We start from the raw sequence: 56,753 nt of genomic DNA, 5'->3' as shown, positions 1-56,753 counted from the left end.
GACCGTGCCGAGCGCCACCCCGGCAAAGCTGCCGTCGGGCTTCTCGAGCCGGCGCGACACCGGCAGGATCCAGACACCGGTGGAGCGGCTGCGGACCGGCTTGCCGATGTGGACGGCGCGGCTGCGGTTCTTGAGGTGGTACTGGAAATACTCGCGGTCGGCGTTGTTGCCGGCGATCGGGCGATCCAGCGAGGAGACCAGCCAGCTGCCGTCCGCGCCGTAGACGAACAGCCCGTGCAATTCCTTCACTTCCTTGACCATGTTCCGCATGTGGCCGCGCAGGCGGTCGGACGCCGCCGGTGTGGTGCCGTCGTGCTCGACGCGTTCGACCACGCCGGCCAGCACGGTATCGACGATCCTGATGGTGCTTTCGGCCTGGGCCGCCAGGGCGCTGGCCATGTTCGAGGTCGCGGCCGCGTTCTCGGCCAGCCGGCTCTGGCGTGCGGTCCAGGCGCTCCAGGCCTGGGCCGCGATCAGCAGCACGCAAAACAGGACCAGCACGCGGATCGCGTACCTGACCGCCGGGCGTTTCTCTGCCGTCAGGCGGCTGACGGGCGTTGGAGCGGCATGCTGTTGGGTCATCAGGGGCGCCACGTACGTGACAGGGTTGCCGGAACCTTGAGCATATCCATGGTGCATGGAAAAGTCGAGCAGGACGCCAGAAAGCAAAAAGCCCAGTCCGGAGGCTGGGCTAAGTGCTTGAATTCTTGGGGTGGCTGATGGGACTCGAACCCACGACAACAGGAATCACAATCCTGGACTCTACCAACTGAGCTACAGCCACCATTGTCTTGCTGCTTCTTATCTGCCTCGCTGTTTCCGAGACAGAACAAGATTATACAAAGGTCTTCCCGAACTGGCAAATTTAAATGTGCGTCCCTGTCGGGTTCGACAGCGTCGCCCCGATGGCCACCTCGTGCACGGGCGGCTCCTGGCCCAGCAGGCTGGCGAAAGCGGCGCCCAAGGCGGTGCCGCTGGCGCTGGTGAAACCGGTCAGCTGCGCTGCGTCGCCGCCGGCATTGCGCAGCAGCCCCGCGGCTTCCAGCAGGCGGGCCAGCTGGCGCGCCACGGCCTCGCCCGTGTCGATCAGCGTGACCTCGCCATCGGTATGCCGGCGGATCACGCGCTCGATCGAGGCCTGCACCAGCGGATAGTGGGTGCAACCGAGTACCAGGGTGTCGGCACCCTGGGCCAGCAGCGGCGCGATGTAGCGTTCCAGCATCGCCTCGAGCGCCGGAGAACCGGGTTCGCCGAACTCGATCTGGTCGGCCAGGCCCACGCAGGGCTGCAGCAGGAAGCGGGCGCTGGTCGCTTCCACGATCTGGTCGCGCAGCAGCAGGAACTTTTCGCCGGAGAGGGTGCGCTCGGTGGCCAGCACGCCGACGGTGCCCTTGCGGGTGCTTGCCGCGCCGGGTTTCAGGCCCGGTTCGACGCCGACGATCGGCATGTCGGGATAGCGCTCGCGCAGGACGCGCACGGCGGCGACGGTGGCGGTATTGCAGGCCACGACCAGCGCCTTGGCGCCGCGCGCCACCAGAAAGGCGCCAATCCCCAGCACACGTTCGATGAGGACGTGTTCCGGCTTGTCGCCATAGGGGGCGAATGCGGTGTCGGCGAAATACAGGAGGTGTTCGTGCGGCAGCTGCGCCTGGATGTGGCGCAGCACCGAGAGGCCGCCGACGCCCGAGTCGAAGATGCCGACCGGGGCGCCAGGGGAGGGGGGAGATGTGCTCATGGTTGCAAGCGCAGGCGTTTCATCGAATGATCCGCCCACGCATCATCACGCGGCGGTGACCGGGATGCCCTTGAGCGACTCGATCTTGGCCGACCATTCCTTCGGGCCGGTGTTGTGCACCGAGGTGCCGGTCGAATCGACGGCCACGGTGACCGGCATGTCGGTCACGTCGAACTCGTAGATCGCTTCCATGCCCAGGTCTTCGAAGCCGACCACCTTGGCCGACTTGATCGCTTTAGAGACCAGGTAGGCCGAGCCGCCGACCGCCATCAGGTAGGCCGACTTGTGCTTCTGGATCGACTCGATCGCCGCCGGGCCGCGCTCGGCCTTGCCGATCATCGAGATCAGGCCCGTCTTCTCCAGCATCATGTCGGTGAACTTGTCCATGCGGGTCGCGGTGGTCGGGCCTGCCGGGCCGACGACTTCATCGCCCACCGGGTCGACCGGGCCGACGTAGTAGATCACGCGGTTGCTGAAGTCCACCGGCAGCGGCTCGCCCTTGGACAGCATGTCCTGGATGCGCTTGTGCGCGGCGTCGCGGCCGGTCAGCATCTTGCCGTTCAGGAGCAGGGTCTGGCCCGGCTTCCACGACGCGACTTCTTCCTTCGTCAGCGTGTTCAGGTCGACGCGCTTCGATTTCTCGGTGTCCGGGGTCCACTGCACGTCCGGCCAGGTCGACAGCGCAGGCGGTTCGATGTAGGCCGGGCCCGAGCCGTCCAGCACGAAGTGGGCGTGGCGGGTGGCGGCGCAGTTCGGGATCATCGCCACCGGCTTCGAGGCCGCGTGGGTCGGGTACATGTTGATCTTCACGTCCAGCACGGTGGTCAGGCCGCCCAGGCCCTGGGCGCCGATGCCCAGCGCATTGATCTTGTCGCACAGTTCGATACGCAGTTCTTCCAGCTTCGTCGAGGGGCCGCGCTGCTTCAGCTCGTACATGTCGATGTCTTCCATCAGCGACTCTTTCGCCATCAGCATCGCCTTCTCGGCGGTGCCGCCGATGCCGATGCCCAGCATGCCCGGCGGGCACCAGCCGGCGCCCATCAGGGGCACGGTCTTGATGACCCAGTCGACCAGCGAGTCGGACGGGTTCAGCATGACGAACTTGGTCTTGTTTTCCGAGCCGCCGCCCTTGGCCGCCACTTTGACGTCGACGGTATCGCCTTCGACCAGTTCCATGTGGACCACGGCCGGGGTGTTGTCCTTGGTGTTCTTGCGTTCGAAATGCGGGTCGGCCACGATCGAGGCGCGCAGCTTGTTGTCCTCGAAGGCGTAGGCACGGCGCACGCCTTCGTTGACGGCGTCGGTGACGGAGCCGGTGAAGCCTTCGAAGCGCACGCCCATGCCGATCTTCAGGAACACGTTGACGATGCCGGTGTCCTGGCAGATCGGGCGCTTGCCTTCGGCGCACATGCGCGAGTTGGTCAGGATCTGGGCGATGGCGTCCTTCGCGGCCGGGCTTTGCTCGGTCTCATACGCGCGCGCCAGGTGCTGGATATAGTCGGCCGGGTGGTAGTAGCTGATGTACTGGAGGGCTGCCGCGACCGATTCGATGAGGTCGCTCTGGGTGATAACGGTTGCCATGGAAGTTCTCGATCAGGAGGAATATTAATGTTTCGAATGCGTGGTCATGACGATGCGGTCGGTGTAGGCGATGGCCATGGCCGACAGCAGGAAAGCGCAGTGGATGACGGTCTGGAACAGCAGGGTCTTCTCGGTGTACGCGGCCGCGTTGATGAAGGTCTTCAACAGGTGGATCGACGAGATGCCGATGATCGCCATCGCCAGCTTGGTTTTGAGTACCGAGGCGTTCACGTGGGACAGCCATTCGGGCTGGTCCGGGTGACCTTCGAGGTGCATGCGCGAGACGAAGGTCTCGTAGCCGCCGACGATGACCATGATTAACAGGTTCGAGATCATGACCACGTCGATCAGGCCGAGCACGACCAGCATGATGGTGGTTTCGGTCAGCTTGGTCGGGCGCGTTGCACCCGGTACGGTCACCACGTCAAGGATGTGCTGGAGCGAGGCCACATTGCCCATTGCCGCACCGATCAGGTCCTTCAGCTCGACCCAGAAGTGGAACACGTAGACGCACTGCGCCAGGATCAGGCCGAGGTACAGCGGCAGCTGGAGCCAGCGGCTTGCAAAGATCAGGCTATTGAGTGGAGTAAGCTTTTTTGCTTCGGTTGGGGGAATTAACTGCGCCATCGGGATGCGGACTCCTGGATGCTGGACAAATACAGCCGAGCATTTTACACCCGTCCACGCGTCCTTGCGGCTTACTTCGCCTCTTGACGGCAAGGTTGGTAGAATGGCATTCGATGAGAAGTCCGCTGTAAGGGCTCAGTAAGCGAGCGCCCATAAGGTGTTTATTAAAAACCTTACTACTATGGAGACAATGATGGCCGAGAAAGAGAGCAATCAGGAAGAATTCACCCTGCAGGAGAACCGCGTGTTCCCACCGCCGGCGGCGTTCGCCGGCAAGGCCGCGATCTCCGGCATGGAAGCCTACGAAAAGCTGTGCGCCGAGGCCGCCAGCGACTACGAGGGCTTCTGGGCGCGCCTGGCGCGTGAAAACATCGACTGGCACAAGCCGTTCACCACCACCCTCGACGAATCCAATGCGCCGTTCTACCAATGGTTCGCCGACGGCCAGCTGAACGCCTCGTACAACAGCCTCGACCGCAACCTCGCGAACGGCAATGCCGACAAGACCGCCATCATCTTCGAGGCGGACGACGGCACCGTCACCCGCGCCACCTACCGCGAGCTGCATGCCCGCGTCTGCCAGTTCGCCAACGGCCTGAAGTCGCGCGGCATCCAGAAGGGCGATCGCGTCATCATCTACATGTCGATGTCGATCGAAGGCGTCGCCGCGATGCAGGCCTGCGCCCGCATCGGCGCCACCCACTCGGTGGTGTTCGGCGGCTTCTCGGCCAAGTCGCTGCAGGAGCGCATCATCGACGCCGGCGCCGTGGCCGTCATCACTGCCGACGAGCAGCTGCGCGGCGGTAAGTCGCTGCCCCTGAAGGCCATCGTCGACGAGGCGCTGGCAATGGGCGGTTGCACCACCATCCGCGACGTCATCGTCTACAAGCGCACCGGCGGCAACATCAACTTCCAGGACGGGCGCGACCTCTGGCTGCACGACCTGATCGACCAGCAGCCGACCGAGTGCGAGCCGGAATGGGTGGATGCGGAACACCCGCTGTTCATCCTCTACACCTCGGGCTCGACCGGCACGCCGAAGGGCGTGCAGCACTCGACCGGCGGCTTCCTGCTGTGGGCCGCGCTGACCATGAAGTGGACCTTCGACATCAAGCCGGACGACGTCTACTGGTGCACGGCCGACATCGGCTGGGTTACCGGCCACAGCTACATCGCCTACGGGCCGCTGGCTGTCGGCGCCACCCAGGTCGTGTTCGAAGGCGTGCCGACCTATCCGCACGCCGGCCGCTTCTGGGAAACCATCGCCAAGCACAAGGTCTCGATCTTCTACACGGCGCCGACCGCGATCCGTTCGCTCATCAAAGCCTCCGACGTCGACGAAAAGGTGCACCCGAAGAACTTCGACCTGTCGAGCCTGCGTCTGCTGGGTTCGGTCGGCGAGCCGATCAATCCGGAAGCCTGGATGTGGTACTACAAGAACGTCGGCCAGGAACGCTGCCCGATCGTCGACACCTTCTGGCAGACCGAGACCGGCGGCCACATGATCACCCCGCTGCCGGGCGCGACCCCGCTGGTGCCGGGCTCGTGCACGCTGCCGCTGCCGGGCATCATGACCGCGATCGTGGACGAAGCCGGCAACGACGTGCCGAACGGGCAGGGCGGCATCCTGGTCGTCAAGCGTCCGTGGCCGTCGATGATCCGCACCATCTGGAACAACCCGGACCGCTTCCGCACCAGCTACTTCCCGGAAGAACTGGGCGGCAAGTACTACCTGGCCGGTGACGGCGCGGTGCGCAACAAGGACACCGGCTACTTCACGATCACGGGGCGCATCGACGACGTGCTGAACGTCTCGGGGCACCGCATGGGCACGATGGAAATCGAATCGGCCCTGGTGGCGCACCCGATCGTCGCCGAAGCGGCGGTGGTGGGCAAGCCGGACGAGACCACCGGCGAATCGATTTGCGCCTTCGTGGTGCTGAAGCAGGCCCGCCCGAGCGGCGAGGACGCCAAGAAGCTGGCAACCGAGCTGCGCAACTGGGTGGCGAAGGAAATCGGCCCGATCGCCAAGCCGAAGGAAATCCGCTTCGGCGACAACCTGCCGAAGACCCGCTCCGGCAAGATCATGCGCCGCCTGCTGCGCGTGCTGGCCAAGGGCGAGACCATCACCCAGGACGTGTCGACCCTGGAAAACCCGGCCATCCTGGAGCAGCTGAAAGAAACCGCTTAAGACGAGTTCACGTCTGTTGCGCGTGCCCGCTTCCTCGCAAGGGGGGCGGGCTTTTTTGTATCAGGAGGACGACAGCACGAAGGTATTGCCGTCCGGGTCCTTGAACTTCGCGAACGAGCCCCATGGCTGCACGGTCGGCGGCTCGACGAACTCGACGCCGCGCTGGCTCAGCTGGCGGTAAGTCGCTTCCACGTTATCGCAGGCAAAGGAACCGTTGAAGAAGCTGCCGATACGGTCTTCCTGGCCGTCCGGCGTGAACAGCACGACGCGGGTGCCGGACGAGCCGATGCGCAGCTCGATCCAGCGCTTGCCCGGGCCCATCGGCTGGTCGGTGGCGATGTCGAAGCCGAGTTGTTCGGTATAGAAGGCGAGGGCGCGGTCCTGGTCCGAGACCGGGATGCTGACGAATTTCAGTTGGGTGATCATGGTGGTTCTTGGAGGTTGTCGTGGAAGACATTATCGTGGCAGACTCGCGGCCGCATGTAATTTTCATTACTATAGTATCCATGACTACCCGCCGTTGTTCGCTCGATGCCTATGTGTTCGAGGTCCTGATGCCCGACCTGGTCGGCCACGACCGCCGTCCCGCCGCTTTTGTGGTCTATCTCTACCTGCTCACCAGCGCGGAGGCGCTCGGCCGCGACCAGGTGCCGGCAAGTCTGCAGACGATCGCGGTCAAGACGGGGCTGTCGAAGTCGGCGGTGCAGGTAGCGCTGCGTCACCTGAAGCGGCGCGGGCTGGTCGGGGAGGATGAGGTCGGCACGCAGGTGAACCCGGTGCGACAGGTGCTGCGGCCCTGGCGCCGGCGCTGGCCGGCCGAAGCAGCGCCGTGAGTGTTGTCGGAACAGTCTTGTATAGAAGAGAATCCTTGTTATAATAGGCGGCTTCGTGGATACACGAGACCCATCAGGAGAGATGGATGAGTGGTTTAAGTCGCACGCCTGGAAAGCGTGTGTAGGTTCATAGCCTACCGGGGGTTCGAATCCCCCTCTCTCCGCCAGGAAACAAAAGAAAGGCCACCCATCGGGTGGCCTTTTTTTGTTTCCTGGCGGAGAGAAGCAAGGCGCCTGCGCGCCTTGTGTGGGGGATTCGAAGCCTTGCGCGTACTCGCGCAAGGGCGGCCCGCGGTACGTGGGCGAATCCCTGCTTGATCAGCCTTATCAGAGCAGAAACCAATGACCACACTCAGCGGCCGTTCTATTTCCGTCATACAAAACACGGATAACCGCTCATCGCCTTCAGTGCCAAGATATTCGTTTTTATTATCGCTGAAATCCGAAATCGCGATTGGATTAATGTCTCGCAATGTCCTAAACTGTCTCCATTGCTCAACGCTTCCCAATTCAAGGACATCACATGAACGCCGCCATCGCCATCCCAACCAATCCCGACTTCTCGATCGCTTTCCGCCTGCTGGCTGCTCGTTTCCTGACCAAACTGCGTCGCACCATCGAACTGTCCGGCGAAGCCTACCTGGTCAAGGGCTCGCGCTACCTGTAATCGTTGCTGATGGGCGCAGCTATCGCGCCCAGCCTTGCCGGCACCGACCTTCAACATCGCGGGGCCGGCACATTTACATCCCCCGCATTTCCCCCCCCCCCCGCATTCCCAGCCGGGCTACTGGCGCCGGCGATTGACGCCCACCCCAAGCACCAGCTGTCGGAACTTCACCACCCCGTTATGCCATCCGCGTAAATATACGGTGACTCAACCATAAGTAAGTGCTAGATTGATACCTTCTTGGCAAGAAGGCCATTTACTCAGCGTTACTTTCTAGGGGGAGAGCAACGATGGACGAGGCAACATTCGAGCAGATGAAGCAGGCGAAGGAGTACTTCCACGCCACCGTGATGACGATTCCGGGTGTGCACGGCACCAGCATCGGCGTAAAACGCGTCAGGGGCCGGCCGACCGGCCAGCTGGCGATCTGCGTCCATCTCACCCGAAAACGAGCGCCGTCCGCGATCCCTCCCGACGAAAGGATCCCACTCGACGTCGACGGTTTCCCGACCGACGTCATCGAGCATGCGCCCATCATCCGCTGCGAAGCCAAGTCCGAACGGCGCGCCATGTACGAGGACAACAGCAAGTACCGCCCGCTGGTCGGCGGCACCAAGCTCAGCGCCGGCTATTCCTTCGGCACCCTCGGCTGCATCGTCAGGAAGCCCGACGGCAGCTGTTACGCGCTGTCCGCCGCCCACGTGCTGGGCGAGATCGGCAGCACCGTCTACCAGCCGGCCAAGGTCAAGTGCGACGAGATCGGCACGACGGTCGAGGTGCAGGAATGCTCGCAGATGGATGCCGGCATCGCGAGCCTCGACTATTACTACGACGCCGGCCTGGCCTACATCCGCGAAATCGGCGCCGTCACCGGCACCTGCGACATCGGCAAGGATGCACTGCCGTTCCCGGTCGCCAAGCGCGGCGCGTCCACCGGCCTGACCCATGGCAGCGTCGTCGCGATCCACTACAGCGGCCTGGCCGCCAACCTCGAGCTGTTCCAGGACATGCTGTTCATCGATGGCAGGGGCGATGAATTCGTCGACCATGGCGATTCGGGTTCCGCGATCGTCCACCGGGAACATGAAGACCATAACCTGGTGGTCGGGCTCCTGTGGGGCAAGGCGCCGGGCGTGAACCGGATCGGGGTCGCCACGCCCATTGACAGGATCACGGGCGCCCTGGGCGTGAGCGTCCTTACCGCCAGCGATCCGGTGCGCCCGGCCACCGAAACCCTGCTCGGCCGCTTCGAAGCCTTCCTCGGCGAGACCGAGCGTGGCAGGGCCTACTGGGAAGCCTACTCGCAGAACCGCATCTACTTCCGCCACATCTTCCACCACGTGCCGCGGCTGGCGGCGACCTGGCGCCGGATGCCGGTGCCGGAGATGATCGAGGCCCTGCGCGCAGCCATGCTCGATCCCGACACGCTGATCCCGATGAAGCTCGGCGCCCACGATACCGACGAGGTGATGTGGGACCTCTACGAAGTGCTCGGGAAGTTCCTGCAGACGAACCACCAGGGCCTGCTGCAGCAGCAGGCGGCATCCTTCTGCCGCCTCGTGTGCGGGAATATCGGCAACAGCTGGCGCAACGCGCTGCACGGCATACCGATACCGGAGTCCAGCGCCAGCCTGTCGTAGCCGGCATGGTGCGCCGTGGAGCAGGGGCGGAAGGTCCTGTAGCAAAACTTTGCTATCATTCCGCCACATTCATTTTTGCGAGGGTTCGTCCAATGCGCCATTGATGCCGCCGTCTGCTTGACGGCCAGTTCTCCCACCTTCCCGCAACCAGCAGGGGAGTTCCGGCATCCATGGAGGTCTCATGACGAACGTACACCTCGCGCTCGACAGCGCATCTTTCATTCTCCCCGACGGCAGGACCCTGCTGTCCGGCCTCACCGAACAGTTCGACACACGCCACACGGGCCTGGTCGGCCGCAATGGCGTCGGCAAAAGCGTGCTGGCGCGGCTGCTGGCCGGCGAGCTTGCGCCATCGAACGGCCGCTGCATCCGCAGCGGCAGTGCGCACTACCTGTCGCAGCAAGTTGACCAGGCGGCACACGGCACGGTCGCTCAACTGGCCGGCGTGCAGGACATGCTCGACGCCCTGGCGCGCATCGACGCCGGCAGCATTGCGGAAGCGGACTTCGAGCTGGCCGGCGAACGCTGGGACCTGCCGGCACGCTTGCGGCAGGCACTCGCGCAGGCCGGCCTCGGCCACCTCGATGCCGCCACGCCCGTCCACAGGCTGAGCGGCGGCGAGGCGATGCGGGTGGCGCTGCTGGGCGCCATGCTCTCCGATGCCGACTTCCTGATCCTCGACGAGCCCACCAATCACCTCGACGGCGCCAGCCGCACGGCGCTGGCGGCGCAGCTGCGCGGATGGAAGCGGGGACTCATCGTCGTCAGCCACGACCGCGCCCTGCTGGGGCAGATGGAACGCATCGTCGAGCTGTCGCCGCAGGGCCTGCGCAGCTACGGGGGCAACTATGACTTCTATGCCGAAGCCCGCGCCGCCGAACAGGAAAGCGCCTTGCGCGAGTTCGAGCATGCGCGCCAGAGCATGCAGCGCGAGGAGCGCGCCATGCGCGAGCAGCGTGAGCGCCAGCAGCGCCGCCAGGCGCAGGGCGCGCGCGAGGGCAAGGCCGCCAACCAGGCGAAGATCCTGCTGGGACGCCAGAAGGAGCGCAGCGAAACCAGCGCCGGCCGCCTCACGCTGCAGCACGAAGAGGCCCGCCGGCAGCAGCGCGCGCGCGTGCGTGAAGCGGCGCAGGCGCTGGGCGAAGACAGCACCGTGCGCCTGCACGCCGCTGTCGTCGACGGCGCCGCGCAGCGCCGCGTCGCCGAGCTGGATGAGGTGGAGCTGCCCTTCACCGTGCCGGCCTTGCGCCGCATCAGCCTGGCCGTCGGCGGCCGCCAGCGCATCGGCATCACGGGGGCGAACGGCAGCGGCAAGTCGACGCTGCTGAAGGTGATCGCCGGTGAACTGGCGCCGCTCGCCGGCCGCGTCACGCGCGACCCGGCCTGCGCCTGGCTCGACCAGCGCCTGGGCACGCTCGACCCGGAGCGCAGCACCATCGATCAACTCCTGGAACGGAACCGCAGCACTGGCCAAGACCGCCTGCGGACTTATCTGGCCCAGCTCGGCCTGGACGCGCAGCAGGTAGCGCAGCCCAGCAGCCGGCTGAGCGGCGGCGAGCGCCTGAAGGCTGCGCTGGCCTGCGCCCTGTACGCCGATCCGCCGGCGCGCCTGCTCCTGCTGGACGAGCCGGGCAACCACCTCGACCTGGCCTCGCTCGCGGCGCTGGAAGCGATGCTGGGGCAGTACGCCGGTGCCCTGGTGGTGGTGTCGCACGACGAGGTCTTTTTGGAGCGCATCGGGCTGACCCACCGCCTGGAAGCCAGCCCCGCCGGCTGGCGGCTGCGATTGTCATGATCGCGCCCGGACGCGGCTTTACTTCTTCTTGAACAGCTTTTCGACCATGCTGTTTGCCTTCTGCTCGGTCTGCTTTTCCTGGGCCGCCCGCTCCGCCGGGCTGGATGCGGCGCTCGTGCAGCGCTGCGATACGCGGCGGAAGCGCTGGCCGCAACTGGCTGCCAGCTTTTTCGCCTCCTCCCATCCCTGGGTCTCGCCGTGGAAGCGGATCGCATCGGGCCAGGCTTCCTCCGCATTCTGGAAGTACTGCAGGCCGGCGTCCAGGATCTTCCTCGCGTCCGCACGCCGGCTGCCTTTCAGCCGTTCGCTGCGTACCATGTAGATCTTCCAGGCGCGGTCAGGCGCGGAATCCAGGTTCTTGTCGAGCAGTTGCGCGGGATCGAAGCGCTTCTTGCCCATTGCCGCGGGTTGCGCCTCGAGCACCGTGTACAGCGCGTAGAGTGGCACCGCATGCGTGGCCGTACTGCCGGCGGCCGCGTTCTGGGCGGCGGAAACGGAGCCCGGGTCCGCCGGTGCCGCGATGGCCTTGAAGGCCAGCTCGTAGTTGACAAGCAGGGCGGCGGTCCGCTTGTCCTGGCGTGCTTTGTCCAGCGGGGCCGTCATCGGGTCTGACGGCGCCAGCAAAGCCGGGACCGGGGCCACGGCCTTGGCCAGCGTGGAGATCCGTTCCGTGGTGTCGGGATGGCGGCTGGCCAGCTTGTTGCCGATGTTCTCGACCCCCAAACCGATTTGCTTGAAGAAGCCATTGATGCCCGCATTGATCTCGCCGGCCCCCTTGGCCAGGAGGACGTTGCCGCCACGCTTGGCGCTGTCGCGCATCGTTTCGGCCAAGGCCTGCTTGCGTACTTCTTCCACCAGGGCCTCCTGGCGCTGTTTTTCCAGGGCGGCGTTGGTTTCTTCCCACGTGGCCAGGCGCTCGAGAAAGGCCTTCATGCCATGCTCGTATGCGTAACCCAGCTTCAGCGACAGGTTCAGGCCAAGCATGTCGGCCGCGCTTTCCTGGCTCCGGCCGTATTGGGTCGTGGCGGCGCCGCGGCCCAGCACGTAGGCGGCCACCATGCTGTCCAACTTGTTCCAGCCTTTTGCATCCGCCGTCTTCTTCACCAGCGCATAGGCGGCGCCCGACAGGCCCATGACCGTGTCGGCATCCTGGATCGCGGTGTCGAGCAAATGGTAGTGCAGGTAAATGTGCGCGAACTCGTGGCTCAACAGGGCAACCAGTTCATCCTCGCTCTCCACGGAGGTGAACCAGGGAAGCGACACATAGATGTTTCCGGCACCGGTCGCATAGGCATTGAGCGACTGGTCCGCCAGCAAATACACCGCACCTGGCCATGCGGGCACGCCGGCCTTGTCCTTAATGCGCGCATACAGCTTGTTCATGTAAGCCTGGGCCTCGGGCGCATGGACAAGGCCGAAACCCTTGGCCCGCTCGTTCAGAACGTCCTGCTCCACGCCGGGCCAGCTGCGTGCCGAGGGAGGCGGAAGTTCGCCGGTCGGATGCAGGACCGGCGATCGTGCCGGACCGGCCAGGCCCGCGTCCGGGGCGCGTGTCGGCACGGTTTCACAACCCGGAAGCACCAGCAGGCCGATGGCGAGTGCCGCGGCAGGTTGCCAGGACAATGACTTAGTGACAGGCACGGTTTCCGGCTCCTGGCGTGGCGGCGCTTTGGGTACTCGAGGACTGGACAATGGCGCCGCACTTGGCGGTAACGCCGCGGACGGTTCGCACTTCCACACTGCGGACCCAGTATTGCCTGCCGCCGAGCGATACCCGGAGGAAGCCGGTCTGCTTGTCTTCGACCGCGAGCGGAAGCTCCGCTTCGCGCAGCGCCACCTGGCGCAAGGGGGCCGCCGCGTTCGGCGCTTCATACAGGTTGATGGTGCTTGCCTCGGCTACGGCCGGTCCGACCACCATGCCCTGCGCCGACGTCGTAGCCGATACCAGAAGCAGGAGGGAGGGGAAAATCTTCGATAAGTTCATGACGCCCTTTCCAAATCCGTGGGTGATGGTTGAGCTTCCTGTGCGGCCTCGGAGGAGAGAAGCGGACCATAGAAGAACCAGCGTATCCTGCCGATGTAGTTGATGCCTTCGGCGAACAATGCCATCGTCACCAACTCGATCACCGGCAGCATGCCGATGCGGAACCAGATCTGGAGCACGGTAATCGCGAGCATGGCCAGCACGGTTTGCAAGACCAGGCGCCCCAGCCAGAATAGTGCCCCAGCGGTGACGTGGCGCAAGCGCTGGCCGAAGGTGGCCAGCGGCTTGTCCGCCCTGCCGTCGTCGTACAAGGAAGCACCGAACCGCCATTCGATGGCAAAGCGTGCCAGCAGGACGATCGCCAGCGTGATCAATCCCGGCACGAACAGCGCGAGTGAGGGCGGCATCGTCCATTCCGCGCTCAGCTTGTAATCGCCGCCATAGGTCAGGAGGTTATCCAGCGCCATGGCATGCAGGTGCACGCCCGGGATCAGCCGGTGAATCGGCGAGTTGGCGTAGTCGTTGTAGCCGGGGACGTTCGCGCCTACCAGCACGTAACGGCCGGCCAGGTAGGGAGAAAGTTCTTCTTGCGAGAGTTCGCCCAACTGCGCCATCGAGAGAGAGCGGTGGTAAGGGCAAGGTGTAGGGAAGCCAATCCCGAATATTTCGCGGATCACGCCGGGCATGAGCATGCGCCAGTTGAAGCCGCCCGGCTCACAATTGTCGAGCATCTCGGGACGGTGCGGCTGCTGCGCGGAGCGCAGACCCCAGACCAGCGCCATCGGTACCGTCTCGGTGCCGAGATCGATCTTGGCGACGTCCTGCGCGATCGCCATTGCGGCGCTGCGGTGAGCGGGCTGGCCGGGACCGGATGCCGGGCCCGCCTGCCAGCCGTCGGCGCCGAGATGGCGGCTCAGCGGATAGGACCAGGCATAGCCGTCGAGGGGATCCGGGAGATAGTCGACACCGACCAGCGTAAAACAAGGCGGCCCGCCGCCGGCGGGCACTTCCTGCAGGCCACGCCGCAGTGCCAGCCGTCCGGTGTCGGGCGAGGTCAGCGCTGCCAGGAAGACCGGCACCTTGTAGCTGTTCTGGATCGTGCACAGCGCTTCCTGCAAGGCAGGCAGGCTGGGGTCGGCGCGTTCCTGGCCGAAGCTGATGTCCAGCAGGATGGCCTTGGGCCGGGCCTGGGGATCAGCCGCCAGCCGCAGCAGCCATGCCGCATGGTCGCCGTAGCTGAGCGGCCAGGCGCTGTCGTTCGCCGCAAGGAATTCGCGATCATAGGTCAGCACGGTAATCTGCTCGCGCGCGGCATCCGGATACGCTGCCGAGCTCAGGGGGGCCTGGGCAGTCGCCATGAAGCGGGTCATGACCATGCCGCTGGCATCGAGCTTGTCGCCCAGGAAGAGCATCGTGAACGCTGCCGTGGCAAGCACGGACAACATGCACGCCAGCCGCCACGCCCTGGCCCGCCACTCCTTGCGCGCCAGCCGTGGCAGCAGCGCATCGCCGATGCAGGTGCCCGCGGCGACCCGCCTGGGATCGTGCCAGGCGCCCAATGCGAAATTCCTGCCTGACGTATAAAGCCTAAGGAAATAGTTCATGCAAATTCAAATGTGGTAACGCGGGGCCCCGGGGGATTCTACAAGTTGCTTGTTTAAATAGCTAAAAGATAATTAACTTAATGCAACATGCATATGTCTTGTCAAAGCGCGGATGATGGCGGGATTGCTATAATCACTGGTTACCAATGACAGGGCCCCGGGCCGACCGAAACGAACGAAATGCTGCGCACGCTTGTCATCTCCCCCAACTGGATCGGCGACGCCGTCATGGCGCAGCCGCTGCTGCGCCGCCTGAAGGAACAGCATCCGGAGCGCCCGATCGACGTGCTGGCGCCGACCTGGGTCGCCCCGGTCTGGCGCGCGATGCGCGAGGTCGACACGGTGATCGAATCGCCTTTCAAGCATGGCGCGCTGCAGTGGAAGGAGCGCAAGGAATTCGCCCGGATGCTGAAGGCGCGCGGCTATGCCGACGCCTACGTGCTGCCGAACACGCTCAAGTTCGCCCTGATCCCCTGGCTGGCCGGGATCAAGCGCCGGGTCGGCTACAAGGGCGAGATGCGCTACGGCCTGGTCAACGTAATGCACCACGACGACAAGGCCGCGCCGCGCCCGATGGCGCAGTTCTACGCCGCGCTGGCCGACGCACCGGTGCGCCATTTGCCGCGCCCGGACCGGCTGCCGGAGCCGGCGATGTCGGTCGCGCCGGAACAGGCCGATGCCGCCATCGCCCGCCTGCAGCTGCCGGCCGGGACCTACGTGGCCTTCGCGCCCGGCGCCGAGTTCGGCCCGGCCAAGCGCTGGCCGGCGTCTTACTTCGCCGAGCTGGCGCAGACCATCCGCGCCAGGCGGCCGGACGCGCAGATCCTGCTGCTCGGTTCACCGAAGGATCGCGCGGTCTGCGACGAGATCACGGCCATCGTGCCGGAGGCGCACAATCTTGCCGGTTCCACCTCGCTGAGCGAGGCGATCGCGCTGATCTCGCGCGCGGCCGTGGTGGTGACCAATGATTCCGGCCTGATGCACATCGGCGCCGCGCTGGGCCGCCCGGTGGTGGCGATCTACGGTCCCACCGACCCGCGCCACACGCCGCCGCTGTCGCAGCTGGCCAAGGTGCTGTGGCTGCACATCGAGTGCTCGCCCTGCCAGCAGCGCGAGTGTCCGCTGGGCCACCAGAACTGCATGAAACAGATCCTGCCGAACGACGTCTGGCAACCGCTGCAGCCCATGTTGGCCGCAGCCTGAACGAAGAAAGAGGTACAAGATGATACTGGTCACCGGCGCAGCAGGCTTCATCGGAGCCAACCTGGTCCACGCGCTGTCGAAGCGCAAGCCCTTCAGCGTGTTCGCGGTCGATAACATGGCGCGGCCCGAGAAGTTCCACAACATCGTCGACGCCGAGGTGGCCGATTTCGCCGACAAGGAAGACTTCCTGGTGCGCCTGAAGGCGGGCGAGTTCGACGGCAAGTTCTCGGCGGTGCTGCACCAGGGCGCCTGCTCCAACACCATGGAGACCGATGGCCGCTACATGATGAAGAATAACTACGAATACACCATCGCGCTGTTCGAACACTGCCGGCGCGAGCGTATTCCCTTCATCTACGCCTCGTCCGCCGCGGTGTACGGCGGCGGCAGCGTGTTCAAGGAAGAGCGCCGGCACGAGCGCCCGCTGAACGTCTACGGCTATTCGAAATTCCTGTTCGACCAGTACATGCGCCGCCATTGGCTGCACCACGGCATCCGGGAAGGCAGCCAGGTGGTCGGCCTGCGCTACTTCAACGTGTACGGCCCGCTGGAAGGGCACAAGGGCACCATGGCCTCGGTCCCCTTCCACCAGTTCCACCAGTTCCAGAAAGACGGCAAGGTCAAGCTGTTCGGCGCCAACGAGGGCTTTGATGCCGGCACCCAGATGCGCGACTTCATCTACGTCGACGACGTGGTGAAGGTGAACCTGTTCTTCCTCGATCACCCAGACAAGCGCGGCATCTTCAACCTCGGCACCGGCCGCGCCCAGCCCTTCAACGACCTGGCGGTGGCCACGGTCAATGCGCTGGCCAACGAGGGCAAGGCGCCGCTCACGCTGGAGCAGATCGTCGGGCAGGGCCTGCTGGAATACCTGCCATTCCCGGACAAGCTGAAGGGCAAGTACCAGAGCTTCACCCAGGCCGATATCAGGGCGCTGCGCGCCGCAGGCTACACCGAGCCCTTTACCGACGTGGCCAGCGGTGTCGCGAAGTACATGGACTACCTGAAGCGCAGCACCGCAAGCTGATCCGCCGCCCCGGCGCAGGCCGGGGCCCAATTATTCCGCGAACCCTATACATCGCGTTTACACCACGGCACCAAGCTTTTAGGCCGTTTTTACACGCGAGGACCTAGTCTTTCACCTGCATCATGTCAGCGGTAAATGCCCGGCAACGGTTGCCGCATTCCCTGGCATGGCTCCCAAAAAGAAGCAGGAATCATGAAAGCACTGATCCACGCCACGCTACTCTCGTCCGTCATCCTTGCCCCGGGCGCGTTCGCACAGGCCGGCGCCCCGGAAAGCACCGCCACCTTCAACGTCGGCGCAACCTCCGACTACCGCTACCGCGGCATCTCCCAGACCCGCCTGCAGCCCGCGCTGCAGGGCGGCGCCGATGTCGTCCACGCCTCCGGCTGGTACGCCGGCGCATGGGCGTCGACCATCAAATGGCTCGATGACGCCGGCGGCGACGGCAAGGTGGAGCTGGATATCTACGGCGGCAAGCGCGGCGACATTGCACCGGGCATCACTTATGACGTCGGCGTCCTGCGTTACGTCTATGCCGGCAACGAGCTCGGCAGGATGAGCGGCTTCGCCAACGCCAACACCACCGAGATCTACGGCCAGATCGGCTACGGCCCTGCCTACATCAAGTACTCGCACGCGACCACCAACCTGTTCGGCTTCGTCGACAGCGGGAACAGCGGCTACCTCGACGTCGGCGCCAACATCGACGCCGGCAAAGGCGTGACGGTGCAGCTGCACGCCGGCCGCCAGCGTGTCGAGAACAACGGCGCCGCCAGCTACACCGACTGGAAGATCGGCGCCGGCCGCCCGTTCGGCGCGTCCACCGTGACGCTGGCCGTGATCGGCACCAATGCGAGCAGGAGCGCGTACGCCTCTCCCGCCAACGGCAAGTTCCTCGGCAAGACGGCGCTGCAACTGAGCGTCGGCGCCACTTTCTGACGCCTGCCCGTTTACACCGCGTTTACGCGGCGCCGCAGGGTTTTTATCCCCTGTTTCGCGCGGCGCCGCTACGCTCTATCCACAACAACAAGGCTGAAAGCGAGTATGTATGGACTTCCTTTTCATCGGCGCCTTCGCGCTGTTCTTCGCGCTGACCTGGCTGCTGCTTGCCGGTTGCCACCGCCTGGGACGCAAGCAATGAACACCTTTTACCTGGTAGGCGGCGCCCTTGCCGCCGGATTGCTGGTCTACCTGCTGGTGGCCCTGTTCAAGGCGGAGGACCTGTAGATGTTCTCCGACTTCCTGCCGCTCCTGGCGGCCTTCCTGCTGGTCCTGCTGCTGCTCGGCTATCCACTGGGCCTGTACATGGCGCGCGTCGCCGACAGCGCTGCCGTTCCCGGCATGCGCTGGATGAGCAAGGTCGAATCGCTGTTCTACCGGGCCGCCGGCGATGGCTGCACCGGAGCACAGGGCTGGAAAATCTATGCCTTGTCCCTGCTCGCCTTCAATGCCGTCGGTGCGATTGCAGTCTATTTCCTGCAGCGCATACAGGCATGGTTGCCGCTCAATCCCGAGGGCATGTCGAATGTCAGCGCCGACTCGTCCTTCAACACCGCCGTCAGCTTCGTCAGCAACACCAACTGGCAGGGCTACAGTGGCGAGCAGACCATGAGCATCCTGACCCAGATGGTGGCGCTGGCCGGCCAGAACTTCTTCTCGGCCGCCACCGGCATTGCCGTCGCCTTCGCCCTGATCCGCGGTTTCGCTGCGCGCTCGAGTGAGTCGATCGGCAACTTCTGGATCGACATGACCCGCGCCACCCTGTACGTGCTGCTGCCGCTGTCCATCGTGTTCGCGGTCTTCTTCGCCAGCCAGGGCGTGGTGCAGAATTTCTCCTCCCACGTCGACGCCCAGGTGCTGGATCCGGCCGGCTACGCGCTGCCTGGCAGCCAACAGGCGGCCGTCGCCGTCACCCAGACGATTCCGATGGGACCGGTCGCCTCGCAGGAAGCCATCAAGCTGCTGGGCACCAATGGCGGCGGCTACTTCAACGCCAACTCGGCGCATCCCTTCGAGAACCCCAACGCGCTGTCGAACTTCGTGCAGATGCTGGCCATCTTCCTGATCCCGTCAGGCCTGTGCTTCACCTTCGGGCGCATGGTCGGCGACATGCGCCAGGGCTGGACGGTGCTGGCGACCATGAGCGTGATCTTCGTCGCCGCCGCCACGCTCGCCTTTGCGGCCGAGCAGCAGGCCGGCCCGCTTCTGGCCAGCCTCGGCGTCGACGCATCCGCGGGCAATATGGAAGGCAAGGAGACCCGCTTCGGCATCGCCGCCTCGAGCCTGTTCGCGGCCGTCACCACCGCGGCCTCCTGCGGCGCGGTGAACGCCATGCACGATTCCTTCATGCCCCTTGGAGGCATGGTGCCGATGGTGTTGATGCAGCTGGGCGAAGTGATCTTCGGCGGCGTCGGCTCGGGCCTGTACGGCATGCTGGTATTCGCGATCCTGGCCGTGTTCATCGCCGGCCTGATGATCGGACGCACGCCGGAATACCTGGGCAAGAAGATCGGCGCCTACGAGATGAAGATGGCCTCGCTGGTCATCCTGGTCACGCCCTGCCTGGTCCTGCTGGGGACCGCCATCGCCGTTGTCGCGGACGCCGGCAAGGCCGGTATCGCCAACCCGGGCGCGCACGGTTTCTCCGAGATCCTGTACGCCCTGAGCTCGGCCGCCAACAACAACGGCAGCGCCTTCGCCGGCCTGTCCGCCAACACGCCGTTCTACAACGGTTTGCTGGCGGTGGCGATGTGGTTCGGCCGCTTCGGCGTGATCGTCCCGGTACTGGCGATCGCCGGCTCGCTCGCCGCGCGCCAGCGCCTGGCCGCCAACGCCGGCACCATGCCGACCCACGGACCGATGTTCGTCGGGCTCCTGGCAGGCGTGGTCCTGCTGGTGGGCGTCCTCAATTATGTGCCGGCGCTCGCCCTGGGCCCGGTGGTCGAGCATCTTCAATTGTTTGCGAAGTGATCATGGATACACCTGTCATGGAAAATAGCCTTCCCCAGGGCCTGCCCGCAGGCCGGGCCCTGACCCTGTTCGATTCGAACTTGCTCGGTCCGGCCATCGCCGACTCCTTCCGCAAGCTGCATCCGCGGACGCAGCTGCGCAGCCCGGTCATGTTCGTCGTCTACGCCGGCAGCATCCTGACCACGCTGCTCGCGTTCCAGGCCTTGGGCGCGGAAGGCGAAGCACCGGTCGGCTTCATCGCCGCCACCGCCGCCTGGCTGTGGTTCACGGTACTGTTCGCCAACTTCGCCGAAGCCCTGGCCGAAGGCCGCAGCAAGGCCCAGGCGGCCTCGCTGCGCAGCCTGAAGCAGACCGTCATGGCGAAGAAGCTGCCGTCGCCACATCACGGCGTTTCCTGGTATCCGGTCAGGTCGGAAGAGCTGCGCAAGGGCATGCACTTCCTGGTCGAGGCGGGCGACGTGGTTCCCATGGACGGCGAAGTGCTGGAAGGTGTGGCCTCGGTCGACGAAAGCGCCATCACCGGCGAATCCGCGCCGGTGATCCGCGAGTCGGGCGGCGACTTCAGCGCCGTCACCGGCGGCACTCGGGTGCTGAGCGACTGGCTGGTGGTGCGCGTCACCGCCGACCCGGGTGAAACCTTCCTTGACCGTATGATCGGCATGGTCGAAGGCGCCTCGCGCAAGAAGACCCCGAACGAAATCGCGCTCACCATCCTGCTGGTGGCGCTGACCATCGTGTTCCTGGTGGTGACCGTCACGCTGCTGCCGTTCTCGCTGTTCTCGGTGGAAGCCGCGGGCGGCGGCCGGCCGGTAACGATCACCGCCCTGGTGGCGCTGCTGGTATGCCTGATCCCGACCACCATCGGCGGCCTGCTGTCGGCCATCGGCGTGGCCGGCATGAGCCGCATGATGGGGGCCAAGGTCATCGCCACCTCCGGCCGTGCGGTCGAGGCGGCGGGCGACGTCGACGTGCTCCTGATGGACAAGACCGGCACCATCACCTTCGGCAACCGCCAGGCCGCGGCCTTCCTGCCGGCGCCTGGCGTTACGGAACAGGAACTGGCCGACGTGGCGCAACTGGCTTCGCTGGCCGACGAGACCCCGGAAGGGCGCAGCATCGCGGTACTGGCCAAGAGCCGCTTCAACATCCGCGAACGCGCGATGGAAAGCTTGCACGCCAGCTTCGTGCCGTTCAGCGCCCAGACCCGCATGAGCGGCGCCGACATCGGCGGGCGCCAGCTCCGCAAGGGCGCGGCCAGCGCGATTCGCGCCCACGTCGAAACGCTCGGCCAGCCGTATCCGGCTGAGGTGGGGGCGATCGCCGAGGCGGCGGCGCGCCGCGGCAGCACCCCGCTGGTGGTGGCCGACGGCGCCCGCGTGATGGGAGTGGTCGAGCTCAAGGACGTGGTCAAGGGCGGCATCCGCGAGCGCTTCGCCGAGCTGCGCAGCATGGGCGTCAAGACGGTCATGATCACCGGCGACAACAAGCTGACCGCCGCCGCCATCGCGGCAGAGGCCGGCGTGGACGACTTCGTGGCCGAGGCAACGCCGGAAGACAAGCTGGATCTGATCCGGCGCTACCAGGCCGAGGGCAAGCTGGTCGCGATGACCGGCGACGGCACCAACGACGCCCCGGCGCTGGCCCAGGCCGACGTCGCGGTGGCGATGGCCTCGGGCACCCAGGCCGCCAAGGAAGCCGGCAACATGGTCGACCTGGATTCGAACCCGACCAAGCTGCTCGAGATCGTCGAGATCGGCAAGCAGATGCTGATGACCCGAGGGGCGCTCACCACCTTCTCGATCGCCAACGACATCGCCAAGTATTTCGCGATCGTGCCGGCCGCCTTTGTCGATACCTATCCGGCCCTGGAAGCGCTCGACATCATGCGTCTGGCCAGCCCGGCCTCGGCGATCATGTCGGCGCTGATCTTCAACGCCCTGATCATCGTGTTCCTGATCCCGCTGGCCCTGAAGGGCGTGCGCTACCGTGCGATCGGGGCGGCCAGCCTGCTGCGCCGGAACATGCTGGTGTATGGCCTGGGCGGCATCCTGCTGCCGTTCGCCGGCATCAAGCTGATCGACATGGCGCTGTCCGCGCTGAATCTTGTTTGAGGAACCATCATGCAATCCATTCTCCGACCCGCGCTGGTGCTGTTCGCCGCGCTTACCCTGGTCTGCGGCCTCGCCTATCCGCTCCTTGTCACGGGCATCGCCCAGGCCGCTTTTCCGGAGCAGGCCAACGGCAGCCTGGTGAAGCAGGGCGAGCGGGTAGTCGGCTCGCGCCTGATCGGCCAGCATTTCAGCGCCCCGCAATACTTCTGGGGAAGGCCCTCGGCCACCGGCCCGATGCCGAACAACGGCGGCGGTTCGTCCGGCTCGAACCAGGGGCCGCTCAATCCGGCCCTGCATGATGCCGTCAAGGCGCGCGCCCAGGCGCTGCGCGCCGCCGACCCAGGCAACCGGACTCCTGTGCCGGCCGACCTGGTCGGCGCCTCGGCCAGCGGCCTCGATCCCGAGATCAGCCTGGCCGGCGCCCGCTGGCAGGCGGGGCGCGTCGCAAAGGCGCGCGGTCTCGCGCCGCGCCGGGTCGAGGAGCTGATCGATGCGCATGCCGAGGGCAGCGTGCTGGGCTTGTTCGGCGAGCCGCGCGTGAACGTGCTGGCGCTGAACCTGGCACTGGACGCGCAATCCATGCATACTCGCTGAACGATGCCCCAGAACGACTCCCCCCGCCGCGACCCCGATGCCCTGCTGGCGCAGTTGCGCGCGCAGGAGCGCAATGCCGCGCGCGGCAGGCTGCGCATCTATTTCGGCGCCTCGGCCGGCGTGGGCAAGACCTATGCCATGCTGCAAGAGGCGCGCCGCCTGCAGGACGAGGGGAGAAGTCCGCTGGTGGGCGTGGTCGAGACCCATGGGCGCGAGGAGACTGCGCGCCTCCTCGATGGCCTCGAGATGCTGCCGCGCCGCCAGGTCGAGCACCGCGGGGTGCGGATCGGCGAGTTCGACCTCGATGCGGCCCTGGCCAGGAAACCCTCGGTCATCCTGGTCGACGAACTGGCGCACTCGAACGCACCGGGCTCGCGCCACCCCAAGCGCTGGCAGGACGTCGTGGAACTGCTGGACGCCGGCATCGACGTGCTCACCACCGTCAACGTGCAGCACCTGGAAAGCCTGAACGACGTGGTCGGCGGCATCGCAGGCGTCCGGGTGGCGGAAACCGTGCCGGACAGCGTATTCGACGAAGCAGCCGAGGTGGTGATGGTCGACCTGCCGGCCGACGCGCTGCTGGCGCGCCTCAAGGCGGGCAAGGTCTACCAGCCGGCCCAGGCCGAGCGGGCCGCAGGCAACTTCTTCAGGAAGGGCAATCTGATCGCGCTGCGCGAGCTGGCCCTGCGGCGCACCGCCGACCGGGTCGAGGACGACGTGCGTGCCTGGCGCGTCGAGCAGTCGGTCGATACCATCTGGAAGACCGGGGCCGGGCTCCTGGTATGCGTCGGGCCGGATGCCGGGGCCGAGCACCTGGTGCGCAGCGGCGCGCGCATGGCCTCGCAGCTTGGCACCGCCTGGCACGCCCTGTATGTCGAGACGCCGGCGCTCGCTCGCATGCCCGCAGCGGCGCGCGAGCGCATGCTGGCCGCGCTCAAGCTGGCGCAGGACCTCGGTGCCGAGACCTCGACCGTGGCGGATGCCGACGTGGCGCAGGCCGCGATCCGTTACGCCCACAGCCATAACCTGTCGAAGCTCGCGCTCGGCCGTTCGCGCGCGCGCTGGCCCTGGCAGCGCCGCCTGGCGCGCCGCCTGGCACGGCTGGCGCCCGGGGTCGACCTGATCGAGGTCGGCGCTCCCGCGGTCCAGCTGCCTGTCCCGCCGCACCGGATGGCGGCCGCGCAAGACGGCCCGTCAGGCAAGCTGCATCCGCTGCCGCACCTGATCGCGGCCGGCGCAAGCCTGCTCACGGCGGCGCTTGCCGCACCACTGCTGGCGCGGCTCGACCTGGCCAACATCGCGATGCTGTTCCTGCTGGTGGTGGTGCTGGTGGCGGTGCGCTTCGGCCGCGCGCCCGCCGTCACCGCGACCTGCGTCGGCGTCGCCTGCTTCGATTTCTTCTTCGTGCCGCCGCGCTTCGCCTTTGCGGTGTCCGACTTCCAGTACCTGATCACGTTCGCCGTCATGCTGGCGGTGGGCCTGATCACGGGCCATCTCACCGCCGGCCTGCGTTTCCAGGCGCGGGTTGCCGCCCAGCGCGAGCAGCGCGTGCGCGCACTGTACGAGTTCGCGCGCGACCTCTCCGGCGTACTGGTCGCGGACCAGGTGGTCGAGGCCACCCAGGAGCTCATCCGCAGCTCGTTCGGCGCCCGCTCCGTCCTGCTCGCGCCGGATGCCCGGGACAGGCTGGCCGTGCCCGAGACGGCGCTGCCCGGCCTCGACGCCGGCATCGCCCAATGGTCCTTCGACCATGCGCAAAGCGCGGGTCTCGGCACCGACACGCTGCCGGCCAGCCCGGTGTTCTACCTGCCGCTGGTCGCGCCGATGCGCACGCGCGGCGTGCTCGCGATCGAACCGGACGCCGGGCGCTGGATCCTCGTCCCCGAACAGCGCCGCCAGCTCGATGCCCTGGCCGCGCTGGCGGCGATCGCGCTCGAACGCGTCCACTACGTCGAGGTCGCCCAGTCGGCATTGGTCAGCATGGAATCGGAGCGCTTGCGCAATTCGCTGTTGTCGGCGCTGTCGCACGACCTGCGCACGCCCCTGACGTCGCTGGTGGGGCTGTCCGAATCGCTGCTGCGCGGCGATCCGCCGCTGGCGGACCAGCCATACGGGCTGGCCCAGGCCCTGCATGAAGAAGCGCTGCGCATGAGCACCCTGGTGACCAACCTGCTCGACATGGCGCGCATCGAGAGCGGCCAGGTGCATTTCAACCTCGACTGGCAGGCACTGGAAGACGTGGTCGGCGCCGCGCTGCGTGCCAGCGGCGCGGCACTGCGCCGCCACCATGTGTCGGTACGCCTGCCGCACGTGCTGCCGCTGCTGCGTTTCGACGCCGTGCTGGTCGAACGCGTACTGTGCAACCTTCTCGAGAATGCCGCAAAATACACGCCGGCAGGCGCGCGCATCGAGGTGTCGGCCGCGATGCGTGGCGACATGGTGGACGTCATGGTCCATGACAACGGCCCGGGCCTGAAACCCGGCAGCGAAGAACGGGTCTTCGACAAGTTCATGCGCGGCGAGCGCGAATCGGCGCTTCCCGGCGCGGGCCTGGGACTGGCCATCTGCCGCGCCATCGTCGAAGCGCACGGCGGCAGTATCCGCGCCTGCGCTTCGCCGCTGGGCGGCGCCGGCTTCGTGTTCTCGCTGCCGGCAGGAAGTCCGCCCGACACGCCCGAACCCGAGTTGGCCGAAGGCCCTGATGGAAGCGAGGAATGAACGACAAACCCAACGCGCTGCTGATCGAGGACGAACCCCAGATCCGCCGTTTCGTGCGTGCCGCGCTGGAGCAGGAGGGCTGGCAGGTGCACGAGGCAAACAGCATGGCGCGCGGCCTGATCGACGCCGGCACCCGCCGTCCCGACATGGTGGTGCTCGACCTTGGTCTGCCGGACGGCGACGGCATCGACTTCATCCACGACCTGCGCAAATGGTCGGCGGTGCCGGTCATCGTGCTCTCGGCCCGTTCGATGGAAAGCGAAAAGATCCGCGCGCTCGACGCCGGGGCCGACGACTATCTTACCAAGCCTTTCGGCACCGGCGAACTGCTGGCACGGGTGCGCGCCACGCTGCGGCGCCAGCGCCAGCCCGCCACGCGCGAGGACGGCAGCGTGCGCTTCGGCAGCGTCGCCGTCTATCCCCATGACCGCAGCGTCACCCGCGACGGTCAGCATGTGCACCTGACCCCGACCGAATACCGGCTGCTGTCGGTCCTGGTCGGCAATGCCGGCCGGGTCGTGACCAACCCGCAGCTGCTGCGCGCCGTCTGGGGGCCGGGCCATGCGGAAAGCGGCCATTACCTGCGCATCTACATGGGGCACCTGCGCCACAAGCTGGAAGACGACCCGGCCCAGCCGCGTTACCTGCTGACCGAGACCGGCGTGGGCTACCGCCTCTGGCTCGGCCAGTAGCGAGAGGCCGCGAAATCCATTCTTGCGCCGCCTGTAAACACGGTCGTGTAGACTGCAATCACGTACTTATTTGACAACGCGACCGCAGTTTCTGAAGCACTGGGCCGAGCATGAGCGCAAACCTGACCGGACACTTGTCCCCGGATGATCCCGGGCTGTCGCCCGTCACGCGGTCGATGGTGGCCCTGCGCGGGCCGATCGTGGAGGCCTGGATGGCCGAGGTGCGCAGCACCGTGGCGCAGGCAAGGGAACTCCCTGTGCCCATCCTCGAAAACACGGTGCCGGCCTATTTCGACACCCTGGCGGCGCTGCTGACGCCGGGCTATTCGGCGCGCCTCGTCACCGACCTCGGCGCCGTGGCCAGCGAGCATGGCGGCGAGCGCGCCCGCATGACGCTGTACGATGCCACCGCCGTCATCCACGAACTGCAGATCTTCCGCGACGTGCTGCTGCGCGAACTGGCACGCCATGGCGTCACGCTCGAAGAAGCCCAGCGCGCCACCGTGTATGCCCATGTGGACGCGACCATCCGCGAAAGTGCGAATGCCTTCACCGTAGTGCAGGCGGCCTTGCGCGAGCAGTACGTCGCCACGATGGCGCACGACCTGCGTACTCCCTTGTCCACCGCCCAGATGGCGGCCGAGATGATCAACCACACCTCGAACGATCCGAATGCGCGCCGCTTCGCCGAGAAGATCGTGGCCAGCACCCAGCGCATCGACGGCATGACACGCGAACTGCTCGACCGTATCGCCTTCAGCAAGACCGGGCCGGTGCGGCTCCAGATCGAACGCATCGACCTGGCGGCATTGGTGCGCGACATCGTCCGGTCGGCCGAAGTCCTGCATCCGATCGAACTGGCGCTCGAAGCCGATCCCGTGGAAGGCTGGTGGTGCCATGAGGCAGTCCAGCGCGCCATCGAAAACCTGGTCAACAATGCGATCAAGTACGGCGCACGCGAACCGGCGATCCGGCTGACCGTGTCGACCACGGTCGAGCGGGTGCAGGTGATGGTGCATAACCAGGGCCCGGCGATCGCCCCGGAAGACAGCGAGAGCATCTTCCAGCTCTACCGCCGCGCCGGCAGCCAGGGCCTTGGCGACAGCCAGGGCGAGGGCTGGGGCCTGGGCCTGCCTTACGTGCGGCGCGTGGCCGAGGCGCACGGCGGCAGCGTGCTGATGTCCAGCTCCGTCGAGGACGGCACCGTATTCGTGATCGACCTGCCGACCGATGCGCGGCCCTTTGCCGGGGCGCCCACCGCCGCCTGAGGAAGGCTCAGGCCGAGCGCTTCGACATCGTGCCGTGCCCGCCCACCGGCTCGGTCTCGAAGCGCTCGCCGAAGCCGGCGATCAGCGGCCGGCCCCTGGCGATGGCGGCCTGCACCGACGGCAGCGACAGCGAGGCCCTGTGGCTGGCCTGGTCGATCCAGGTTTCCGTGATCCAGAGCGCGTCGGCATCCAGCTTGTCCTTGGCGATGCCGTAGCTCAGGCACCCCGGCATCGCCGCCGTGCCTTCCAGCAGGATGGCGATGAGGGCGTCGCGCTGGCCCGGCTGGGCGCGCATTTTTCCGATCAGTCCGTACATGGGGGTGCTTTCCTTCCTGTCTGGGGCGGCCTGGACGGCCAGGGGCAGGGCGGCCAGTGCGGCGACGGCGGTGCGGCGTGTGATGGTCATTGGCTGGTCCCTGTTAAATGGAAAACAAGTATAGGCGCACGGGGCAGGCCGCTGCAACGGGAAGCGCACGGTGTCTGTATCACAGCCCAACCATGCCGGGTTAAGATGGCGCTTTGCCAAGCCCAATGGATATTCCGATGCGCCTTTCCCGCCTTGCCCTCGCCGCCGCCTTCACCCTGCCGGCAAGCGTCTCCGCCCAGCAGGCGCCCACTGTGTCCGAACCCGTCCTGCGCGGCCACCTGGCCTTCCTCGCCGACGACCTGTTCGAGGGACGCGGCACCGGCCAGCGCGGCGGCGACCTCGCGGTGCGCTATCTCGAAACCCAGGCCGCGATCATCGGCCTGAAGCCCGCCTATCCCGCGAACAAGGAGGGCGGCTACCGCCAGAAGGTCGAGATCGAAGGCACGAAACTGCTGCCGGGCAGCGCGGTCAGCTTCCAGGCCGGCGGCAAGCACTTCAGCCCGGAAATCGGCAAGGGCATCGTGTTCGGCACCGCCAGCGGGCGCACCCAGCTCGCTTTCGATGCGCCGCTGCTGTTCGTCGGCTACGGCGTGGTGGCGCCCGAGGAGCAATGGGACGACTACAAGGGCGTCGACGTGAAGGGCAAGATCCTGGTCATGATGGTCAACGATCCCCAGCCCACCGCGCAGGAACCGCAGCGCTTCGCCGGCAAGGCCTACACCTGGTACGGGCGCTGGCTGTACAAGTTCGAGGAAGCGGTGCGCAAGGGCGCCGCCGGCGCGCTGCTGATCCACACGCTGCCTTCGTCCTCGTATCCATGGAGCGTGCCGGCCAACGGCTTCTCGCACGAGCGCTTCCACCTGGCAGGCCCCGGCAATCCGATCGAAGGCTGGCTGCACGAGGACACCGCGCGTGCACTGTTCGCGGCCGGCGGCTTCGACCTCGACGCCTTGCGCGCCCAGGCCGAGCGGCGCGACTTCCGCCCGGTGGACCTGAAGATCGGGGCCAAGGTCGAGCTGAAGTCGGCCATCCGCACCGTCGAGCAGTACAACGTGGTCGGCATCGTGCCGGGCACCGACCCGAAGCTGAAGGCGCAGGCGGTGGTGTACTCCTCGCACTGGGACCACATGGGCATCGACGAAGCCGCGCAGCCGGGGAAGACCGACCGCATCTACAACGGCGCCATCGACAATGCCTCCGGCACCGCCGCGCTGCTGGCGATGGCGGCCGAAGCCGTCAGGAAGCCGGCGCGCCGCACCCAGGTCTTCCTGTGGCCGGCCGCCGAGGAGCAGGGCCTGCTGGGCAGCGCCGCCTACGTGAAGAATCCCGTGGTGCCGCTGGCGCAGACCGCCGCCGACCTGAATCTCGACAGCCTGAACTTCGTCGGCCGGACCAGGGATATCGGCGTGCCGGGCGCCGAGCGCAGCACCCTGTACGACACCGCCGCCCAGGTGGCCAAGGGCATGGGCCTGAAGCTGGCGCCCACCATACCCGACCTGTCGGGCGCCTATTTCCGCGCCGACCATTTCAACTTCGCCAAGGCGGGCGTGCCGGCCTTTAACGTGGGTTCGGCCGTGTTCTCGGGCGACGGCCATTTCGAGTTCGCCCACGACCATACGGCGTCGAGCGGGAAGATGGTGGGCTTCAAGAAGGACTACCACCAGGTGAGCGACGAGTACCGCGCGGACTGGGACTTGTCGGGCATGGTGCAGCAGGCCCAGTTCACGCTGAACCTGGGCTACGCGGTGGCCAACGCGCCCGCCATGCCGGCCTGGAAGAAGGGCGAGCCCTTCGGCAGCGTCAAGCGCTAGCGCATGTGCCGGCCGCGTCGGCCACGATCTTGTCCAGGCTCGCCATGTCCACCGGCTTGACCAGGTGGTGGTCGAAGCCGGCGGCGGCGCTGTTGCGGCGGTCCTGTTCCTGGCCGTAGCCGGTCACCGCGACCAGGGTCGCGCCGGCGCTGGCCGGATGGCGGCGCAGGCGGCGTGCCAGTTCGTAGCCGTCCATCTCCGGCAGCCCGATGTCGAGCAGACAGAGGTCCGGGGCAAAAGCGGCCGCCTGCGCCAGCGCCTCGTGCGAATCGTGCTCCACCCGCACCTCGTGGCCCTGCGCCGCCACTACCATGGCCAGCATCCGGGCCGCGTCGACGTTGTCATCCACTACCAGCACTTTCAGGTGCCCGCCCGCCGCGGCCTTGTCGCCTGAAGCGCCGGCGTCGGTGCTGCGTTCGACGCAGCGCGGCAGGCGCACCGTGAAGGTGGTTCCCATGCCCTGGCCGCCGCTGGCCACGTGCACGCTGCCGCCGTGCAGCTCGACCAGGCTGCGCACCAGCGCCAGGCCGATGCCCAGGCCGCCGAGCGAGCGGTCCGGCGTACGTTGTCCCTGCACGAACATGTCGAAGGCCCGTTCCAGTTCGTCCGCCAGCATGCCGATGCCGTTGTCGCGCACCTCCACCAGCACCGCTTCACCAGCGGCCGTCACGGAAACCTCGATCCGGCCGCCGCGCCCGGTGAACTTGGCCGCGTTGTGCAGCAGGTTGCCCACCACCTGCACCAGGCGCTTGCGGTCGCCCAGCACGAAGCAGGGCTGCGGCAATACAGCCACTTCCAGCTGGTGTTCCTTGTCGCGCACCAGTGCCTGCACCTGTTCGATGGCCTCCAGCACGACGCCATTGATGTCGGTGCGTTCCTTGCTCAGGACCACCAGGCCGCGCGTGACGCGCGAGACGTCGAGCAGGTCGTCCACCAGCCCGGCCATGTGGCGCACCTGGCGCGTGATGATGGCGCTGACCTGCCTGATGCGCGCCGGGTCGAGTCCCTCCTGGCCGAGGAGCTGGGCGCCGGAGGAGATCGGCGCCAGCGGGTTGCGCAGCTCATGCGCCAGCATCGCCAGGAATTCGTTCTTGCGCTGGTCGGCCTGGCGCAGGGCTTCCTCGGCGCGCACGCGTTCGCTGATGTCCTGCATCGTGCCGCGCAGCGCCACCACACGGCCATCCGCTCCATGCACGCTCTCGCAGCGGTAGTCGAGCCAGATGCGGTGGCCGTCGGCGTGGACCGCGTGCAGCTGCAGCTTGCCGCTGCCGCCCACGCGCACCAGTTCCGAGGTCAAACGCTGCACCTGCAGCCACGACTCGTCGAGCAGCACGCTGCCGCGCTGCTGCGCGAAAGGCGGCAGCGTGCGCCCGAAGATGTGCGGCACCGAATCGGAAACTTCGATTTCTTCGCTGTCCAGGCTCCAGTGCCAGGTGCCGAAGCGCGCCAGGATGTGGGTCTCGCGCAGCGCCGACTCCTTGGCCGCCAGCTGGCGCGCACGCTCCGCCAGCAGGGCGGCGGCGTCGCCGATGGCGGCCGCCACGTCGGCGGCCTCGCGCACGTGCACTTCGGTGAAGGGCGGCGGGGTTTCTCCCCTGCCGAGCGCCAGCGCCTGGCCCGACAGCGCCTGCACCGAGCGTGCCAGGCGCCCGCCGATCAGCCATGCCAGGCACAGGCCGATCGCGAACAGCAGCACGGCGACGCCCGCCATGAGGGCGAGCTGTCCCATCAGTTCCGTGAGCAGGCTGGCGCGCGGGATGCCGATCGCGACGCCCCAGCCGCTGTGGGAAGAGCGCGCGAAGGAAGTCAGCAGCGGTACGCCCTCGCGCGAGCGCGAATCGATGGTGCCCTCCTGGCGGCTGGCGGCGGCGGCGCGCAGCAGCGGGTTGACCGGCTGGCCGACCGAGCGGTCGCGGTTCATGTTGCGGTAGAAGATGATCCCGTTGCGGTCGAACAGGGAAGCCACCGCGCCCTCCGGCACCAATTGCGGGCTCAGGAGACCGTCGAAATGTTCGGTCCGCATGCGGACGCTCAGGACGTAGCGGATCTCGCCGCCCACGCGCACCGGCACGTCCACGCTGGTGGTCGGGCGCCGGCTCAGCGCGCCCTGGAACACGTCCGATACCGATGGCCGGCCGCTGGCGAACACCCGCGCCAGCTGCGGCGACGGATCGAGCGGCAGCGGCGCGCCGTAGGCGGCCGCGGTGTTGAGGAGCTGCTGCCCGCTGCGGTCGCGCAGCACCACGTTCATGCGCCCGCCGGCGAGCGCCAGGGCTTCGCGCGCCTGGCGGTGCACGCGTGCGAAGTCGCCCGCCTCGAGCGCGTCGATGGTGGACAGGGTCTGGGCGATCGACTGGGCCTGGCGCAGCTTGTTGTCGGTGCTTTGCACCAGCGCGCGCACGGTCTGCAGGGTGTTCTTCTCGAACTGGGTGCGCGCCTTCTGGTACTGGTGGACGAACAGGATCGATGCGCCGAGGGCGCCGGGCAGCAGGGTCGCCAGCACCAGCCAGAACAGGTAGGCGCGCAGGGGCCGGCGGACGATGGAGGAAGAGCTGTCGGGCACGTTGGGGTGGTGGTCACGGGAACGGCATGATTCTACGTGACATTGCGGCAACGCAGCGATTCGGGCGTGTGCCGCGCTCAGCGGGCAGTATCCGGTTCGAAGGGCGCCAGCTCGTCGTCGACGCTCACGCCCAGCCCATGGATGGCCGGGCGCAGGGCGGGTACGGCGCGGATCCGCAATCCCCACCGGCAGACCTGGGCCTGGATCCGGCACTGCTCGAGGTAGAGTGCGCAGCGCGCCAGGGTCGGCGCATCCCGACAGCGCAGGGCATAGGTCGGCTCGGGGGCGGCGAGGATGCGCACCACGCGGCCATCCTCGTCGCGCAGCAGGTCGCCGTGGTGCAGAGGAGTCCCGCAAGACATGTTCAGCGCCACGGCTTCGCCCGAGGCCAGCATCGCCTGCAGGCGCGCGCCCGCCCGCCGCTCCCAGGGCAGCGCCAGCACGCCGTGCACGCGCGTGGCGTGGTCGATGCGGTTGGTCAGGGTCAGCATGGCGTTCCGGGTCAGCGGCGTGCGCGCGGGAACAGCGTCTTGTACCAGATCGCGGTAGGACGCCAGTGGCCGTTCGGGCTGCAGGCGTAATCCGGCAACTCGCCGACGCGCGTGAAGCCCGCCTTGCCGTACAACTGCTCGGCGCCGGAGCCGGCCTCGGTATCCAGGAACAGCAGGCCGCGGCGCAGGCCCAGCGCCTCCACTTCGGCCGCCTGCAGCAGGGCGGTGCCGACGCCGCGCCGCCGCATCGTGCAGTGCACCAGCATCTTTTGCAGCTCGGCGCGGTTGCTGCCGTTCGGTTTCTGGCACAGCTCGAGCTGCACGGCGCCGACCAGCACGCCATTGCGTTCGGCCACCAGCAGCACCCGGCTGCCGGCAGCGACATCCCGTTCGACGCCGCTCCAGTAGGCGTCGAGCTGTTCGTCATCGAGTCCGGCCAGGAAACCAAGCGAAAAGCCATCGGCCACCGCGTCGAGCAGCAGGGTTGCCAACTGGGTGCGCACTTCGCGCATGGCGCGCGCGTCGAGTCGTCGGATGATCATGCGGGCCTTCCTGTCGAATGCGGTGTCATGCATCACTGCAGTGCAGAAAGCGTGCCAGGCCCGGCAGCGTTGCATGCATGCCATACGGCGCACCGTTTTGGAAAAAAAATCCCCAGTTTTGTCATTCCTCTATCGAGTTCGCACTGGAATGGACGTAATGTATCTTGCGTTCCGGCAATTACGGTCGGACTAATTGAACAGAAAGCAAGAAGATGGACTCTCAGAACACGACCCAAGACAAGGAAGTGCTCTCTTTCCGGCTGGCGAAGGAAGAGTATGCAATCAGCATCCTGAAGGTGCAGGAAATCCGCGGCTATGAAGAGCCGACCTTGCTGCCGAGCGCGCCGGCCTGCATCAAGGGCATCATGAACCTGCGCGGCTCGATCGTCCCGATCGTCGACATGCGCATCCTGTTCGATCTCGGCGAGCCGGTCTACGACCAGTTCACCGTCGTCATCGTCCTGAACATCAAGAACCACGTGATCGGCATGGTGGTGGACAGTGTCTCGGACGTCGTCACCCTGAGCGAAGACCAGATGCGCCCTGCGCCCGAAATGGGCTCGAGCGCCGATGGCGACTACATCACCGGCCTGGGTACCGTGGGCGAGCGCATGCTGATCGTGCTCGACATCGACCAGCTGATGAGCTCGGAGAAGCTCGGTCTGATCAACGGCGTGCAGAAAGCCGCATAAACCCATGAACTACGGCCGGCGGGACGTCGGCAATATAAGGAAAATCACCATGAACTTCGCTAACTTGAACATCGGCAAGCGCCTCGGCCTCGGCTTCGGCACCATCTGCCTCATGCTCGTCTGCATGATCGGCACGAGCAATATGATGCTGGGCCGAATCAACAGCGGCACCGACGAAATCGTCAACAACCGCATGCCGCGCATCGAAACGACGGGCCGCCTGCTCGGCGAAATCGACAGCGTCGCCATCGCACTGCGCAATATCATGCTCATCGAGGAGCGCGGAGAGCGCCAGAAGCAGGTCGAGGTGGTCCTTGCCTCGCGCAAGGAAATCGACCGCATCCTGGCCGAGCTGGACAAGACCCTGCAGCATCCGAAAGCACGCGATCTGCTGGCGCAGAAGGTGAAGCATGCCAGCCTCTATGTGCAGGGCCAGGAAAAGCTCATCGGTCTGGTCAACCAGGGCCTGCTCGAAGAAGCGCGCCAGTACCTGATCGAAGACCTGCGTCCGCTGCTGGTGGACCTGAAGAAGGCGGTGCGCGAGCAGGCCGCGCTGCAGAAGACGATCGCCATGGAAAAGGCCGGGGAGGCGCAGCGCACCTACGACAACACCGTTCGCCTGATGTGGGCCCTGGGCGCGGCGGCCCTGGCGCTGGGGGCCGCCGTGGCATGGTGGATCACCCGTTCGATCACGGTCCCGGTGCAGCGCGCGCTGGAAGTGGCGAACACCGTCGCCGCGGGCGACCTGACCAGCCGCATCGAAGTCACGACCCGCGACGAAGCCGGTCGGCTGCTGCAGGCGCTCAAGACCATGAACGAGAACCTGGCGCGCACCGTCGGCACCGTGCGCAGCGGCACCGACACCATCGCCGTGGCCGCCTCGGAAGTGGCGGCCGGCAGCCAGGACCTGTCCGCGCGCACCGAACAGCAGGCCGGCTCGCTGGAAGAAACCGCCTCCTCGATGGAAGAGCTGACCTCGACCGTCAAGCAGAACGCCGACAACGCCCGCCAGGCCAACGTGCTGGCGGAAGCGGCCTCGCAGGTGGCGCAGCGCGGCGGCGCCGTGATCGGCCAGGTGGTCGGCACCATGTCCGACATCGATGCGTCGTCCGGCAAGATCAGCGACATCATCGGCGTCATCGACGGCATCGCCTTCCAGACCAACATCCTCGCACTGAATGCAGCCGTGGAAGCGGCGCGGGCGGGCGAACAGGGCCGCGGCTTCGCGGTGGTGGCGAGCGAGGTGCGCAACCTGGCCCAGCGATCGGCGGCGGCGGCCAAGGAAATCAAGGGCCTGATCCACGACTCGTCCGAGAAGGTCGCCAGCGGCAGCAAGCTGGTGGCCGAAGCCGGCGCCACCATGCAGGAGATCGTCGACAGCGTGCGCCGCGTGACCGACATCATGGGCGAGATTACCTCGGCCAGCCAGGAGCAGACGGCAGGCATCGAGCAGATCAACCAGGCCGTGGTGGAGATGGACCACGTGACGCAGCAGAACGCGGCGCTGGTGGAAGAGGCGGCCGCTGCGGCGGAAGCGATGAAGGAACAGGCGGCCAAGCTGAATGCGGCGATGGCGGTATTCCGCATCGGCGCCGCCGAAGCGGCAGCGCCGGAAGCGGTGCGCGCGCCGCAGCCGGCGTTCAGGGCACTGGCGGCCTGACGTTTTCAAGGCGCGAAAAAAAACGGCAAGCCCAGAGGGCTTGCCGTTTTGCTTCTGGGGCGTCGTTCTTAGAACGAGTGACGCACACCCACGTTGAACACCGACGGATCGGCGCCGAGCGCGGTGACCGGCGGGGCGAAGGTGCCGCCAGCGGAAGCCACGCCGAACACGCCGAGACGGTTGTTGCGCAGGCGTGCGTAGCTGCTGTACAGGTTGGTGCGCTTGGACAGGGTGTAGCTGTAGGCCAGCGAGAAGCCGTTGCCCTTGGCGCCGGATTCCAGCTTCTGCTGGTGCACCGAGGCGTAGAACTTGTTCGGGCCGACGGTGTACACGCCACCGACGGTGGTGTACTTGTACTCGTTGTTGTTGCCGGTCGGATCGGCTTCCAGGTAGGCCGCGCGCAGGTCGAAGGCGCCCACGGTGAAGCCGGCACCCAGTGCGTACTCCTTGTTGTCGCCGGTGGCCAGGGCCTCGGTCTGCTGGTAGCCGGCGCCCAGGTACAGCGGGCCGTTCTTGTATTCGGCTGCGACGCCGACCAGGTCGCCCGACGGGTTGTCGGTCTGGCGCTCGCCGGCGCTGTAGGCGGCCAGCACGGTGAAGCCGCTGATCGGGTCGCTCTTGTAGTTGACCGAGTTCGACAGGCGGCGGGTCAGGCGGTTGGTGCCGAAGCTGGTGAGGGTCGAACCGTAGAAGCCGTGGCCGAGCGGGTCGGCCGACTGGGCCACCGCGGCGATCGGACCGTATTCGCGGCCGATGGTGATGGTACCGAAGGCGCCCTGCAGGCCGACGACGGCGCGGCGCTGGAAGGTGCCGGCGGCATCCTGGGCACCGCTGTCGAGCGCGACACCGGCTTCGATGTTGAACAGTGCTTTCAGGCCGTTGCCCAGGTCTTCGGTGCCGCGAAAACCGATGCGGCTGGTGGACTGGGTGCCCGAGCTGATCACGGTGCGGCTGTCCTCGCCCGGAGCGTCGGTGTCTTCGATGCCGACCGATGCATCGGCAATGCCGTAGATCTGGACGCTGGTCTGCGCATGGGCGGCTGCCAGCGGCAGGAGGGATAAAAGGGCGATGGCCAAGCTCTTCTTTTTCATTGGGGTGATCTCCGGTGGTTGAATGGGGTTTCCGAACGCCGTTCTCGTTGTCAGTAGACAGAAACGCACAGTTGCATAAAAGCTTAAGTTACCAGTGCAATCAAAATCATGCCACGATTCCTTAGCTCTTTGCTTATTCGGTTTCCGAGAAGCATGTCTGCGTGGCCAAAAAGCCGCACGAGCCAACGCAAACTAAGTGGTTCTACTTAGTCATGTGTTGTAAATAGGTAACGGATTCGCCGGGGCGGTCCCGCCGGCACGCATGTTAGGATCGGCCCATTCACCCAATACGGAGACGACGACAACGTGCGCACCGGTATCACGCAAGCGCCCTTCGGCCACGGCCCGGACGGCCAGACCATCACCCAGTTCACCCTCACCAATGCGAACGGCATGGTGGCCAGGATCATCGACTTCGGCGGCATCATCACCGAGCTGCATGCGCCGGACCGCGAAGGCCGGCTGGCCGACGTCGTGCTGGGCTTCGACACGCTCGCACCCTACGCAGGGGACAGCCCGTATTTCGGCGCCCTGATCGGGCGCTACGGCAACCGCATCGCCGAGGGCAGGTTCACGCTCGACGGCCAGGAGTTCAGCCTGCCGGTCAACAACGGCAACAACCACCTGCACGGCGGCGCGCCCGGCTTCGACAAAGTGAAGTGGAGCGCCACGGTGGAAGGCGACAGCCTGCTCCTGTCCTACGCCAGCCGCGACGGCGAGCAGGGCTACCCGGGCAATCTGGAGGTGACCGTCATCTACGCGCTCACCGACGACAACGAGCTGGTGGTGCGCTTCCATGCCGTGACCGACCAGGCCACCCCGGTGAACCTGACCCAGCACAGCTACTTCAACCTGGCCGGCAGCGGCGACATCCTCGGGCACCTGTTGACGATCGATGCCGATGCCTTCGTCGCCATCGACGCCGCCTCGATCCCGACCGGGGCGCTGGCGCCGGTGGAGGGCACGCCCTTCGACTTCCGTGCTCCGCGCCCGATCGGCGCGCGCATCGGCGAGGACGACACCCAGCTGCGCAACGGCCAGGGCTATGACCACTGCTTCGCGCTCAACAAGCCGCAGGGGAAGGCCATGACGCGCGCCGCCCACGTGCTGGAACCGCGCTCGGGCAGGGTGCTGGAATTGTTCACCGAAGAGCCGGGCGTGCAGTTCTACAGCGGGAACTTCCTCGACGGTACGCTGGCGGGCAAGGGCCAGGCCTTTGCCCACCGCAGCGGCTTCTGCCTGGAGCCGCAGCACTTCCCGGATTCGCCCAACCAGCTGCAGTTCCCGAACGTGATCCTGCGCCCGGGCGAGGTGTACCAGACCGAATCGCGCTTCCGCTTCTCGACCGACCGCCAGGCCTGATGCCCGTTTACTCGAGCGAGATCCCCAGCCGCTCGATCAGGCCGTCGCTGCCCTGGTGCAGCGCCACCAGCAAGGTTTCGTTCTCGAACAGGAAGCGGTAGCGCGCCTGCTTGCCGCCTCCCTCGCTGCCGCGGGCCAGCAGCTCGACCGAACGCAAGGCGCCGAAGTCGCGGAACTCGGCGGCGAGCTGGGTCACCCAGCGTTGTGTGAAGCGCCCGCGTTCGGCGTCCGACAGGCCCGTGGGTACCTGGCCGGCAAGGAGCTGGCCGACCGCCGCGCGGGCACGGGCGGTGCTGGCCGGATCGCGGTCGGCGATGGCCGGCGGCCGCACCGGCGCCAGCGCGGGGAGGTAGTGCGCCGCCACCAGGTCGGCGATCTTTCCCTGGCGCGCGGCGGCCGAATTCGCCAGGACGATCACGCTGAGGCGGTCGTCGGGGTAGCGCGTCATGACGGACTTGAATCCTTGCCAGGCGCCGCCGTGCATCACCGTGCGGTGGCCGGCTTGGGTGCCCAGGTACCATCCGTAGCCGTACGGTCCCTTGCTGCCATCTGCAAGCCGCGGCGGCGTCCAGCTGGCCTGTTTCATGCGGGCGTCGAGGATCGTGTCGCCCTCGAGCGCCATGTCCCAGCGCGCCAGGTCGCGCGCGCTCAGGTGGATGGTGCCGTCGGCGGTCCGGTTCAGGCTGGGCGCCACCCAGCGCTGGTTCTGCAGCTTGCCGTCGATGCGCTCGTAGCCCGCGGCGCGTCCGGGAACGATATCCGCTTCGCTGATCACGCCCGCCTTCATGCCCAGCGGCGCGAAGATGCGCTCTTTCAGCTGCTCGCCGAAGAACTTGCCGCCGACCCGAGTGCAGATGAAGCCGAGCAGGTGATAGCCCGCGTTGCTGTAGGCGAAGCGCTCGCCGGGCGCGAACAGCAGCGGCATCGATGCTTCCAGCGCGACCAGCTCTTCGTCCGTGTAATCCTTGCGCAGGTCGATCCTGGTGTAGGGATCGCCCAGGCCGGAGGTGTGGGTGAGCAGGTGGCGGATCGTGATGCCGGCCCATGCGGGCGGCGTGTTGTCCAGGTAGCGCGAGACCGGGTCGTCGAGCTTCAGCTTGCCCTCCTTCTCGAGCAGCAGCACCAGGGCCGCGGTGAAGGTCTTGCCCACCGAGGCCGACTGGAACACGGTATCCGGCGTCACCGGCACGCCGTGCTCCACGCTGGCCAGGCCATAGCTTCCCTCGCGCACGATCCTGCCGTCCTTGACCACCACCAGCGCCAGGCCCGGCACCCCGCGCCGCTGCATCTCGCGCCGGATAGCATCGTCGAGGGCATCGGCGCGGACGGTGCCGGCGAACAGGCCCGCCAGCAGGGCGAGCGGAATCGAAAAGCGCATCGTGAAACCTCCGAATGGTTGAAAGCGGCCCGCATTGTAAGTGCCGGTTCGTTGACATTCCTGCCAATCCTCGTGGAATATCTGCCACGATGAACATTCCACCCGATCCGCATGCCGGCGCCGTCGACATCTGGCTGCTGGTATTCCCGAACTTCATGCTGCTGGATGCGACCGGTCCGATCCAGGTCTTTTCCACGGCCAACGACGAAGCCCGCGATGCCGGACGCGCGCCGCCTTACCGCATCCACCTGCTGGCCGCCGGCGGCGGCCAGGTGGCCTCGTCGTCCGGTGTCAGCGTCGTGTGCGAGCCCTTGCCCGCCGCGCCGCCGCCCGGGGGCACCGTCATCGTCGCGGGCGGCAGGCTCGCCGACCTGCCGGCCCCCGGGAGCGCCGCACTGGACTGGGTCAGGCAGGCCGACGCGTCGACCGCGCGCACCTGCGGGGTGTGCACCGGCGCCTTCGTGCTGGCGCGCGCGGGCCTGGTCGAAGGCCGCCGTGTCGCCACCCACTGGCAGGAAGTGCCCGACCTGCGGGAACAGCATCCGGACCTGCTGGTCCAGGACGATGCGATCACCGTCAGGGACGGCAAATTCCACACCTCCGCCGGCATCAGCGCGGGCATGGACCTGGCGCTGGACCTGGTCGAGGAAGACCTGGGCCGTGCGGCGGCCCTGGCGGCGGCACGGCGGCTGGTGCTGTTTCGCAAGCGCCCCGGCGGCCAGCGCCAGTTCAGCTCAGGTGCCCAGAATCCTGCGCAGGAGGGCGGGATCTGCGCCATGCTCACGGACTGGCTGCGTCCGCGCCTGCAGCACGAGACCGGCATCGAGGCCATGGCCGCCGCCTGCGCGCTGTCGGTGCGGACCCTGCACCGGCGGCTGCGCCGGGAAGCCGGCACCACGCCCGCGCAGCTGCTGGCGCGCCTGCGGATGGAAGCCGCCTGCCGCCTGCTCGAGATGCCGGGCATGACGGTCAAGCGGGCCGCGCGCGACAGCGGCTACGGCACCGAATACAACCTGCGCCGCGCCTTCAGCGCCCAGCTGGGCGTCCTGCCGAGCGAGTACCAGGCACGCTTCGCCTGAGGCTTATTGACAATGTATTAAGGAAACGTATCGGGCGCGGCTCGTCCGGATAGCTCGCTATAATTCGCCGATTAATTGACGGCGACACAACAAACACGGCGACAGGGTTCCCATCCCTGCGACCGGACGCCGCGGAATCGAACTGGGGCTATCCTGATGAGCAACGAAAGCAGTCTCTCCCTTTTTCCGGAAGGCGGCGCGACGCTGCCCGGCCAGGCCATCGAGCGTCCTTGGCCAGTCTTCCCTACCGTGAAACCCGACAGTTGGCCCGAAGGCATGCAAGCCATCGCCGACCTGATCCTCGCGTCGCATTTTCCGATGGCCATCGCCTGGGGCCCGGAACTGCGGCTGTTCTATAACGACGCGTATGCCGAGCTTCTCGGCGACCGGCACCCGGCGGCCATGGGCCAGCCTTTCCCGCTGGTGCGCCCGGAGCTGTGGCCGCGGTTGCAGCCCCATGTCATGGACGCGCTGGCCGGTCGGCCGGCGTATTTCGAGAATGCGCTGACCGATTTCCAGCGCAACGGCAAGCTGGAGCGGCGCTATTTTTCGGCCTCGATCACGCCGGTGCGCCATGACGGCGCGGTGATCGGCGTGTACTTCGTCCTGTCCGACTGCACCTCGCGGGTGCTGGCCGAGCACCGCCACGCCTTCCACCTGAAGCTGAGCGATACGCTGCGCGGCCTGGTGGATGCCGTGCACGTGATGGAAGCGGCCAGCCGCCTGACCGGCGAATACCTCGGCGTGGGCCGGGTCGGCTACGGCGAGATCGATGCGGCGGGGCGGATGGTCAGCGTGGAGCGCGACTGGACCGACGGCAGCATCGCCAGCCTGGCCGGCGAATCGCGCGAACTCGACAGCTTCGGGCCCGCCATCATCGGGCCGCTGCGCACCGGATGCACGCTGGTCCTCGACGACATCGCCCTCGACGCGCGCGCGGCGCCGTATGCGGCCGCCTATGCCGGCATCGGCGCGCGTTCGATGGTGATCGTGCCGCTGATCGAGGAAGGGCGCCTGGCGGCGATCTTCTACCTGCACGAGCAGCGCCCGCGCCACTGGAGCGAGCAGGAAGTCGCGCTGGCCGAGGACGTGGCGCGCCATACCCGCGAAGTGGTGCGGCGCGCGCGCGTCGAGGAATCGCTGCGCGACGAAAAGCGCGTCCTCGAGATGGTCAACCGCACCGGCCAGGCGCTGGCCTCGACGCTCGACCTGGGCACGCTGCTGCAGGCGATCACCGACGCCGGCACCGAGCTGGCGGGCGCGCGCTTCGGCGCCTTCTTCTACAGCGCCCACGACGAGCACGGGGAGCGGCTGCAGCTGTACACGCTGTCGGGCGCCTCGCGCGAGGACATGGAGCAGCTGGGCCAGCCGCGCGCCACCGACATCCTGCGTCCGACCTTCAATGGCGAAGCGCCGGTGCGCAGCGACGACATCACGCGCGACCTTCGTTACGCGGCGATGGGCGAGGGCATGCCGTCCGGCCACCTGGCGGTGCGCAGCTACCTCGCGGTGCCGGTGGTCTCGCGCTCCGGCGAAGTGCTGGGCGGGCTGTTCTTCGGCCACCCGGAGCCCGCCATGTTCACCGAACGCACCGAGCGCATCATCGCCGGCGTGGCGGCGCAGGCGGCCATCGCGATGGACAACGCGCGCCTGTACGACGTGGCGCAGAAATCCGCGCAGGAACGCGACGCGCTGCTGCAGAGCGAGCGCGCGGCGCGCGTGCAGGCCGAGCGCCTGAGCCACACCAAGGATGAATTCCTGGCGATGCTGGCGCACGAGCTGCGTAACCCACTGGCCCCGATCAGCAGTTCGGCCAGCCTCCTGTCGATGCAGTTCAAGGACGAGCCGCGCATCTGCCAGACCAGCACCATCATCAGCCGCCAGGTGCGCCACATGAGCCGCCTGATCGACGACCTGCTCGACGTCTCGCGCGTCACGCGCGGCCTCGTCAAGCTCAAGCTGGGCGTGGTCGATTTCCGCGACATCGTCTCCGGCGCGCTCGACCAGGCGCGCCCCCTGATCGCCGAGAAGGGCCACGCGGTGGAACTGGCGCTGCCCCCCGGCCCGGTGTACGTGCGCGGCGACCAGACCCGCCTGGTGCAGAGCGTGGCCAACATCCTCAACAATGCGGCCAAGTACACGCCCAAGGCGGGACGCATCGCACTGGCGCTCGACGCGGGCGAGGAACGGATGCGCCTCACGGTCAGCGACAACGGTTCCGGCATGCCGCCCGAGCTGCTGCCGAACGTGTTCGACCTGTTCACGCAGGGCGCGCGCACGCTGGCACGTTCGCAGGGCGGACTGGGACTCGGCCTGACCCTGGTCAAGCGCCTGGTCGAACTGCACCAGGGCGAAGTCGGCGCGCACAGCGAGGGCGTCGGCAGGGGCAGCAGCTTCACGCTCTCGCTGCCCTGCGTCGAGGCGGCACCCGACACCGGCAGTGGCGGCGCGCCGCTGCAGGAACAGGGCCTGCGCCTGGAGCGTCCGCTGCGCCTGGTCCTGGTCGACGACAATGCCGACGCCGCCGACAGCCTGTCCACGCTGCTGGGCGTGCAGGGCTACAGCACGGCGGTCGAATACGACGCGCGTTCGGCCCTGCGCCGCGCCCGCGCCGAACGGCCGGACGCCATGCTGGTCGACATCGGCCTGCCCGACATCGACGGCTACCACCTGGCCGAGCAGCTGCGCGCGATGCCGGAGATGCGCGACACGGTGCTGGTGGCGATCACCGGCTATGGCCAGGCCAGGGACCGCGAGCGCGCCATCGAGGCCGGCTTCGCCCACCACCTGGTCAAGCCGGTCGACATGACGGCGCTGGTACGCATCCTCGAGTCGGTGGGCGCCGCCGCGGCGCGTGCCCAGGCGCCTGCCGCTACCGCCTGACGCCGCGCGCGGACACGGTTATCATGGGCGTCCCGTCCATGAAAGGATCAGCATGTCCAGTTACGTCATCCCCGCACCGGCCCAGCCTTCGCTGGCCGTCGCCGGAAGCAGCGAACGCTTCCCGGTCCGCCGCGTGTTCTGCGTCGGCCGTAACTACGGCGCCCATGCGCGCGAGATGGGCAGCGACCCGAACCGCGAGCCGCCGTTCTTCTTCACCAAGCCGGCCGACGCCGTGGTGCCGGCCAGCGGCACGCTGCCTTACCCGCCCGCCACCCAGGACCTGCACCACGAGGTCGAGCTGGTGGTGGCGCTGGGCGCCGGCGGCGCCGACATCGATCCGGCCGACGCGATGGCGCTGGTGTGGGGCTATGGCGTGGGCCTGGACCTGACGCGGCGCGACCTGCAGGCCGTGGCCAAGGACGCCGGCCGGCCATGGGACATGGCCAAGGGCTTCGATGCCTCGGCGCCCTGCAGCCCGCTGATTCCGGCCACGACTCTCGGCCACCCGCGGGATGCCCGCATCTGGCTCGAAGTGAACGGTGAACTGCGCCAGCAGGGCAATCTGAACGAGATGATCTGGCCGATCGCCGACGTGATCAGCCTCCTGTCGCGCCTCGTCAGGCTGGCGCCGGGGGACCTGATCTATACCGGCACGCCGGCCGGCGTCGGGGCGCTCGAGCCGGGCGACCGGGTGCGGGGTGGTGTCGATGGAGTGACCGAGTTTGCATTGTCCATCGCGTAGATACCGTCCGCGCGTTCAACCAGCCAGCGAATAGCCGCGCAACTATTCAAGGTTTAGCTGAACGCGCGGGCGGGCCCGGTCAGCGCATCCCGAAAGCCCCATGGTAGTCGAAAACTGGTAGGCTATTCCCATCAATACAAGGAGCGCGGGAAGGGGAGGATGCCATGGCCGACGTGGCGCTGATCGCGGTGCACGGAATGGGGGAAACCCCGCCCACCTATGCCGACGGCCTGATGGCAGGCCTGCGCGGGCAGTTGGGGGCGCTGGCGGGACGGGTGGTGATGCGTTCCGTGTATTACCAGAAGATTTTGCAGGACAACCAGAACTATATCTGGGAGCGCACCCGCGAGCACAGCACCGTGCGCTACGCCGACCTGCGCAAGTTCGTGCTGTACGGCTTCGGCGACGCGGCCGGCCTGGAGAACCGCAAGGAGATTCCCGGCTCGGTCTACGAGCTGGCCCAGGGCGAGATCGCCAAGACCATGCTGTCGGCGCACGCCGCGCGGCCGGGCGTACCGGTGGTGTTCGTGGCGCAGTCGCTCGGCTGCCAGGTCCTGTCGAGCTATATCTACGACGCCCAGAAGGCGGCGAAACGGCAGCCGGTCAGCGCCGGCATCTGGCGCAACATCGATGCCTGGGCGAGCAGCACGCTGGACCGCCCGCTGACCGAGAGCGAAAAGACCTTCCTCGGCGCCGGCACCTGCGCCGCCCTGGTCACGACCGGCTGCAACATTCCGGTCTTCGTGGCCGCGCACAAGATCATGCATATCGTCCCGATCGACCGGCCGACCCCGCATTTCAGGTGGGTCAATTACTACGACCCGGACGACGTGCTGGGCTGGCCGCTGCAGCCGCTGCCGGGCTACCACGCGCTGGCGGAAGACCGCGTCGTCAACGCCAGCGGCGGCGTCGCCAGCCTGCTGCTGCGCAGCTGGAACCCGCTCGCCCACAACAGCTACTGGGACGACGCCACGGTGGTCGAGGGCATCGCGGCCATGCTGCGCCGCCTGGTCGGCTGAATCAGTTCGCCGGCGCCAGCCTGAACAGGGTGCGGATGTCGCCCGCCACCATGCTGCGCGCATTCATGATCGGCGGCTGGCGGTAGGGCTCGAGCCGGGCGCGCCCTGCTTCGTCGAGCAGGCCGAGCTGGTCGAGCACGGCGTACACCGCCGGGTGCAGGGCGCGGCTGTTGCCGTCCGCGATCTTGACCGCGATGCCCAGGCCCGCCGAGCGGATGCCGATCGCCTGCACCGCGTCGGCGCCGATCTTCGCCACCCAGTCGCCGCCGCCGGCGCGCATCCACGCCAGGTCGGTGCGCCCCATGCCCGAGACCATGTCCGGCCGCGCCGTCATCGCATCGAACAGCAGGCCCATGGCGCCGCCCAGTTGCGGGTCGGCGCATCCCTGCGCGAGCCGCGCATACAGGTGGGCGAGGCTGGACAGCGGCAGCGCGTAGTTCGGCGCCGAGCAGCCGTCGAGCCCGACCGGCATGCGCTCGGCCGGGATCCCCACGGCCTGCGCCAGCGCGGCGCGGATCGCCTGCTGCAGCGGATGGCTGCGCTCGACGTAGCCGCGCGTTGGCGCGCCATGCAGGCGGCACCATGCCAGGAAGCCGCTGTGCTTGCCCGAGCAGTTGTGGTGCAGCGGCGTCCAGTCGCGGTCGGTCGGCGCCTGCTGGCCGGTGAACTCGTAGAACAGCGGCGTGGCGCAGCCGCATTCCAGGTGGCCGGGATCGAGGCCGATCTTGTCGAGGATAGCGCGCACGCCCGCGAGGTGCATCTCTTCGCCCGAGTGGCTGGCGCACAGCAGCGCCATCTCGTCGCGGCTCAGGCCGAAGCGGGCAGGGCCGTCGGACAGGATGAAGGGCAGGGCCTGGAAGGGCTTGAGCGCCGAGCGCGTGAAGGTCGGGTAGTGCGGGTCGCCCGCCGCATACAGCAGACGGCCGTGGACGTCGACGACCGCGATCGAACCAAGGTGCACGTTCTCGATCACATTACCGGTATCGGGGTAGCCGCGTGTGGTGGCGACGAGGGGGATCGCTTGCATGGAATGTCTTGGCGAGTGAAAACAGCCTTACTTTAAGGTATTGCGCGGCATGCAGACGCACGTTCCGTCACAGCAGTTTTCGCCCGTCAATTCAGGCTGTATGAGACATCTGTACGGCGTGCAGACGTCGACCGCAGGCACGCATATGCATCTCCCGTCTGGTCTCGATTTTACGCATTTCGTCACGCGTTTTCGGCGTTCCAGCACATGTCGCTTGAGCGGCCGCGGCGCATCGCTACACTTCCCTCATCGCCAGACAAACACAGATAAACGCTGGCGAATCTGAACAACGTGGACCGCGCGGCGCGTGCATCGAAGCCGCACAGGTCCGACAATCAATTCGACCTGAAAGGAAGTACCCATCATGCGCACCAAACTCCTGCTGGCAGCCGCCGCCACCTTCGTCACCCTGAGCGTCAGCGCCGCACCGCAAGCCGATGCCGGGCGCGTCACCGTCGTCGGCGCCCAGCCGAAACAGACCCAGATGGCGCCTTTCATGTTCGACAACGTGCAGGGCCGCTACGACCTCGAGGATGGCCGCATGCTGACCGTCACCGGCAAGGTCGACGGCCGCAACCGTACCCTGTACGCCGACCTCGGCGACGGCCCGGTCGAGATCGTCCACATCGGCAAGAATCGCTTCGTCGCCATGAACAAGGACATGCGCCTGGCCTTCGAGCGTCCGGACAGCCGCCGCCTGCCGGACACCGTGCGCATCAGCACCCTGGCCGGCCGCCAGGTCGCACTAGCCCAGCGCTGAGCCGAAGCGCCCGGCCTGGTAATCGCTGATGGCCTGCGCGATCTCCTCGCGCGTGGTCATCACGAAGGGGCCGTGCGACACCACCGGTTCCCCGATCGGGTCGGCATGGCCGAACACCAGGACCGCGTCATGGATGGCGCGGATCTCGACCGTGTCGCCGGTCTCGTCCAGCTCCACCAGGTGCATCGGGCTGACCAGGTCGGCGTGGTTGCCTACCTGGACCACTCCGCGCGCGACGTAGAGGAAGACGTTGCGCCCATTCAGTCCGCCGAAACGGATGCTGCCGCCGGCCCGCATCTCCAGCGTGCTCATGAAGACTCCGGTGAGCGAGCGCACCGGTCCCGCGTGGCCTTCCCATGCCCCCGCAATCAGGTTCAGCGTCACCCGTCCGCCGTCCGCCGGCAGGGCCGGGATATCCGCGCGCTGCAGGCCGGTGTAGGCGGGTTCGCTCATCTTCAGGCGCGAGGGCAGGTTGACCCATAGCTGCAGGATCTCGATCGGGCCGCCGCGCTCGAGGAATTCGCGCGGCGAGACTTCCGCATGCACGATGCCGCGCCCGGCCGTCATCCATTGCACGCCGCCGGCATGGATCACGCTTTCGTGGCCGGCATTGTCGCGGTGGGCCAGGCTGCCTTCGAGGATGAAGGTGACGGTCTCGAAGCCGCGGTGCGGGTGCGGGCCGAAGGGCAGGCCGCGGTTATGCGGCGGATAGGTCTGCGGGCCGTGGTGGTTGAGGAAGAGAAAGGGATCGATCTGGTCGACGAGGCGGCCGGGCAGCGGGCGCTGCGTGATCAGGTCGCCGATATCGTCGCGCATCGCAGGGTGCAGGCGGTGGACGGCTCGAGCGGTCATGGCGGAAAGCTCCAGAGGTTTGTGGGCATCACGATACACGAAAGATGCTGTGCTAGACTCTTTGCGTTTAAGCAAGTCAAGTTTTTGCACTGGAGACGGCTCACCATGATTCGACAAACACTGCTTGCCAGCCTGCTGCTGGCTTCCTTCGCGATGCCGGCTAGCGCGGCGAACAAACCCCCGAGCGAGGTTGCGGTCAAGACCGCCAAGTATGCGGTGACCACCTACCGCAAGGACATCGTCGACACCCTGGCCAGGCTGGTGAGCTACAACACGGTGGCCGACAAGGACGTCCCGTCCGACAAGGACCCGGTCCACATCGCCTTCAAGGAAGCGCTGAAGTCCGAAGCCGAGCGCCTGGGCCTGGACTACGCCGACCACGGCTGGACCGTGATCATCGGCCTGGGACAAGGCACGGAACGGGTCGGCGTGGTCACCCACGGCGACGTCCAGCCGGTCGATCCGGGCAAGTGGAAGAAGTCGCCCTTCGTGCTGGACCGCACGAGCGAGCCGGGCAAGCTGCTGGCGCGCGGCGCCGAGGACGACAAGGGCCCGATCGCCACAGCGCTGTATGCGATGAAGTCGATCCGCGACAAGGGTGTGCCGCTGTCCAGGCGCATCGAGCTGTACGTGTACATGGGTGAAGAGTCCGACTGGGCGCCGCTGGTCGAGTTCCTGAAGACCCGCCAGCCGCCCCAGGTCAACATCACGCTCGACGCCGAATACCCGGCGGTGACGGCCGAGAAGGGCTATGGCACGGTCGCCGTGACGGTGCCGAAGGCCGGCGCTGTGGCGGCGCCGGAAGGCCAGCCCTACATGGCCGAATTCGGCGGCGGCTTCTTCGGCAGCCAGATCCCCGAGGACGCCAATGCGGTGATCGCCAACGCCACCCCGGACATCGAAAAGGCGGTGCGGGCCCGCGGCGCAAAGCAGGAAGGCATGCAGTACAGCTTCAGCTGGCAGGGCAGCAGTCTCGCCATCAAGGCCAAGGGGGTGTCGGCCCATTCGTCCAAGCCGGAAGACGGCGTCAACGCGGTCAGCATGCTGGCCGACGCGCTGGCCGTGCGCCCATGGGCCAACACGACCGCCGGCGGCGTGGTCAACTTCCTCAACGAGATGGTCGGCACCGGCATCTATGGCGAGAAGTTCGGCAGCATCGCCTACCGCGACAGCTTCATGGGCCCGATGACCTTCGCCCCGACCGTGATCAAGCAGCGTGACGATGGCATCGAGGTCTCGATCAACATGCGCCGCCCGCAGGGCAAGACCAGCGAACAGCTGACAGCCGAGGTCAGTGCCGCGCTGGCGCAATGGCAGGCGCGCCAGCTGCCGCTGGCGAATGTCGGCGTGCGCATCGGCGACCCGTGGGTGCAGAAGAATGCGCCCCACCTGCCGACCTTGATGAACGTGTTTTCCTACTTCACCGGCATGAAGAACCCGCAACCGGTGGCGGTCGGCGGCGGCACCAATTCGCGCCTGTTCCCGGGCGCGGTGAGCTTCGGCCCGACCATGCCGGGCAAGGTCTATACCGGCCATTCGGAGCACGAGTTCATCACCGAGAAGCAGTTGCTGCTGAACCTGCAGATGTACACGGCGGTGCTGGTCGAACTCGCAAAGTAAGACCACCAGCAAGGCAGCACCGCAGCATCCAGCCCCGGCACCGTCCGGGGTTTTTTTCGCCCGCTCCATCCTGTTGGGCTCGTAGGTGTTTGACGCGCCGAAATGTGTAAATAATTCTAATCATGCTGTAGGACTGGACTTACAAGGCAGCCCTGCCCTTGGGGGGGCGAAAACCGCTTCCCCTAGAGGCGACAGGGCAGGCTGCGGCCTGTGCCGCATCCCCCGGACGGCATTGCGTTGACAGCCGGAAAATGCACCAGTTCTAGAGGGAAAATGTGGCGAAAACAGCATGATAGGATCGTCGCTACGAACCGCGAGCAGACCGGGGCACCCGGTGCCTGCTTGCGCTCGTTGCTTACCCTAAGCCCGACATTTTTTGGATGCCATGCACAGCAAAGATCTCAAGAAGCCGGACGGACGCAACATCACCTTGTACAGCCAGCAGCCGATCCCGGACGGGATCCTTGCGCCCAGCCCCTTCGCCGATCCCCAGCATGCCAATCCCCACCTGCGCTGGCATCCGCTGCGCGGCGAGTGGGTGACCTTCGCCGCCTTCCGCCAGAACCGCACCTACCAGCCGCCGCCCCAGTACAACCCGCTGGCGCCGATGAGCGATCCGCAGCACCCCACCGAGATGCCGGCCGGTGACTACGAAATCGCCGTGTTCGACAACCGCTTTCCTTCGCTGGCGCTGGAGTCGCACGACCCGCCCAGCGTGACGGTGCCGACCGCGCCCGCCAACGGCCACTGCGAAGTGGTGGTGTTCACCCAGGACCCGCAAGCCGCGCTGGCCTCGCTGCCGCTGTCGCGCATCGAACTGCTGCTGTCGGTATGGGGCGACCGGACCGCGCGTATCGGCAGCCGGCAGCACATCCATTACGTGCTGCCATTTGAAAACCGCGGCGCCGAGGTCGGCGTGACCCTGCACCATCCGCACGGCCAGATCTATGCCTATCCCTTCGTGCCGGCGGTGCCGGCGCGCATGCTGGCGCAGGAGCGCGAGTACTTCCTGCAGCACGGCACCAGCCTGCTGTGCGACATGGCGCGCGACGAAGCCGCGGACGGCAAGCGTGTGCTGTACCAGGACGACGAGGCGATCGCCTTCGTGCCGGCCTGCGCGCGCTACCCCTACGAGGTGTGGGTGATGCCGAGCCGGCCGTGCAAGGATTTCGCGGCGCTCACGCCGCCGCAGCGTGCAAGCCTGGCGCGCGCGCTCAAGACCGTGCTGCTCAAGTACGAAGCCTTGTGGAACCGCCCCTTCCCCTACCTGATGGCCTGGTACCAGGCGCCCACCGACGGCGCCGGCCATCCGGAGACCCAGCTGCATGCCCAGTTCTATCCGCCCTACCGGACCAGGGACCGCCTGAAGTACCTGGCCGGCACCGAGCTGGCGGCCGGCATGTTCGCGATGGACGTGCTGCCCGAGACCACCGCCTACGAACTGCAGCAGGTGGAGGTCATCCTCGCCGAAGGCGCCGGGGTGCACGCATGAACGGCCAATTGCAACGCAGCGCCGAAGTCGCGGACAAGCTGGCGCTGCTGCGCTCCCAGCTGGCCGCGGCGGGCGCGGGGGCGATCCGCCTGCGCGGCGTCGACTGGTTCGCCTGGGTGACGGCAGGCGGCTCGAGCGCCGTGCTGCAGACCACCGACGGCGGCGTGGCCGAGGTCCTGGTCACGCCGGAAGAAGCCTGCATCCTGACCGACGCCATCGAAGCCGAGCGCCTGCGCACCGAGGAGCTGCCCGCGGGCTTCACCTTCCACATCGAGCCCTGGGCCGAGCCGGAGCTGCGCGAACGCTACGTGCAGAACGCCGCGGCCGGCCGGAGCATCCTGTCCGACCGCCCCGGAAACGGGAACGGCGCCGCCTCCGGCGAACTGCCGCTGCCGAATGCGCTGCGCCAGCGCCGCATGGTGCTCGGCCCCGACGAAGGTGCACGCTACCGCGTGCTGGGACGCGAGGCGGCCGAGGCGATGAGCGAGGTGCTGCGCCGCGCGCGCCCCGACTGGACCGAATACCAGCTGGCGGGCGCCGGCGCGGAAGCCTTGTGGCGGCGCGGCATCCATCCGGCACTGGTGCTGGCCGCCGGCGAACGGCGCCTGCCGGCCTACCGCCATCCGACCCCGACCAACGAGCCGATCGGCGCACGCGCCATGCTGGTGTTCTGCGCGCGCCGCCACGGCCTGTACGCCAACCTGACCCGCTTCGTGAGCTTTGGTCCGGCACCCATCGATGAGCAGCGCGCGCTGATGGACGTCGAAGCCACCGGCCTGGCGGCGATCCAGCCGGGCAAGTCGCTGTCGGCCGTGTACCACGCGCTCGAAGCGGCCTACAAGCATGCCGACCGCGAAGCGGCGATCCGCGAGCACCACCAGGGCGGCATCACCGGCTATCGGGCGCGCGAGATCGTCGCCGGCCCCAGCACCGCGACGCTGCTGGAAGAGGGCATGGCCTTTGCGTTCAATCCGAGCTTCGCGGGCGTCAAGATCGAAGACACTTTCCTGCTCGGCCCCGACGGGCTCGAGAACCTCACGTTCGACCCCGGCTGGCCGGCGGCGGACGTACATGGCCGCAAGCGGCCCCTTTGGCTGGAGGCGCAAGCATCATCATGATGAACACCGACACCTTCTTCGGCGGCGCGCCTGAAGTGAACGCGTCGGCCCCCGGGCGCGTCAACCTGCTCGGCGAGCATACCGACTACAACGACGGCTTCATGCTGCCGGTGGCAACCCCGCAGCGCACGCTGGTGGCGATGAGCCGCAGCGGCGACGAGCATTTCCACTTCTACTCGCCTACTTTCGACAACACCGTCACCTTTGCCCAGGACGGCAACGCGCCGCAGGGCTACGGCAGCTACATCGAGGGCTGCATCCGGCTGGTCCAGGCCGAGGGCATGGAGGTGCCGCCGCTGCGCGTCTACATCACCACCGACCTGCCGGTCGGCTCGGGCCTGTCGTCCTCGGCGGCGCTCGAGGTGGCGACCCTGCGCGCCATGCGCGCGCTGCTCGGCTTCGAACTGGACGACGTCAAGCTGGCGCGCATCGCGCAGCGCGCCGAGATCGAGTACGCGCACGTGAACTGCGGGATCATGGACCAGATGGCGTCCAGCCTGTGCGACGAGGACAACATGCTGTTCATCGACGCACGCACGCTGGAGCACCGCCTGGTCAAGATGCCCCCTGGCACCGAGCTGATCGTGGTCGACTCGGGCGTGGCGCGCAAGCTTGCGGCCAGCAAGTACAACGAGCGCCGCGCCGAGTGCGAAGAGGCCTCGCGCAAGCTGGGCGTACAGGCGCTGCGCGACGTGCAGGACCCGGCCTCGGTGGAACGCCTGCCCTCGCCGATGCGCGAGCGCGCCCGCCACGTGGTCCTCGAAAACCTGCGTGTGCTGGAAGCGGCGCAGGGCGTGAGCGCCGAACGCTTCGGCGAACTGATGAATGCCTCGCACTTCAGCCTGCGCGACGACTATGAAGTCTCGATCCCCGAGCTGGATGCCTTGTGCGAGGCACTGCGCGCCGCTCCCGGCGTACTTGGAGCGCGCCTGACCGGCGCCGGCTTCGGCGGGGCCTGCGTGGCCTTGTGCCGTGCCGGGCAGGCGCAGGAAGCTGCCGCCGCCGCGTTGGCGGCCTACAACAAGAACGGACGACAGGGCCGGATCCTGGTTCCGGTTCCGACTGAACAGAAAGGACAACAATGAATCAGTTTGAATACCCCCGTCCCCAATTGGTACGCGACAACTGGATCAACCTCAACGGCAAATGGCGCTTCACCTTCGACGACGAGCTGCGCTATGCACAGCCGGAAGACGTCGCCGAGTGGACCCATGAAATCAATGTGCCCTTCGCCGTCGAGACCGAGCTGAGCGGCATCCAGGACACCGGTTTCCACCGCGCGGTGTGGTACCAGCGCGAGTTCGAGATCATGCCGAACCACAAGCGCACCATCCTGCATTTCGGCGCAGTCGACTATGCCGCGCGGGTCTGGGTCAACGGCCGCCTGGTGGCCGAGCACGAGGGTGGCCACACTCCTTTCCAGGCCGACATCACCGGCTCCATGAACGCCGACGGCAAGCAGGTGGTGACCGTGTTCGTCGAAGACGATCCGGCCGACCTGGCCAAGCCGCGCGGCAAGCAGGACTGGCTGCTCGAACCGCACTCGATCTGGTATCCGCGCACCACCGGCATCTGGCAGACCGTGTGGGTCGAGCAGGTGGAAGACACCTACATCGCCTCGCTGCGCTGGACGCCGATCTTCGAGACCTACGAGATCGGCTGCGAGGTGTTCGCGGCCGGCCACACCCAGCAGGAGCTGTTCGTCGAGGTCAAGATCTGGCACGGCGACCAGCTGCTGGCGGACGACTACTACAAGCTGCTGCAGGGCGAGGCGAACCGCAAGATCGCGCTGTCCGACCCCGGCATCGACGATTCGCGCAACGAGATCCTCTGGAGCCCGGAACGCCCGACCCTGCTGGATGCCGAGGTGACCCTGCGCTGCGGCGACCGGGTGCTCGACCGCATCCGCTCGTACACGGCGCTGCGCTCGGTCTCGATCAACCGCGACCGCTTCATGCTCAACGGCCGTCCCTACCAGCTGCGCCTGGTCCTCGACCAGGGTTACTGGCCCGAATCCTTCATGACGGCGCCGTCCGACCAGCACCTGAAGCGCGACGTCGAACTGGTCAAGCTGATGGGCTTCAACGGCGTGCGCAAGCACCAGAAGATCGAAGACCCGCGCTTCCTCTACTGGGCCGACAAGCTCGGCCTGCTGGTGTGGGAAGAGATGCCTTCGGCCTACCGCTTCAGCTCGCGCGCCATCACGCGCATGGTGCGCGAATGGACCGAAGCGATCCAGCGCGACTACAGCCACCCCTGCATCATCGTGTGGGTGGCCTTCAACGAATCCTGGGGCGTGCCGAACCTGACCCTGACCCAGGCGCACCGCAACGCGGTCGAGGCGCTGTACCACCTGACGCGCACGCTCGACTCGACCCGGCCGGTGATCGGTAACGACGGCTGGGAAGCCTCGGCCACCGACATCCTCGGCATCCACGACTACGACTGCGATCCGGAAAAGCTGCAGGCGCGCTATGCCGTCACCGACCCGGTGCGGACCCTGTTCGATCAGCGGCGTCCGGGCGGCCGCATCCTGACCCTGGACGGCTTCCCGCACCGCGGCCAGCCGATCGTGCTGACCGAGTTCGGCGGCATCGCCTACGATCCGAAGCAGAATCCGGATGCCGACAAGACCACCTGGGGCTATTCGCGGGCGCACTCGTCCGAGAGCTATTTGTCGCTGTACCGCGACCTCCTGAGGGTGGTGAACGAGACCTTCATGTTCAGCGGCTTCTGCTATACGCAGTTCACCGACACTTTCCAGGAAGCGAACGGCCTGCTCAACGCCGACCGTACGCCGAAGCTGCCGCTGGAGGTGATCAGTGCCGCCACGCGCAACGTCACGCTGCAGCGTAAGGAGATCGAAGCAGAAGGAGATGGCTTGCCTGGCGGAACGGGCATGCCTTGATCGCGTGCAGGGCTGACGAACGACGCGCACCAGCGATGGTGCGCGTTTTTGATTGTGAGGCCTGCCTAGCGCTGGATGACGCCGCTGGTGACGTTCACGCGGTCGCCGCTGCGGAAATCCGGCGTGGTGTCCTGGGTAATGACCTGGGAGCTGCCGTCATCCATGCGTACCGTGACCCGGTAGCTGTTCGTGCTGGCGGTCGCGCCGCTCGAGCCCGTGCTGCCGGTGGCGCCGGAGCTGCCCGAGCTCGCGCGCGGGATGACCTCGATCGCAAGGACCGTGCTGTTCGGCGGGGAGCTGGCCGCTGTCGAGCTGCCGGACTGGTCCCAGCCGGTCGATCCGCTGGTGCCGCTGGTGCCAGAGCTGCCCGAGGTGCCGGTGCCCATGGTGCCCGTGCTGCTCGAGCTGCCGCTGCTGCCGGTGGGGTTGCCGGACGCATCGGTGGCGCTGCCGGAGCCGTAGCTGGTGGAGCCGCCGGTGCCGGTTGCGCCGCTGGTGCCGCTCGAACCGCCCGAGGTGGCGCCGTTCGGTGACTCGCCGCCGCGCATGCCGGCGCACCCGGCCAGGCCCAGCGATACAGCCAGCAAGCCCGCCAGGAGCATGCTCTGGTGTGTGTGCTTCATGATCAACTCCTTATGGTGGATGTTTGTTCGAATGCGTGACGATGTCATGCCACTGGAGTGAGAGGCGGGAAGTGCGTCAGCGTTCCAGCTGACTCGGGTTCGGCCTGAGCTGAATCAAGGTGGTTATTGGTCCGGCGGATTTTTCCGCGGCAAGAAGGGTCAGAGCGGGCGCACGACCTCTTGCCGAGGCACCAACACCGCCAGCAGGGTGCTGGCCAGCAGCGCCGCGCTGACGTCGATCATCCAGTCGCCCACGGCGCCCGTGCGGTAGGGCAGGAAGCTCTGCACCAGCTCGTCGCCGGCGCCCAACAGCGCGATCGCCAGCACGGCCTTGGCGGCGCGCGCCGGGCCGCTTCCCGCGCTGCCGAGGAACCACAGCATGGACAGGAAAGCGTAGGTCAGGCCATGCAGCACCACGCCGGGCGCGAATTCGCCCACCTCGGCACGGGCCCCGGGGATCGAGCCGACGACGACCACGCCCGCATACAGCAGCAGGGCGGTCGTGATGCGGGCGAAACGCAGGCGGGGATCGAGCAACAGGAGCGACAGGAAAGCAGGCATGGCGGAAGTACGTCGGGCAAATGCCAACGATACCATGCCAGGAATTTTCCGGTCACACCTGCCGGTGACCCGGCGGCCGACGGCTCAGATCGACAGCGCGGAAGCGCCGTTCGTATAGTGGGCGTCGAAGCAGCTTTCGCAATCGGCGCAGAAGAGGTGGGCCATGCGCACGCTGTTTTGCCGCAGCACGAGTTTCAGGTGGGTGTGCCGGCACTTGGGACAGATTTCGCGCACGCTGCCGAAGGTCAACAGGTTCAGCGGAACGCTCTCGTCGTCGAGGTGGTCGATGACGGCCAAGGGATTCAGTTCGCTCAGCACGAGGTCATCGCCCACCTGATGCTGATGGCGGCGGCAAGCGGCCGATTCGAGCGGATCTGCGTAGGTCTCGGATGCACGTAGATTCATAGGACAGGCTCCCTTGTATCGTAATGTCTCCGCAACCCTGCGGATGAGAAAAGTGCAGGGCGGGAGCTTCATCATAGCCAAATCCCGGGCAGCTTCAAGCTCTGCCGGAAGATTTTTATTGGTGTGTTGCCAATACGAAGAAAAAAATGCCCGTCAGGAACTGACGGGCACAACCCAAGATCGGGACAAGAGACGTAATCGGGTTGGTGTGTTGCACCCCGGTGCAGCACACCTGCTGCCATCACGCATATCGGTTGCGTGTATCGCAGTGATTCAAAGTATATGGGCTGATTGTGACCATGCCGTGACAGTAATCAAACGAGAACCAAAGCGCGATGAACCAAAAAAAAGGTTCATCGCACTTTCCCGGGGAACGCATCCTTGATTTTCAGGAAGAAGTAGGATGCGTCTTGAAATCCGTAGGCCATGCGCTTGATGACCTTGATGCGATTGTTGACGCCTTCCAG

At 66.9% G+C, this 56,753-nt stretch carries 50 protein-coding genes and 2 tRNA genes (1 of these 52 running past the window's edge); 31 read left to right on the top strand and 21 right to left on the bottom strand.

From position 1 onward, the window contains the following. The 5 genes from AC56LK_RS05545 to AC56LK_RS05525 all read right to left on the bottom strand — a co-directional run. Positions 1 to 582, bottom strand: the start of a protein-coding gene (locus tag AC56LK_RS05545; RefSeq protein ID WP_497183574.1) for a sensor domain-containing diguanylate cyclase. The gene continues 1,008 nt to the left of window position 1, outside the view; 582 of the gene's 1,590 nt are visible here — the first part of the coding sequence; its start codon is at positions 580 to 582; its stop codon lies beyond the left edge, outside the window. Between the two features lie 126 nt (positions 583 to 708). Continuing rightward, positions 709 to 784: transfer RNA gene (locus AC56LK_RS05540), tRNA-His, on the bottom strand. An 81-nt stretch (positions 785 to 865) separates the two neighbouring features. Further along, the gene (murI, locus tag AC56LK_RS05535; RefSeq protein WP_497183573.1) at positions 866 to 1,735 is read right to left on the bottom strand and encodes a glutamate racemase; all 870 of its coding nucleotides are present in this window, start codon (positions 1,733 to 1,735) and stop codon (positions 866 to 868) included. A 45-nt stretch (positions 1,736 to 1,780) separates the two neighbouring features. Beyond that, positions 1,781 to 3,316: a fumarate hydratase gene (locus tag AC56LK_RS05530; RefSeq protein ID WP_497183572.1), complete on the bottom strand. Its 1,536-nt coding sequence runs from the start codon at positions 3,314 to 3,316 to the stop codon at positions 1,781 to 1,783. 24 nt (positions 3,317 to 3,340) lie between these two features. Further along, complete coding sequence (locus AC56LK_RS05525) at positions 3,341 to 3,943, bottom strand: TIGR00645 family protein (protein ID WP_497183571.1); 603 nt, start codon at positions 3,941 to 3,943, stop codon at positions 3,341 to 3,343. Positions 3,944 to 4,136: 193 nt separating this feature from the next. Here AC56LK_RS05525 and acs point away from each other — a divergent pair, with 193 nt between their 5' ends. Then, positions 4,137 to 6,134, top strand: a complete 1,998-nt coding sequence (acs, locus tag AC56LK_RS05520) for an acetate--CoA ligase (RefSeq protein WP_497183570.1) — start codon at positions 4,137 to 4,139, stop codon at positions 6,132 to 6,134. A gap of 60 nt (positions 6,135 to 6,194) precedes the next feature. Here the strand turns inward: acs and AC56LK_RS05515 are convergent, their stop codons facing one another. Further along, on the bottom strand, positions 6,195 to 6,560 hold the full coding sequence (locus tag AC56LK_RS05515; protein ID WP_436107169.1) for a VOC family protein: 366 nt from the start codon (positions 6,558 to 6,560) through the stop codon (positions 6,195 to 6,197). Between the two features lie 80 nt (positions 6,561 to 6,640). Between AC56LK_RS05515 and AC56LK_RS05510 the strand changes: the two genes are divergently transcribed. The 5 genes from AC56LK_RS05510 to AC56LK_RS05490 all read left to right on the top strand — a co-directional run bounded on the left by AC56LK_RS05510 (position 6,641) and on the right by AC56LK_RS05490 (position 11,069). Further along, positions 6,641 to 6,967: a helix-turn-helix domain-containing protein gene (locus tag AC56LK_RS05510; protein ID WP_497183569.1), complete on the top strand. Its 327-nt coding sequence runs from the start codon at positions 6,641 to 6,643 to the stop codon at positions 6,965 to 6,967. Between the two features lie 76 nt (positions 6,968 to 7,043). Further along, positions 7,044 to 7,134 (top strand) — tRNA-Ser (locus AC56LK_RS05505). A gap of 356 nt (positions 7,135 to 7,490) precedes the next feature. Then, positions 7,491 to 7,634, top strand: coding sequence for a hypothetical protein (locus AC56LK_RS05500; protein WP_497183568.1), 144 nt, complete (start codon positions 7,491 to 7,493; stop codon positions 7,632 to 7,634). Between the two features lie 290 nt (positions 7,635 to 7,924). Further along, positions 7,925 to 9,274: a Nal1-like putative serine protease gene (locus AC56LK_RS05495; protein ID WP_497183567.1), complete on the top strand. Its 1,350-nt coding sequence runs from the start codon at positions 7,925 to 7,927 to the stop codon at positions 9,272 to 9,274. Between the two features lie 181 nt (positions 9,275 to 9,455). Continuing rightward, positions 9,456 to 11,069, top strand: coding sequence for an ABC-F family ATP-binding cassette domain-containing protein (locus AC56LK_RS05490; protein ID WP_497183566.1), 1,614 nt, complete (start codon positions 9,456 to 9,458; stop codon positions 11,067 to 11,069). A gap of 18 nt (positions 11,070 to 11,087) precedes the next feature. Here the strand turns inward: AC56LK_RS05490 and AC56LK_RS05485 are convergent, their stop codons facing one another. From AC56LK_RS05485 to AC56LK_RS05475, 3 genes are read right to left on the bottom strand one after another with little or no spacing between them, the layout of a single operon-like run. Continuing rightward, entirely contained in the window at positions 11,088 to 12,710 is a 1,623-nt protein-coding gene (locus tag AC56LK_RS05485; protein ID WP_497183565.1) for a M48 family metallopeptidase, read from the bottom strand. Beyond that, complete coding sequence (locus AC56LK_RS05480; protein WP_497183564.1) at positions 12,697 to 13,053, bottom strand: hypothetical protein; 357 nt, start codon at positions 13,051 to 13,053, stop codon at positions 12,697 to 12,699. Before AC56LK_RS05480 ends, AC56LK_RS05485 begins: the two co-directional genes overlap by 14 nt. Further along, positions 13,050 to 14,657, bottom strand: a complete 1,608-nt coding sequence (locus AC56LK_RS05475; protein WP_497183563.1) for a CHASE2 domain-containing protein — start codon at positions 14,655 to 14,657, stop codon at positions 13,050 to 13,052. The genes AC56LK_RS05480 and AC56LK_RS05475 overlap by 4 nt, the downstream gene beginning before the upstream one ends. Before the next feature lie 180 nt (positions 14,658 to 14,837). Between AC56LK_RS05475 and waaF the strand changes: the two genes are divergently transcribed. The 11 genes from waaF to AC56LK_RS05420 all read left to right on the top strand — a co-directional run bounded on the left by waaF (position 14,838) and on the right by AC56LK_RS05420 (position 27,240). Beyond that, positions 14,838 to 15,860: a lipopolysaccharide heptosyltransferase II gene (gene waaF, locus AC56LK_RS05470; protein WP_497183562.1), complete on the top strand. Its 1,023-nt coding sequence runs from the start codon at positions 14,838 to 14,840 to the stop codon at positions 15,858 to 15,860. A 19-nt stretch (positions 15,861 to 15,879) separates the two neighbouring features. Continuing rightward, the gene (gene rfaD / locus AC56LK_RS05465; protein WP_497183561.1) at positions 15,880 to 16,887 is read left to right on the top strand and encodes an ADP-glyceromanno-heptose 6-epimerase; all 1,008 of its coding nucleotides are present in this window, start codon (positions 15,880 to 15,882) and stop codon (positions 16,885 to 16,887) included. 192 nt (positions 16,888 to 17,079) lie between these two features. Then, the gene (locus AC56LK_RS05460) at positions 17,080 to 17,826 is read left to right on the top strand and encodes a TorF family putative porin (protein WP_497183560.1); all 747 of its coding nucleotides are present in this window, start codon (positions 17,080 to 17,082) and stop codon (positions 17,824 to 17,826) included. A 109-nt stretch (positions 17,827 to 17,935) separates the two neighbouring features. Then, positions 17,936 to 18,028, top strand: coding sequence for a potassium ABC transporter ATPase (locus AC56LK_RS05455; protein ID WP_497183559.1), 93 nt, complete (start codon positions 17,936 to 17,938; stop codon positions 18,026 to 18,028). After that, complete coding sequence (gene kdpF, locus AC56LK_RS05450) at positions 18,025 to 18,114, top strand: K(+)-transporting ATPase subunit F (protein WP_497183558.1); 90 nt, start codon at positions 18,025 to 18,027, stop codon at positions 18,112 to 18,114. Before AC56LK_RS05455 ends, kdpF begins: the two co-directional genes overlap by 4 nt. Next, a complete protein-coding gene (gene kdpA / locus AC56LK_RS05445; protein ID WP_497183557.1) occupies positions 18,115 to 19,857 on the top strand; it encodes a potassium-transporting ATPase subunit KdpA in 1,743 nt (580 codons plus the stop codon). Between the two features lie 17 nt (positions 19,858 to 19,874). Next, entirely contained in the window at positions 19,875 to 21,968 is a 2,094-nt protein-coding gene (gene kdpB / locus AC56LK_RS05440) for a potassium-transporting ATPase subunit KdpB (protein WP_497183556.1), read from the top strand. A 9-nt stretch (positions 21,969 to 21,977) separates the two neighbouring features. Next, the gene (kdpC, locus tag AC56LK_RS05435) at positions 21,978 to 22,562 is read left to right on the top strand and encodes a potassium-transporting ATPase subunit KdpC (RefSeq protein WP_497183555.1); all 585 of its coding nucleotides are present in this window, start codon (positions 21,978 to 21,980) and stop codon (positions 22,560 to 22,562) included. A gap of 3 nt (positions 22,563 to 22,565) precedes the next feature. Beyond that, on the top strand, positions 22,566 to 25,280 hold the full coding sequence (locus AC56LK_RS05430; protein WP_497183554.1) for a DUF4118 domain-containing protein: 2,715 nt from the start codon (positions 22,566 to 22,568) through the stop codon (positions 25,278 to 25,280). Next, positions 25,277 to 25,972 (top strand): two-component system response regulator KdpE, encoded by a 696-nt coding sequence (gene kdpE, locus AC56LK_RS05425; RefSeq protein ID WP_497183553.1) that lies wholly within the window; start codon positions 25,277 to 25,279, stop codon positions 25,970 to 25,972. Before AC56LK_RS05430 ends, kdpE begins: the two co-directional genes overlap by 4 nt. Before the next feature lie 110 nt (positions 25,973 to 26,082). After that, positions 26,083 to 27,240, top strand: coding sequence for a sensor histidine kinase (locus AC56LK_RS05420; protein ID WP_497183552.1), 1,158 nt, complete (start codon positions 26,083 to 26,085; stop codon positions 27,238 to 27,240). A 7-nt stretch (positions 27,241 to 27,247) separates the two neighbouring features. Here AC56LK_RS05420 and AC56LK_RS05415 read toward each other — a convergent pair whose 3' ends face one another. Further along, positions 27,248 to 27,646: a putative quinol monooxygenase gene (locus AC56LK_RS05415; RefSeq protein WP_497183551.1), complete on the bottom strand. Its 399-nt coding sequence runs from the start codon at positions 27,644 to 27,646 to the stop codon at positions 27,248 to 27,250. Between the two features lie 137 nt (positions 27,647 to 27,783). Between AC56LK_RS05415 and AC56LK_RS05410 the strand changes: the two genes are divergently transcribed. Further along, positions 27,784 to 29,418: a M28 family peptidase gene (locus AC56LK_RS05410; protein WP_497183550.1), complete on the top strand. Its 1,635-nt coding sequence runs from the start codon at positions 27,784 to 27,786 to the stop codon at positions 29,416 to 29,418. On the opposite strand, the gene AC56LK_RS05405 is transcribed toward AC56LK_RS05410, so the two are convergent. From AC56LK_RS05405 to AC56LK_RS05395, 3 genes are all read right to left on the bottom strand, one after another. Next, positions 29,408 to 31,981, bottom strand: coding sequence for a hybrid sensor histidine kinase/response regulator (locus AC56LK_RS05405; protein WP_497183549.1), 2,574 nt, complete (start codon positions 31,979 to 31,981; stop codon positions 29,408 to 29,410). The genes AC56LK_RS05410 and AC56LK_RS05405 overlap by 11 nt on opposite strands. Positions 31,982 to 32,058: 77 nt before the next feature. Beyond that, a complete protein-coding gene (locus tag AC56LK_RS05400) occupies positions 32,059 to 32,472 on the bottom strand; it encodes an urease accessory protein UreE (protein ID WP_497183548.1) in 414 nt (137 codons plus the stop codon). An 11-nt stretch (positions 32,473 to 32,483) separates the two neighbouring features. Further along, positions 32,484 to 33,014 carry a GNAT family N-acetyltransferase gene (locus AC56LK_RS05395; protein WP_497183547.1) on the bottom strand — a complete coding sequence of 177 codons (531 nt, stop codon included), beginning with the start codon at positions 33,012 to 33,014 and terminating at the stop codon, positions 32,484 to 32,486. Positions 33,015 to 33,226: 212 nt separating this feature from the next. Between AC56LK_RS05395 and AC56LK_RS05390 the strand changes: the two genes are divergently transcribed. Both AC56LK_RS05390 and AC56LK_RS05385 read left to right on the top strand, forming a co-directional pair. Further along, positions 33,227 to 33,706, top strand: coding sequence for a chemotaxis protein CheW (locus AC56LK_RS05390; RefSeq protein WP_497183546.1), 480 nt, complete (start codon positions 33,227 to 33,229; stop codon positions 33,704 to 33,706). A 49-nt stretch (positions 33,707 to 33,755) separates the two neighbouring features. Further along, positions 33,756 to 35,366: a methyl-accepting chemotaxis protein gene (locus AC56LK_RS05385; protein WP_497183545.1), complete on the top strand. Its 1,611-nt coding sequence runs from the start codon at positions 33,756 to 33,758 to the stop codon at positions 35,364 to 35,366. 68 nt (positions 35,367 to 35,434) lie between these two features. On the opposite strand, the gene AC56LK_RS05380 is transcribed toward AC56LK_RS05385, so the two are convergent. After that, a complete protein-coding gene (locus AC56LK_RS05380) occupies positions 35,435 to 36,457 on the bottom strand; it encodes a porin (protein WP_497183544.1) in 1,023 nt (340 codons plus the stop codon). Positions 36,458 to 36,763: 306 nt separating this feature from the next. On the opposite strand from AC56LK_RS05380, the gene AC56LK_RS05375 reads away from it, so the two are divergent. Next, the gene (locus AC56LK_RS05375) at positions 36,764 to 37,819 is read left to right on the top strand and encodes an aldose epimerase family protein (protein WP_497183543.1); all 1,056 of its coding nucleotides are present in this window, start codon (positions 36,764 to 36,766) and stop codon (positions 37,817 to 37,819) included. Positions 37,820 to 37,826: 7 nt separating this feature from the next. On the opposite strand, the gene AC56LK_RS05370 is transcribed toward AC56LK_RS05375, so the two are convergent. Next, on the bottom strand, positions 37,827 to 39,197 hold the full coding sequence (locus tag AC56LK_RS05370) for a serine hydrolase domain-containing protein (protein ID WP_497183542.1): 1,371 nt from the start codon (positions 39,195 to 39,197) through the stop codon (positions 37,827 to 37,829). 89 nt (positions 39,198 to 39,286) lie between these two features. Between AC56LK_RS05370 and AC56LK_RS05365 the strand changes: the two genes are divergently transcribed. The 4 genes from AC56LK_RS05365 to AC56LK_RS05350 all read left to right on the top strand — a co-directional run bounded on the left by AC56LK_RS05365 (position 39,287) and on the right by AC56LK_RS05350 (position 44,920). Continuing rightward, the gene (locus AC56LK_RS05365; RefSeq protein WP_497183541.1) at positions 39,287 to 40,276 is read left to right on the top strand and encodes a GlxA family transcriptional regulator; all 990 of its coding nucleotides are present in this window, start codon (positions 39,287 to 39,289) and stop codon (positions 40,274 to 40,276) included. A gap of 156 nt (positions 40,277 to 40,432) precedes the next feature. Beyond that, a complete protein-coding gene (locus AC56LK_RS05360) occupies positions 40,433 to 43,159 on the top strand; it encodes an ATP-binding protein (RefSeq protein ID WP_497183540.1) in 2,727 nt (908 codons plus the stop codon). A 52-nt stretch (positions 43,160 to 43,211) separates the two neighbouring features. Beyond that, positions 43,212 to 43,901 carry a fumarylacetoacetate hydrolase family protein gene (locus AC56LK_RS05355; protein ID WP_497183539.1) on the top strand — a complete coding sequence of 230 codons (690 nt, stop codon included), beginning with the start codon at positions 43,212 to 43,214 and terminating at the stop codon, positions 43,899 to 43,901. Positions 43,902 to 44,065: 164 nt separating this feature from the next. Beyond that, a complete protein-coding gene (locus AC56LK_RS05350) occupies positions 44,066 to 44,920 on the top strand; it encodes a hypothetical protein (RefSeq protein ID WP_497183538.1) in 855 nt (284 codons plus the stop codon). Between the two features lies 1 nt (position 44,921). On the opposite strand, the gene AC56LK_RS05345 is transcribed toward AC56LK_RS05350, so the two are convergent. After that, positions 44,922 to 45,947, bottom strand: a complete 1,026-nt coding sequence (locus AC56LK_RS05345; protein WP_497183537.1) for an asparaginase — start codon at positions 45,945 to 45,947, stop codon at positions 44,922 to 44,924. A gap of 364 nt (positions 45,948 to 46,311) precedes the next feature. On the opposite strand from AC56LK_RS05345, the gene AC56LK_RS05340 reads away from it, so the two are divergent. Next, positions 46,312 to 46,707, top strand: a complete 396-nt coding sequence (locus AC56LK_RS05340; RefSeq protein WP_497183536.1) for a hypothetical protein — start codon at positions 46,312 to 46,314, stop codon at positions 46,705 to 46,707. Here AC56LK_RS05340 and AC56LK_RS05335 read toward each other — a convergent pair. Next, on the bottom strand, positions 46,693 to 47,559 hold the full coding sequence (locus AC56LK_RS05335; RefSeq protein WP_497183535.1) for a pirin family protein: 867 nt from the start codon (positions 47,557 to 47,559) through the stop codon (positions 46,693 to 46,695). The two genes, AC56LK_RS05340 and AC56LK_RS05335, sit on opposite strands and share 15 nt — an antisense overlap. Before the next feature lie 105 nt (positions 47,560 to 47,664). Here AC56LK_RS05335 and AC56LK_RS05330 point away from each other — a divergent pair, with 105 nt between their 5' ends. The 5 genes from AC56LK_RS05330 (at position 47,665) to AC56LK_RS05310 (ending at position 54,697) form a co-directional block, all read left to right on the top strand. After that, positions 47,665 to 49,179 (top strand): dipeptidase, encoded by a 1,515-nt coding sequence (locus AC56LK_RS05330; protein WP_497183534.1) that lies wholly within the window; start codon positions 47,665 to 47,667, stop codon positions 49,177 to 49,179. Positions 49,180 to 49,564: 385 nt separating this feature from the next. Then, on the top strand, positions 49,565 to 50,671 hold the full coding sequence (gene galT / locus AC56LK_RS05325; protein WP_497183533.1) for a galactose-1-phosphate uridylyltransferase: 1,107 nt from the start codon (positions 49,565 to 49,567) through the stop codon (positions 50,669 to 50,671). Continuing rightward, the gene (locus AC56LK_RS05320) at positions 50,668 to 51,789 is read left to right on the top strand and encodes a M24 family metallopeptidase (protein ID WP_497183532.1); all 1,122 of its coding nucleotides are present in this window, start codon (positions 50,668 to 50,670) and stop codon (positions 51,787 to 51,789) included. Before galT ends, AC56LK_RS05320 begins: the two co-directional genes overlap by 4 nt. Next, entirely contained in the window at positions 51,786 to 52,874 is a 1,089-nt protein-coding gene (galK, locus tag AC56LK_RS05315) for a galactokinase (protein ID WP_497183531.1), read from the top strand. Before AC56LK_RS05320 ends, galK begins: the two co-directional genes overlap by 4 nt. Beyond that, positions 52,871 to 54,697 (top strand): glycoside hydrolase family 2 protein, encoded by a 1,827-nt coding sequence (locus AC56LK_RS05310; protein WP_497183530.1) that lies wholly within the window; start codon positions 52,871 to 52,873, stop codon positions 54,695 to 54,697. The genes galK and AC56LK_RS05310 overlap by 4 nt, the downstream gene beginning before the upstream one ends. 65 nt (positions 54,698 to 54,762) lie before the next feature. Here AC56LK_RS05310 and AC56LK_RS05305 read toward each other — a convergent pair whose 3' ends face one another. The 4 genes from AC56LK_RS05305 to AC56LK_RS05290 all read right to left on the bottom strand — a co-directional run. Then, on the bottom strand, positions 54,763 to 55,320 hold the full coding sequence (locus AC56LK_RS05305; RefSeq protein WP_497183529.1) for a hypothetical protein: 558 nt from the start codon (positions 55,318 to 55,320) through the stop codon (positions 54,763 to 54,765). Positions 55,321 to 55,479: 159 nt separating this feature from the next. Beyond that, positions 55,480 to 55,881 (bottom strand): VanZ family protein, encoded by a 402-nt coding sequence (locus tag AC56LK_RS05300; RefSeq protein WP_497183528.1) that lies wholly within the window; start codon positions 55,879 to 55,881, stop codon positions 55,480 to 55,482. Between the two features lie 84 nt (positions 55,882 to 55,965). Continuing rightward, positions 55,966 to 56,286 (bottom strand): hypothetical protein, encoded by a 321-nt coding sequence (locus tag AC56LK_RS05295; RefSeq protein ID WP_497183527.1) that lies wholly within the window; start codon positions 56,284 to 56,286, stop codon positions 55,966 to 55,968. A gap of 353 nt (positions 56,287 to 56,639) precedes the next feature. Continuing rightward, on the bottom strand, positions 56,640 to 56,753 hold a 114-nt coding region (locus AC56LK_RS05290; protein ID WP_497183945.1), incomplete at its 5' end, for a transposase.

It is taken from the genome of Telluria sp. ZB4P36 (genome assembly GCF_059685865.1).
Note: the sequence above shows the minus strand (reverse complement) of the source record. Positions and strands in the feature narration are given on the sequence as shown.

Bases quoted from the DNA above. Each gene is read 5' to 3' on its own strand.
- AC56LK_RS05420 (WP_497183552.1), top strand. From the start codon at position 26,083: ATGAGCGCAAACCTGACCGGACACTTGTCCCCGGATGATCCCGGGCTG.
- murI (WP_497183573.1), bottom strand. From the start codon at position 1,735: ATGAGCACATCTCCCCCCTCCCCTGGCGCCCCGGTCGGCATCTTCGAC.
- AC56LK_RS05360 (WP_497183540.1), top strand. From the start codon at position 40,433: ATGAGCAACGAAAGCAGTCTCTCCCTTTTTCCGGAAGGCGGCGCGACG.
- waaF (WP_497183562.1), top strand. From the start codon at position 14,838: ATGCTGCGCACGCTTGTCATCTCCCCCAACTGGATCGGCGACGCCGTC.
- AC56LK_RS05385 (WP_497183545.1), top strand. From the start codon at position 33,756: ATGAACTTCGCTAACTTGAACATCGGCAAGCGCCTCGGCCTCGGCTTC.
- AC56LK_RS05370 (WP_497183542.1), bottom strand. From the start codon at position 39,197: ATGCGCTTTTCGATTCCGCTCGCCCTGCTGGCGGGCCTGTTCGCCGGC.
- AC56LK_RS05330 (WP_497183534.1), top strand. From the start codon at position 47,665: ATGATTCGACAAACACTGCTTGCCAGCCTGCTGCTGGCTTCCTTCGCG.
- AC56LK_RS05340 (WP_497183536.1), top strand. From the start codon at position 46,312: ATGCGCACCAAACTCCTGCTGGCAGCCGCCGCCACCTTCGTCACCCTG.
- AC56LK_RS05320 (WP_497183532.1), top strand. From the start codon at position 50,668: ATGAACGGCCAATTGCAACGCAGCGCCGAAGTCGCGGACAAGCTGGCG.
- AC56LK_RS05390 (WP_497183546.1), top strand. From the start codon at position 33,227: ATGGACTCTCAGAACACGACCCAAGACAAGGAAGTGCTCTCTTTCCGG.
- AC56LK_RS05350 (WP_497183538.1), top strand. From the start codon at position 44,066: ATGGCCGACGTGGCGCTGATCGCGGTGCACGGAATGGGGGAAACCCCG.
- AC56LK_RS05365 (WP_497183541.1), top strand. From the start codon at position 39,287: ATGAACATTCCACCCGATCCGCATGCCGGCGCCGTCGACATCTGGCTG.
- AC56LK_RS05380 (WP_497183544.1), bottom strand. From the start codon at position 36,457: ATGAAAAAGAAGAGCTTGGCCATCGCCCTTTTATCCCTCCTGCCGCTG.
- AC56LK_RS05460 (WP_497183560.1), top strand. From the start codon at position 17,080: ATGAAAGCACTGATCCACGCCACGCTACTCTCGTCCGTCATCCTTGCC.
- AC56LK_RS05295 (WP_497183527.1), bottom strand. From the start codon at position 56,286: ATGAATCTACGTGCATCCGAGACCTACGCAGATCCGCTCGAATCGGCC.
- rfaD (WP_497183561.1), top strand. From the start codon at position 15,880: ATGATACTGGTCACCGGCGCAGCAGGCTTCATCGGAGCCAACCTGGTC.
- AC56LK_RS05400 (WP_497183548.1), bottom strand. From the start codon at position 32,472: ATGCTGACCCTGACCAACCGCATCGACCACGCCACGCGCGTGCACGGC.
- acs (WP_497183570.1), top strand. From the start codon at position 4,137: ATGGCCGAGAAAGAGAGCAATCAGGAAGAATTCACCCTGCAGGAGAAC.
- kdpB (WP_497183556.1), top strand. From the start codon at position 19,875: ATGGAAAATAGCCTTCCCCAGGGCCTGCCCGCAGGCCGGGCCCTGACC.
- AC56LK_RS05305 (WP_497183529.1), bottom strand. From the start codon at position 55,320: ATGAAGCACACACACCAGAGCATGCTCCTGGCGGGCTTGCTGGCTGTA.
- kdpE (WP_497183553.1), top strand. From the start codon at position 25,277: ATGAACGACAAACCCAACGCGCTGCTGATCGAGGACGAACCCCAGATC.
- AC56LK_RS05335 (WP_497183535.1), bottom strand. From the start codon at position 47,559: ATGACCGCTCGAGCCGTCCACCGCCTGCACCCTGCGATGCGCGACGAT.
- AC56LK_RS05310 (WP_497183530.1), top strand. From the start codon at position 52,871: ATGAATCAGTTTGAATACCCCCGTCCCCAATTGGTACGCGACAACTGG.
- AC56LK_RS05495 (WP_497183567.1), top strand. From the start codon at position 7,925: ATGGACGAGGCAACATTCGAGCAGATGAAGCAGGCGAAGGAGTACTTC.
- AC56LK_RS05530 (WP_497183572.1), bottom strand. From the start codon at position 3,316: ATGGCAACCGTTATCACCCAGAGCGACCTCATCGAATCGGTCGCGGCA.
- AC56LK_RS05475 (WP_497183563.1), bottom strand. From the start codon at position 14,657: ATGAACTATTTCCTTAGGCTTTATACGTCAGGCAGGAATTTCGCATTG.
- AC56LK_RS05345 (WP_497183537.1), bottom strand. From the start codon at position 45,947: ATGCAAGCGATCCCCCTCGTCGCCACCACACGCGGCTACCCCGATACC.
- AC56LK_RS05490 (WP_497183566.1), top strand. From the start codon at position 9,456: ATGACGAACGTACACCTCGCGCTCGACAGCGCATCTTTCATTCTCCCC.
- AC56LK_RS05355 (WP_497183539.1), top strand. From the start codon at position 43,212: ATGTCCAGTTACGTCATCCCCGCACCGGCCCAGCCTTCGCTGGCCGTC.
- AC56LK_RS05480 (WP_497183564.1), bottom strand. From the start codon at position 13,053: ATGAACTTATCGAAGATTTTCCCCTCCCTCCTGCTTCTGGTATCGGCT.
- AC56LK_RS05300 (WP_497183528.1), bottom strand. From the start codon at position 55,881: ATGCCTGCTTTCCTGTCGCTCCTGTTGCTCGATCCCCGCCTGCGTTTC.
- AC56LK_RS05395 (WP_497183547.1), bottom strand. From the start codon at position 33,014: ATGATCATCCGACGACTCGACGCGCGCGCCATGCGCGAAGTGCGCACC.
- AC56LK_RS05430 (WP_497183554.1), top strand. From the start codon at position 22,566: ATGCCCCAGAACGACTCCCCCCGCCGCGACCCCGATGCCCTGCTGGCG.
- kdpC (WP_497183555.1), top strand. From the start codon at position 21,978: ATGCAATCCATTCTCCGACCCGCGCTGGTGCTGTTCGCCGCGCTTACC.
- galT (WP_497183533.1), top strand. From the start codon at position 49,565: ATGCACAGCAAAGATCTCAAGAAGCCGGACGGACGCAACATCACCTTG.
- AC56LK_RS05455 (WP_497183559.1), top strand. From the start codon at position 17,936: ATGGACTTCCTTTTCATCGGCGCCTTCGCGCTGTTCTTCGCGCTGACC.
- AC56LK_RS05410 (WP_497183550.1), top strand. From the start codon at position 27,784: ATGCGCCTTTCCCGCCTTGCCCTCGCCGCCGCCTTCACCCTGCCGGCA.
- kdpF (WP_497183558.1), top strand. From the start codon at position 18,025: ATGAACACCTTTTACCTGGTAGGCGGCGCCCTTGCCGCCGGATTGCTG.
- AC56LK_RS05500 (WP_497183568.1), top strand. From the start codon at position 7,491: ATGAACGCCGCCATCGCCATCCCAACCAATCCCGACTTCTCGATCGCT.
- kdpA (WP_497183557.1), top strand. From the start codon at position 18,115: ATGTTCTCCGACTTCCTGCCGCTCCTGGCGGCCTTCCTGCTGGTCCTG.
- galK (WP_497183531.1), top strand. From the start codon at position 51,786: ATGATGAACACCGACACCTTCTTCGGCGGCGCGCCTGAAGTGAACGCG.
- AC56LK_RS05510 (WP_497183569.1), top strand. From the start codon at position 6,641: ATGACTACCCGCCGTTGTTCGCTCGATGCCTATGTGTTCGAGGTCCTG.
- AC56LK_RS05415 (WP_497183551.1), bottom strand. From the start codon at position 27,646: ATGACCATCACACGCCGCACCGCCGTCGCCGCACTGGCCGCCCTGCCC.
- AC56LK_RS05525 (WP_497183571.1), bottom strand. From the start codon at position 3,943: ATGGCGCAGTTAATTCCCCCAACCGAAGCAAAAAAGCTTACTCCACTC.
- AC56LK_RS05515 (WP_436107169.1), bottom strand. From the start codon at position 6,560: ATGATCACCCAACTGAAATTCGTCAGCATCCCGGTCTCGGACCAGGAC.